Below are 56329 nucleotides of genomic sequence, written 5' to 3' on the forward strand. Positions count from 1 at the left end.
GAGGTGATGAAGCACCGCAAACAGGATTTCCGCACCCTGTGGAGGGCCCGCCGGCGCGAGCTGGACCCGGCTGATCGGGCCGGCCAGTCTGCCGACCTGACCTCCACCATCCTCGAGTGGTACCTCCCGCGGGCGCAGCACCGCCGCGTTGCCGCGGTGCTGTCCTATGGTGCCGAGCCGGACACCGGACCGCTGCTCGAGGCACTGCACGGGGCCGGCGTCGAGGTCCTGGTGCCCATCACGGAGCCCGAGCGGCAGCTGTCCTGGACCGCATGGTATCCCGGGGTGGAGGTGGCCCGCAGCCCGGTCGCGCCGATCGACGAACCGGTGGGCGAACGCCTCGGCGTGGAGACCATGGAGACGGTGGACCTCGTGCTGGTACCGGCTCAGGCGGTGGACACCCGCGGCTTCCGCCTGGGACAGGGCGGCGGCTACTACGACCGCTTCCTGGCCGCCCTGTACCGCCAGCGTTCCGCTTCGAGCACCTCCGGCACGTCCAGCGCTTCCAGCTCGGATGCCACCACCGTGCCCGACGCCGGCCCGGCGCCATCCGCGGTCCCGGTCACGGTGGCCGTGGTGTTCCGGCATGAGCTGATGACGCGGGGCCAGGTACCCTCATCCGAGTTCGACGAACCGGTCGACGGAGCCGTCACCGCCGACGGCTTCACGTGGTTCAGTCAGGTGTAGACTTGGCACTCGAAACGTGAGAGTGCCAAATCGAGAGGACCGTTCGGTGCCCACCTATGCCTACGCCTGCAAGGACTGCGGCCATGAGTTCGACATCGTCCAGTCGTTCACGGACGATTCGCTGACCGCCTGCCCCGAGTGCGAGGGCACCCTGCGGAAGAAGTTCAACTCCGTGGGCGTGGTGTTCAAGGGATCCGGTTTCTACCGCAATGATTCCCGCTCCGAGGGCTCCGGCTCCCAGGCCTCCTCCACGCTGGCTGCCGACAGTTCCTCAGGTGGTTCCTCGGACAGCGCTGCCTCAAGCGGGGCCTCCACCTCCTCTGATTCCGGCTCGTCATCGTCGCCGTCCACGTCAGGCGCTGCCGCGGCCTCCTCGTCCGGGTCCAGCGCGGCATCGTCCGGCTCCTCGGGCAGCTCCACCTCGGGTACCGCTGCCTAGTTCCGCGCTCCTCCACAGCCGACCGCTGACGGCTGTGCCTCCACGGCTGAGGTGATCGCGGTGGCCGGGCCCGTCGCGTCCTGATGGGATCGTGGCATGTCATCACCCACCGCCACGGCCCGGCGCTCCCGGGATTCCTCGCCACCGTCCCGATCCCGGAGACGACCCTCTCCTCGCCGTGAGCTGCGCCGCTACCGCCGCGCCGTGCGCCGACGGATGGCCACTCCCCCACCCCCACACCTCCTGGAGCGCGACGCCGGCCGGTCCCTTCTACCGGCCGACGGATCCACCGACGCCGATGTCGCAGCGGCAACAGCCACCTCGCGGCGGCGCACCCGGCTGAAGCTGGCCCTGGCCTCCATCCCGCTCGTCCTGGCGGTCATCCTGCTCCTGGTCAATGCCTTCGGCGGCCCGGACGGCCCGCGCGATTCAGGCGGTTCGGTCGGGCCGGAATCCCAGCAAGCCGGGGCAGCAACAGCAGCGGCCGGCGACGTCGCCGTGGCAGCGGTCCAGGAAGGTCATCGCCGAGCCCTTCCCGATGGTGGCCACGTTGTATCCGGAGAGACCGCAGGCAGGCCCGAGGTGCCGGCCGGGTATCGGGCCGTCGCCGTGAGGTTCGCGGGCCCCGACGCCGTGGACCTGGTGGCGGCCGGGGACCGCATTGACCTCGTGGGAACGGACGGAAACGTGCTGGAGGCAGACGTCGAGGTGCTGCAGGACCGCTCCTCGGACCTGGCCACGGTGCTGGTCCTGGCCGTGGCTGAGGAACGCGCCGCGGAACTGGCGGCGGCCGCGGTGAATCAGGACCTCACACTCCTGCTGACACCGGAAGCGTAGCCGGCGTCAGTCCCAGTGCGGGGGACGCTGTTCGAGCAGCCAGCGTTCACGTTCGGACAGGTTGCGCTGGTCTGAGGACCGGGCGTCGCGCTGGCCGGAGACCGATGGCATCGAGGGAGCTGACGTCGCCGTGGACTCACTGACCGCCGGTTCGCCAAGGGTCGGCTCGGGCCCGTCGGCGGACGGCGGGCCGGTGCCGGGGGCGTCGGCCCGTCGGGGACGGCGACGGCGAGCAACCGGGCGTTCGGGGTCAGCGGGTGCCATCGTCCTGGTGCTCGTCAGCGGTCGCATCCTGGTGCTCGTCAGCGGTCGCATCCTGGTGCTCGTCAGCGGTCGCGTCCTCACGCTGCTGCTCAGCGGCGGCACCGTCGAAGACCGCACCGTCGAACACCGCGTCGGACGATCCGGCGCCCTCCGGGGACTCCGGTGAACCCACTGAGGACGGTGCCGGCATCGCGGCCTCGGGGAGGGTCAGCGGTTCCACCGGCCCGGGGCCGTCTTCGGCGGAGGGCAGGCCCAGGAAGTCGGCGATGGTCCGGGCGCAGCCGGCCGGGTCGGCGAAGACGTCAATGGTCCACAGGGCGTGGAAGCGCCAGCCGCTGCGCTCGAGCTGCTGCGGCACCTGACGGGACCGCTCGCGCACGGTCATCCGGCGGTACGCCTCGGAACCATCGGAGAACATGGCGACGGGAATCGCCTGTTCCGGGGAGGCCTGGACCTCCCAGGCAGGCAGGCCCAGGGGGTTCCAGACGGCCAGGTCGATGCTGCCGGCGAAGTCCGGCAGCACGGTGGCATGGCGCTGAGCGAGCCGCTCGGACAGGTCCGCCACCAGCGGGTCCCGCGGACGCGGCGAGGTGGTGTGCCCGGTGTCCTTGAGGTAGGCCTCGAGCAGTCCGTAGAAGTCCGCGGCACCGTTGCCCAGCCGCTGCGGATCCAGATCGTCCGGATGCACGCAGGTCAGCACGTGCAGGTGCTGGCGCGCGCGGGTCAGGGCGGTGGCGTAGAGCTCCCGGCCACCGGCCTCGGAGAACGGCCCGAAGTGGTGCACCACGCGTCCGTGCGGGGTCCGGCCATAACCGAGGCTGAAGATGATGTGATCGCGGACCACGCCGTGGGCCCGGGCCATGGGGGCCACCACGAACGGCTCCCGGTCCCGGTTGAAGAAGGCGGCGGCCCACGGATTGTTGGGCAGGTTCAACCGGATCGCCTCGGCCACGCGGCGGGCATGCAGCGGGCTGGCGGTGATGACGGCCAGCGAGGCGCCCGGGCGGTGGCGGATGTGCTCGAACACCAGGTCCATGGTCCGGTTGACCTCGGCCACGGTGGATTCCACGCCCTCGTCGCCAGCACCGGGCATGCCGGTCCCGCCGGGCAGGAATTCCACGCGCACCGGATGGTCCGCGCCGGTCAGCTCGGAGGCCCCGGGCAGCATGTCCAGCGTGGAGTCGTAGAGCTGTTCGCCCAGCAGACGGGTGAGCTTGCGCTCCAGCCCGCGGTGCATGGTGGTCAGCCGGACGCTCGGCAGCACCCTCATCAGAGCGGTGAAGGCCGAGTCCACCTCGCGCGGCAGCAGCACGGAGGCCGTCGGGTCCACGGAGACGTTGAAGGTCTTCGGCGATCCGGAGGTGCCGTCGCCGAAGGCCACCACCTGCTTGCCGCGGCTGATCGCGCCCAGCGCCGTGCTGAGGGCGAGCGATTCAGCGTCCAGCAGCAGGACGGCGTCGAAGCCCATGTCTGCCGGGAACTCGGCCAGGGCCAGCGGGGAGGTGGTCCACGCCGGCACCAGGGACTGGAGCAGTTCCGGCTCGAGGCCGGACAGCGACTCCGGGTCCGGGTTGCCGTCCTTGAGCAGGGAGCGCAGCACGCGGGCCGAGGCCCGGTGCATGCCGGCAGTCCTGGTCCACCGCTGGGCCATCGTCCAGTTCAGACGCTGACTGCCGCCTTCCAGGTGGGCGGTGTCCGCGAGGCGGTACTCCGCCTCGATCTTCCGCAGCGACTCGGCGTCCATCATGGCCAGGTAGTCGTCACCGGAGATCATCGCCTCGAGCGCGGACTGCCACCAGGCCAGCTCGAGTTCGGCCCGCAGCTGGTCCGTCGGGACTTCTCGCTGCTGCAGGTCCGCCATGAGTTCCTGGAGACCCTGTTCCCGCAGCTGGTCGCCGACGAGCGTGCGTTCGGGCAGCGTCTTGAGCGTGTCCTGGTCCGCCACGAGCCGGTCCAGGATCTGGCTGAGCTCGTCCACGGGCAGGTTCTCCAGCCGGCTAGCGTCCCGCCGCGGCTCGGCGAGGACCCGCTGCAAGCGGGCCATCTGACCGGCCACCTCGGCGCCCTTGGCGGAGAGGGCCTCCAGGCCGGCCGGCACCGAGGGATGACGCTTGCTGGTGGCCCAACGGGTCCACTCGGCGCGCTGGTCCTGCACGTCCACGAGGGCCTCGTGCAGATCGGAGACGTGGACGCCCGGGCGGATGTACTCCTTGGCCACGCGGCGGAGCCGGGAGCGGGTCATGGAGGACATCTCGACGCCGTGCTGCTTGCGCCACTGCCCGGAGGCCGTGGCGGAGATCAGGTCCGTGACCGGGCGGTCGAAGATGTCCGGGGTGAACTGGTCCAGGGAACCGCGGACTGCGGAGAGCAGGTGGATCTGGCGGACCCAGTCGGCGAAGGTCCCGCCGGTCGACAGCTGGGCCTGCTCGGTGGCCTGGTCCAGCTGCTCGCGCAGCACGGGCAGAGCGGCGGCCAGGTCCTCGGCCAGCCCGTAGGCGTCCTCGGTCTCCTGCACGTTGCGCAGCCGGGCCCCGTACCAGGGGCTCTCCGTGGAGGAGCGGGAGAAGGCCCCGAGTTCCCCGGCGCGGATGAACGTCGCGGCGGTCTCGTCACGGTTGACGGTGGCATCCAGCACGGAGCGCTTGAGGCGGACGGTGGTGGAGGGGGCCGGATCCATCGCGGTGAGAGAGGCCAGTGACTGCATGGCCTGGAAGGGTGAACAGCCCCAGCGTTCCCGCACATTGTGCAGACTGCGCAGGTGGTCCCGCAACTGGTGGCGGCGCTCCACGAGGGTGGCGTTGAGCCGGTTGGTTCCCGGTTCCTGGGCCCGCTCCACGCGCAGCAGGGCCTGGATGAGCTGACGGCGCATCAACTCGGGGGTGGCCGCAGCCGGGATGTCCAGCGCCAGCGAGTCCAGGTCCACGGATCCCAGACGGCGCCGGAGGTCGTCCAGGGTGGCGGTGCGCTCGGCCACCACGAGCACGCGCTTGCCGTCCCCGGCGAGCTGCGCCACGGCATTGGCCGCGGTCTGCGTCTGACCCGTGCCGGGAGGGGTGACGACCACCAGGTCGTGGCCGGCGGCAATGTGGTCGAGGGCCTGCTGCTGGGACGGGTCCGCATCGAGGATCAGGCTCTCCGCAGACGGGTCCCGCTCGTCGACCGGCGGCAGTCCCGTCTCCGGCAGTTCAGCACGGCGCGGGACCATACCCGAACCGGCGTCATACAGTGCGGAGACCACCGGATGGGTGGAGTCCACCACGTCCACGGAGGCGGTGTCCGCCAGGTCGGCGAAGGTGGACACGAGCAGGCGGTGCTCCACCACCAGCCCCCGGACCTCGCGTCCCTGCGAGCGCAGCAGCTCCATGGCGGGCATGGGCTCGAGCTTGGCGGTGGCGTAGGCGGCGCGCAGGTAGTCGTCCGCGTCCAGCACGATCCCGTGGTGGTCCCGGAAGTAGCGGGCCAGAGCGGGGTTGAGCCGGGCCCGGTCCGAGATCTGCAGCTCATAGTCGTCCTGCTCGCCCCGCAGCGTCAAGCTCAGCCGGGCCAGCATCACGGGTGCGGACATCTGCGTGGAGCGGCCGTCCTCGATGACGCGCCACGTCGCCAGGCCGGTGGCCAGGTACCCGACGTCGACGCCGCGGTCCTCGGCCAGCTCCTGGATCTTGCCGCGCAGCTGACGGGCCGCACCGCGGGCATGCATGAACGCGTCGGCGTCCCGCAGCAGGGTGGACAGGCGCGTGCGGCGCCCGGACATGAACTGGCTCAGCCCGGAGGGGTGGGAGTGCGAGATGTCGATGCTGTTCGCGCCGGACGGGGCGAAGCGCAGCATCGTGTCGTTCTCGGTGCCAGAGCCCAGCGAGGCCAGCCACGCCGGGAAGGTGAGGCGGGAGTCGGACTCGGCGGGGCCGTCGTCGGGCAGGCCCGTGTCCCTGCCCCCGTGGAGGCGAGGCGCCGCGGGGCTCTGCTGGGGGTCCTGCTCAGTCACAGTTGTCCTTCCTGCCGCCGGCCGCTTCCCCGCCCTGCCCACGACGACGGCCGGTGCGGTGGGGCCGCGAGGCACCAATGCTTGTTTCCACGGTACACAGGCGCACCGCGGATTCCCCCGAGGGAAACGGGCCGGTTCCCCGGCGCCCGCCTCCTGACGGGGGGCTTACTCCCACTCGATGGTTCCCGGGGGCTTGCTGGTCACGTCCAGGACCACCCGGTTGATGCCGTCCACCTCGTTGGTGATGCGGTTGGAGATCCGTGAGAGCAGGTCGTACGGCAGCTGAGCCCAGTCAGCGGTCATCGCGTCCTCGGACGTGACCGGCCGCAGCACCACGGGGTGGCCGTAGGTGCGGCCGTCACCCTGGACGCCCACGGAGCGGACATCGGCCAGCAGCACCACGGGGCACTGCCAGATGTGGCGGTCCAGGCCGGCGGCGGTCAGTTCCGCGCGCACGATCGCGTCGGCCTGGCGGAGCAGGTCCAGGCGTTCCCGCGTCACCTCGCCGATGATGCGGATGCCCAGGCCGGGGCCCGGGAAGGGCTGGCGCCAGACGATCTCATCCGGCAGGCCGAGCTCGGAGCCCACGGCGCGGACCTCGTCCTTGAACAGGGCGCGCAGCGGTTCGACGAGCTCGAACTCGATGTCCTCCGGCAACCCGCCCACGTTGTGGTGGCTCTTGATGTTCGCGGTGCCCTCGCCGCCACCGGACTCCACGACGTCCGGGTACAGGGTGCCCTGCACCAGGAACTTCACGTCCTTGGCGTCCGGGTCATGGCGGGACTCGGCGATGATGTCCGCCTGCGCCTTCTCGAAGGTGCGGATGAACTTCTCGCCGATGATCTTGCGCTTGGCCTCCGGGTCCGTCACGCCGGCCAGGGCCTCCAGAAACACGTCCTCGGCGTCCACCATGATCAGCCTGGCACCGCCGGTGGCCGCGCCGAATGCCTTCTCGATCTCCTCGGACTCGTCCTGGCGCATGAGGCCGTGGTTGACGTAGACGCAGGTCAACTGGTCCCCCACGGCCCGCTGGACCAGGGCGGCGGCGACGGCGGAGTCCACGCCGCCGGACAGGCCGCAGATGGCGCGGTGCTCGCCGATCTGCTCGCGGATCAGTTCGACCTGCTCCTCGATCACGGAGGTGGTGGTCCAGGTGTCCTTCAGGCCGGCGCCGTGGTGCAGGAAGTTGCGCAGCACCTCCTGGCCGCGCTCGGAGTGGCCGACCTCCGGGTGCCACTGCACGCCGTAGATCTTCTTCTCCGGGCTCTCGAACGCCGCCACGGGCGCACCCGGGGTGCGGGCGGTGACGGAGAAGCCGGCCGGGGCCTCAGTCACGGAATCGGCATGGCTCATCCACACGACCTGATCCACGTCCTGACCGGCGAAGAGCACCGAGGTGGAGCCGATGGCCTCCAGCCGGGTGGAGCCGTATTCACGGGTGTCGGTCTTGGACACGGTGCCGCCGAGCGCCTGGGCGATCGACTGGAAGCCGTAGCAGAGGCCCAGCACGGGCACCCCGGCGTCGAGGAGCTCCGGGTCGAGCCCGGGCGCGCCCTCGGCGTAGACCGAGGACGGGCCACCGGAGAGGATCAGGGCGGCGGGCTTGCGGGCCAGGATGTCCTCGGCCGAGAGCGTGTGCGGGACGACCTCGGAGTACACGTTGGCCTCGCGCACGCGCCGGGCGATCAGCTGGGCGTACTGGGCGCCGTTGTCCACCACCAGCACGGTCGGGAAGTCGGCGGCGATCTGCGGGTTGTCCGGGGTGTCCGGCCGGTGGTCCGGTGCTGTGGTCTGGTCGTCAGCCTGGGAGGAAGTCACCCGTCAAGGATAGTGCAGGAGCAGGGCACAATGTCCTCGTGGCCCCCGACTCCCCTGCCGATGACATCGCTCTGCTCCCGCACGCCCGAGCAGCCCAGCGCCGGGCCGTCCGCGTGCTGGGTACCGCTCAGGTCTTCTCGGGGTTGGGCAACGGCGCCACGCTGTCCCTGGGCTCGATCCTGGCCGTGGACCTCTCGGGTGCCGAGGCCAACGCCGGCTTCGTCAACACTGCCATGACGCTCGGCTCGGCCGCGGTGTCCATCCCGCTGTCCACCCTGGCGGTGCGACGCGGACGGCGGGTCGCCCTGGGGATCGGCCTGGCCGCAGGGCTGCTGGGTCAGACGCTCATGGTGGCCGCCGTCGTCACCCGGTTCTTCCCCATCCTGCTGCTCGGAGCCTTCCTGGTGGGCTTCGGCGCGGCCGTGAACCTGCAGGCCCGGTTCGCCGTCACGGACCTGTCCGAGCCGCAGCACCGCGGACGGGACCTGTCCGTGGTGGTCTGGGCCGTGACCGTGGGCGCGGTCCTGGGTCCCAACATGGTGGGCCCGGGCGCCGTGGTGTCCGACTGGCTGGGGCTGCCCGTCCACGCCGGTCCCTTCCTGATCTCCGGCGCCGGCATGGCCGTGGGCGCCGCCATCATCCTGGCCGGACTGCGTCCGGATCCCCTCGTGTTGCGCCGGCGGCTGGAGGATGCCGCGCCGGGGACGGACGGCCCGGGCCCGACGCCGGCCGGTCGCCCGGACGGCCCGGTCCCGCTCCGCTCCGGTGCCGGGTGGGCCGCCGGGTGGCGGATCGTCCGGGCCCAGCCCACCGCCCTGGCCGCCGTACTCACGGTGACCGGCGCCCACGCCGTGATGGTCGGCCTGATGTCCATGACACCGCTGCACCTGCAGCACGAGGCGGGGCTCAGCAGCAGCGACCTGGGACAGCATCCGGACACGGTGGTGCTGATCGGCTTCACCCTGTCCCTGCACGTGGCCGGGATGTACGCCCTCTCCCCTGTCATCGGAATGCTCTCGGACCGCTTCGGTCCGGCCCGGGTGGCCGGCGCCGGGATGACGACGCTGGTGGCCGCGGCGGCCTTGACGGGGATCTTCCCCCATCAGCACCTCGCCGTGGTGGCCGGACTCGTCCTGCTCGGCCTGGGCTGGTCGGCCGCCACGGTGGCCGGATCCACGCTGCTCGTGGCTGCCCTGCGCCCAGCCGACCGGGTGCCCGCCCAGGGCTTCTCGGACGCGGTGATGTCCCTGGCCGCGGCGGTCAGTTCACTGGCGGCCGGCCCGATCATGGGCGGTCTCGGCTTCCCGGGGCTCTCGGCCGCACTGGCCGGCGTCGTGGTGCTGTGCGGCATCGGGGTGGCGGCACTGCTCAGGGCCCCAGCAGCAGTGCCACCCCGAGGATGACGGGCAGGGACAGCACCGCGGAGGCGAACACGATGTCCCGCACGAGCAGGTTGGGCAGCTTGAACTGGCTGGAGAACAGGTAGACGTTCTGCGCCGTAGGCAGGGCGGCCATGGCCACCACCCCGAACAGCTCCAGGCCGGTCAGCCCGAAGAGGTAGTGTCACGCCGTCCACGCCACGGCGGGCATCACTAAGAGCTTGACCACGGAGCCCCACACGATGTCCGGGACCTGCGTCCGGTCCCGGAAGGGGCGCTGGGCGGCCAGGGAGAGCCCTAAGACTGTCAGGGAGAACGGAGCGAGCACCAGCAGCTGCGTCACCAGCACGGACACCGCCGGGACGGAGCTGCCCACGGCGTAGAGCGCGATCGGCAGGCCGATGTTGCCGGCGTTGACGTAGGAGGCCGCCATGGCCCCCACGGCGGCCTGGCCCGCCTGCCGCTTGACCACGAGCCAGCTGACGCCCGCATAGACGCCCCGGAGTCCCCGTGGCGAGCTGCTTGGCGACGGGCAGGGCTGATCTTCAGTACCTGCGCAGGGCCTCGGGGTGAGCGGCGATCTCCTGCAGGGTCTCGCGGTGGACCCGCTTCTCCACGATGAAGGACAGGAAGGGCACTACACCGCCGCCGGCGATGGCCAGCAGGCGCATCCCGCTCCAGCGCATCAGTGACCACAGGCGGAATGCCGCGACGAGGTACACCACGTAGAGCCAGCCGTGGGCGATGAGCACGGCGATGGAGAGGTTGAGCCCGCCCGTCACCGAGTCCTCCGGCTGGAGGGACAAGGTGTTTGCGGCACCGTCGGCCAGGGTGCCGCCCGCGTAGAGCTCGGTGCCGTAGCCGTACTTGAAGATCATCTCGAACACGAGCAGCAGCAGCATGATGCCGGTGATCCACGCACAGATCTTGTACATCATCAGGGCCGACTTGATCTGCTGATCCGTCCCGGCGAACCGTCGCGGAGCACTCTTCTCCGGCCGCGGCGGCGGTGCCGGCAGGTCCGCCTCGGTGATGTCCTCGGGGTCGGGCAGGGTGTTCGGGTCGACCGGGGGCTTCTGGTCCGGGGTGGTCACTGGTTCTCCTGCGTTTGCTGGGTTTGCTGGGCTGATATCGGGGCAGTGGAAGCCCCGTAGTACTGTTCGTACTCTTCGATGGCCTTCCGCTTGGTCTCGCGGGCCTCGGTACGGCGGCGCTCAAGTTCTGCGGCCTTCCACTCCTCGGCCCACTGGCGGTCGAGTTCGTCCTCGTCCTGGCTGCGAAGGTAGTCATCCCTCAGGAACCGCCACCAGAGGAAGATCGCGAAGCCGGCGAACACGACCCACTCGATGGCGTAGAAGATGTTCATCCAGTTGTAGGTGGTCTCCTGCGGCTGCGGGCCCACGATCACGGGCTCCAGCTCGCCGCCCTCGGCCTTCGCACCGACTTCCTGACCGCTGGCCGCAGCACCGGGGCCGCCGGTGGCCACCACATCGAAGGCAGCCACATATCCGGCATAGGAGCGCATGTCCCACAGGTTGATCAGTTCGGACGAGGCCAGGTTGGCCAACACCGTGCCGTCCGCGGTGTGCTGGATGCCCTCCGGGCTGGGACCCTCGGCGGGCAGCAGTCGCCCGGTGATGTGCAGGTCTCCCTGCGGCACCGGGTCGGTCTCCGCGGTGGAGTCGGTCCAGCCGCGGACCACGGGCATCACCTCGCCGTTCGGGGCACCGTCCACCTGGAAGGCGCTGACCACCCAGTAACCCTCGGCTCCGTCCTGGCCGCCGTGCAGGCGCGGGTGGATGAACACGTCCGTGTCCTGGACGAAGGAACCGGTCATCGTGACCACCTGGTCCGCCTCGGTGCCGTACATCGGCTTCTCCGGGGCAAAGTGCTCCGTCAGCTCGACGGGGGTCTCGGTCTGGGTCAGCGGCGGCGGGGCGGAGGCGGAGTTGTCCATCTGCCACTTCCCGAGGAGCACGAACACCGCAGAGACCACGAGCGCCAGGACGAGTCCGGCGATCCACTGGGGTTTCAGGGCGGTTTTCAGCACCCCACCAGACTACGCGGTTTCTCTACCGGACGTAGAACTCACAATCTCCGGCAGGCCACCGCGGGCCACATCGCGGACCGAGTCCCGGGCCGCCTCGACCAGCAGGGCATGGGCTTCGGCGTCCGTGCCGGCCCCTAGCGTGGCCCGCTGGGCCAGCGTCCACTGCCGGTAGCGCTCGGCCTCGGCGGAGGCGCGCTCGGCGTCCCAGCCGAGCAGGGGTGCCATCAGGTGGGCGACCGTTCCGGCGGCGGCAGCGCCGGCGTCGTCCGCCTCGAACACCGCGCGGATCCGCCGGGCCAGGACATCCTGGACCGAGCGCGCACCCTCATGTGTGACGGCGTGCACGGCCTCAGCGGCGAGGTGTCCGGGCAACCCGGGCAGCTCCTCGGCCAGCTCCGGGGTGCCCACGGCCAGCCCGATGACCTCCGGAGCGCCGGAACCGTAGCGGTGCAGCAGGGATTCGACCACGGCGGCCGGCAGTCCCGAGTCCACGGCGAGCAGCAGGCGACGGTTCCAGGCCGGGGTCCAGCCCTGGGCACCGAGCAACGGCAGATCGGCGGTGCAGGAGGCGGGCACGCCCTCCCCCGAGCCGGTCACGTCCTGGCCGGTCAGCGGTCCGGTGTCCTGGGCACCGGCTGATCCGATGGCGGCGTCCACGGCGTCAGCGGCCATGGTCCGGTAGGTGGTGAGCTTTCCGCCGGTGACCACGGTCAGCCCTGGCAGCGGGGTCGCCACCACGTGCTCGCGGGAGACCTTGGCCGTGCCCGCGGCAGCAGCGGTGTCTCCCAGAGGCTCGTCCTCACCCGGCGGAGTCACCAGTGGCCGCAACCCGGCGAACACCCCGACCACGTCTGACCGGTCCAGCGGTTCGGAGAGCACCGCATTGGCGCGCTCGAGCACGTAGTCGATGTCCTGGCTCGTGGCGGCGGGTTGATCGACATCTTCGCGCCAGGGCGTGTCAGTGGTGCCGATGATCCAGTGCCGGTCCCAGGGGATGACGAACAGCACCGACTTCTCGGTGCGCAGGATCAGCCCGGAGGTCGACGTGAACCGGTCACGCGGGACCACGAGGTGGATGCCCTTGGCGGCGGTGACCCGCGGCATGCCCTGTACCACCGGTTCTTCACGGCCGTCCGGATGACGGACCGGAATGAACCCGGTCCAAACCCCGGTGGCGTTGATGACGCGGCGAGCATGGACGGAGATCCGTTCGCCGGTCTCCCGGTCCAGAATCTCCGCGCCGACGATGCCGCCGGCCTCAGACCCGAGGTACGCGGTGACCTCGAGGCGGGAGGCGCAGTGGGCCCCGTGGACGGCGGCCGTGCGGACGAGTTCGATCACCAGGCGGGCGTCGTCCACCTGGGCGTCGTAATAGCGGATCGCTCCGATGTACCCCTCGGGCTTCAGCCCCGGCGCCAGGCGGGAGACGGCGGCTCGGCCGAGGTGCTTGTGCACGGGCAGGTGCCCGGTGCGCCCGGCGGCCATGCCGTCATAGAGCGCGACGCCGGCCCCCACGTAGGGCCGTTCCCACGGCTTGGACAGGGGGTACAGGAACGGCACGGGCCGCACCAGGTGCGGCGCGATGTCCTCCACAAGCCGGCCCCGTTCCCGCAGCGCCTCGTGGACGAGCGGGAAGTCCAGCATCTCCAGGTAGCGCAGCCCGCCATGGACGAGCTTGGAGGACCGGGATGAGGTGCCCCAGGCGAAGTCGGTGGCCTCGACCAGTGCGGTGGACAGCCCCCGCGTGGTCGCGTCCAGGGCAGTCCCGGCGCCGACGACTCCCCCGCCGACGACCAGCACATCCAGTGGACGCTCCGGCGTGGTGGCCCGCAGCTTCGTGAGCGTGTCGGCCCGGTGTGCGGGTCCCAGTGCGCCGGTGGTGGTCATCTCGCTCAGGCCGTCTCCGGTTCCGTCAGGTCCCGCTCAACGGTCCCCGGTCGGGGCCACGAGGACCTCGACCTTCTGGAACTCCTTGATGTCCGAGTAGCCCGAGGTGGCCATGGCCCGCTTGAGGGCACCCATCAGGTTGGAGGTGCCGTTGGTGTGGTGGCTGGGGCCCCACAGCACGTCGTTCAGGCTGCCGACGGTGCCGACGTGGGTGCGGTCCCCGCGTGGCATGTCCTCGTGGGCGGCCTCACCGCCCCAGTGCCAGCCCCGGCCCGGGGCCTCCTGGGCGCGGGCCAGCGCGGCGCCGAGCATCACGGCGTCGGCGCCCATGGCCAGGGCCTTGACGATGTCCCCGGAGTTGCCCACGCCGCCGTCGGCGATCACGTGGACGTAGCGTCCGCCGGACTCGTCCATGTAGTCCCGGCGGGCCTCGGCGATGTCCGAGATGGCCGTGGCCATCGGAACCCGGATGCCCAGGGCACGGCGGGTGGTGGAGGACGCCCCGCCGCCGAAGCCGACGAGCACGCCGGCCGCACCGGTGCGCATCAGGTGCAGCGCCGGGGTGTAGCCGGCCGCACCGCCGACGATCACGGGGACGTCCAGCTCGTAGATGAACTTCTTCAGGTCCAACGGCTCGCGGTTCTGGGACACGTGCTCAGCGGACACCGTGGTCCCGCGGATGACGAACATGTCCACGCCGGCGGCCAGCACGGTCTCGTAGTACTCCTGCGTGTGCTGCGGGGTCAGGGACCCGGCCACCACCACGCCGGCCTCACGGATCTGGGCCAGGCGCTCGGTGATCAGTTCGGCCTGGATCGGCTGCGAGTAGATCTCCTGCAGGCGCCGCGTGTTCGCCGGTGAATAGTTGCTGGGCTCGAAGGAGGCGATCTCCTCGAGCACGGAGGACGGATCCTCGTAGCGGGTCCACAGGCCCTCGAGGTTGAGCACGCCCATGCCGCCGAGCTTGCCCAGGGCAATGGCGGTGTCCGGGCTCATGACCGAGTCCATCGGAGCGCCGATCACCGGCATGTCGAACTTGAAGGCATCGATCTGCCAGTTGATGGACACGTCCTCGGGGTCCCGGGTCCGGCGCACGGGCACCACAGCGATGTCATCCAGGGCGTAGGCCCGACGTCCCCGCTTGCCGCGGCCAATCTCGATCTCGTTGCTCACGGTTTCCAGCCTAGTGCAGGTGCCGGACGGGTTAGTCCGCGGAGACAGATCACCGCGTGCGGTAGTTCGGTGCCTCCACCGTCATCATGATGTCGTGCGGGTGCGATTCCTTCAGCCCGGCCGGCGTGATGCGCACGAAGCGGCCGTTCTGCTTGAGGTCTCCGATAGTAGAGGCACCCGTGTAGAACATGGTCTGGCGCAGGCCTCCGACGAGTTGGTGCACCACGGCGGAGAGGGGACCGCGGTACGGCACCTGGCCCTCAATCCCCTCCGGGATCAGCTTGTCCTCGCTCGGCACGTCGGCCTGGAAGTAGCGGTCCTTGGAGAAGGAGCGCTGGCCGTTGCGGGTCTGCATGGCGCCCAGAGAACCCATGCCGCGGTAGGCCTTGAACTGCTTGCCGTTGTAGAACACCAGGTCGCCCGGGGATTCGGCGGTGCCGGCCAGCAGGGAGCCGAGCATCACGGAGTCGGCTCCGGCGACCAGCGCCTTGCCGATGTCACCGGAATGCTGCAGGCCGCCGTCGGCGATCAAGGGGACGCCGGCGGGGATGGTGGCCTTGGCCGCCTCGTAGATGGCGGTGATCTGCGGGACCCCGACGCCGGCCACCACGCGGGTGGTGCAGATCGAGCCCGGGCCCACGCCCACCTTGACGGCGTCCGCGCCGGCGTCGACGATCGCCTTGGCGCCGGCGTAGGTGGCGGCCTGGCCGCCGATGACGTCCACGTGCGCGGACGCCGGATCCTTCTTCAGGCGGGCAATCATGTCCAGCACGCCTTGGGTGTGGCCGTTGGCGGTGTCCACCACGAGCACGTCCGCGCCGGACTCCACGAGCGCCATGGCCCGCTCGTAGCCGTCGCCGAAGAAGCCGACGGCGCCGCCGACGCGCAGCCGCCCTTCCTCGTCCTTGGTGGCGTCCGGGTACTGCTCGGCCTTGTCGAAGTCCTTGACGGTGATCAGGCCCTGGAGCTTGTTGTTGCCGTCCACCAGGGGCAGCTTCTCGATCCGGTGCTCGGAGAGCAGGCGGACGGTGTCCTCACGGGAGATCCCGACGCGTGCGGTGATGAGCGGCATCTTCGTCATGGCGGAGGCCACGGTACGGTGCCCGAATTCGGCGTCCGGGATGAAGCGGATGTCCCGGTTGGTGATGATGCCCAGCAGCGTGTTGTCCGCGTCCACCACGGGCAGGCCGGAGACACGGTAGCGGGCACAGAGGTCGTCCAGCTCGGCCAGGGTGGCTTCCGGCCCCACGGTGAGGGGGTCGGAGATCATGCCGGACTCGGAGCGCTTGACGCGGTCCACGTGGGCGGCTTGGTCCTCGATGGACAGGTTGCGGTGGATGATGCCCATCCCGCCCTGCCGGGCCAGGGAGATGGCCAGAGGCGCCTCCGTAACGGTGTCCATGGCAGCTGAGACGATGGGGGTCGTCAGGGTGATGCGCTTGGTCAGGCGGGTGGAGGTGTCCGCCTCGGCCGGAATGACGTCGGTCATGTTCGGGAGCAGGAGGACGTCGTCATAGGTCAGGCCGACGAATCCGAAGGGATCGGCGGCGGTGGCCACCGGGTCTACCGAGGGACCGGGAATCTGTGCACTCACGGGCGAGGGGCCTTTCAGTCAGCGGGGTTGCGACCAGTCTAGGCCTGCCACGGGCAGAGGGGTCGCTGGGAGTAGTGGCGGTGAAACACCGTCCGGGGCCCGGTCTATTCCTCGCGTGGCGTAGGCCACGCCCTCCCCCCCTGCACTTTGGGGTCAGTCAGGACTTTGGGGCCAGTCAGGCCAGGGCCGGCGGGAGGCCTTCGCTCTTCGGAGTCCAGTAGTCAGCCTCGGCCCAGACGATATAGCGGTCGGTGATGCCGAAGATGGGATCGCATGTGGTCAGCGTGAGGTAGCGGCCCTGGGTGGCGCCCTCGAACGGCGGGATGGGATCCAGCACCTCGGACTGGTGTGGCTTGACGATGTCCTTGGCCACCACCTTGTAGACGAGCCAGTGGTCCGCGGATTCGACCACGATCTCGTGGCCCTGCTCCAGGTGGTGGACCTCACGCAGGGGCTTGCCGTGGGTGGTCCGGTGCCCGGCCAGTCCGGCGTTGCCCATGGCGCCGATCGACTGGGTGGCGTCATAGTGGCCTACCTGGCCGGAGTCCAGCACGTCCGCGCCGTCTCCGGAGCCGATCGGGACCTCGAAGTCCTCACCCCAGCTGGGGACGTGCAGCATGCCCTGGATGCCCTCGCCCTCGACCACCGGGAAGCCGTCCCGGTGCTCCGTGCCGATCCCGTCATCCACCGGGGCTTGCTCGGAGCGCCACTGCGTGGCGACCTCGTTCCGGTCGGACTCGGCGATCAGGTCCGTGATGAACAACTCGTAGACGCCGTACAGGCCCACCAGGATGCCGATGGTGATGAACAGCTTGCCCAGCACGGAGAGCACCCCGCGCCGCGGCTTCTGCCGCCGAGAGGCCCGGCCCGAGGGCGGCCGGTCAAGGGTGCTGGTCATGCCTCGAGGGTACCCTTGCCGTGTCCACTCACGTACGTCGAATGAGACGGTGATGAGTTGACTCCATCCGCACTAGCTCGACACCTGTCACCGTCGTCACAGGCACGTCACATGAAGACACGTACCTCCACAGACGTGGTATAGGAGGTCTACGCTGGGCCGGTGAGTACTCCAGCAACCTCCAGCGCAACCCAACCCGTCAAGCCGTCGCCCACCCGGCGCCTGCCCGGCTGGATGACCAACTTCGGCGTGCAGATCCTCGCCGCCCTGGTCCTCGGTCTGGTCCTGGGCCTCACGGCCCGTTCCACCGGGCACACGGCGGACAGCCCGAACGGCCTCGGCACCACCCTGGAGGTGCTCGGCTCCAGCTACATCTCCCTGCTGCGCGCCGCCGTCGTACCGCTGGTGTTCTTCGCCGTGGTCGCCTCGATCGCCAATCTGGCCAAGGTGACCAACGCTGCCCGGCTGGCCGCCAAGACACTGCTCTGGTTCGCCATCACCTCGCTGATCGCCGTGGTCATCGGCATCATCCTCGGCGCGGTCATGCAGCCGGGCGTCGGCACCGGGCAGTCCGCGCCGCCGGAGTACGAGGGCAAGACCGGCAGTTGGTGGGCCTTCCTGCAAGGGCTGATCCCGTCCAACTTCCTGGGACTCTCCGCCAGCACCACCGCCGGCGAGGACGGCTCGATGTCCACCTCCGTCAGCTTCAACGTGCTGCAGGTGCTGGTCATCTCGATCGCCGTGGGCGTGGCCGCCCTCAAGCTCGGCGAGAAGGCCAAGCCGTTCCTGGACTTCTCGGCCTCGATGCTGGAGGTCATCCAGAAGGTGCTGTGGTGGATCATCCGCATCGCCCCGATCGGCACCGTCGGCCTGATCGGCAATGCCGTGGCCTCCTACGGCTGGGACACCATGGGCACACTGGCCAAGTTCGTGGCCGCCATCTACGTGGGCCTGGCAATCGTGCTGCTCGTGGTCTATCCGCTGCTCGCCAAGTTCCACGGCCTGTCCATCCGCCAGTACTTCACGGGCATGTGGCCGGCTTTCCAGATGGGCTTCGTCTCCCGGTCCTCCATCGGCACCCTGCCGGTGACCCAGCGCGTGGCCGAGCGGAACTTCGGTGTCCCCCGCGGCTACGCCTCCTTCGCCGTCCCCCTCGGCGCCACCACCAAGATGGACGGCTGTGCCGCGATCTACCCGGCCATCGCCGCGATGTTCGTGGCCCAGTTCTTCGGCATCAATCTGGCCTGGAGCGACTACCTGCTGATCATCCTGGTCTCCGTCCTGGGCTCCGCGGCCACCGCGGGCACCACCGGCGGCGTTGTGATGCTCACGCTCACCCTCTCCACGCTGGGACTGCCGCTGGCCGGCGTCGGGCTCCTGCTCGCCGTGGACCCGATCGTGGACATGGGCCGCACCGGCGTCAACGTGGTGGGCCAGGCGCTGGTTCCCGCACTGGTGTCCAAGCAGGAGGGCATCCTGGATGAGGACAAGTACAACGCGTCCCGCACCGGCGGCAACCTGCTCGCCGATGATGAGGCTCCGCTTGAGACCAATGACGACGGCGGCGCCGGCACCGGTGCGGAACGCGAGAGCGAGTCGTCCCGCGCCTGAGCGTGCCCCGAAGTCGCTATCGGCCAGACGTCTGCGGCCGTTAGTGTGGATCCCATGAGTCCGCAGAGAACCACGTCTGACCAGAGCTGATGCCGTCCCACAGTCCCCGGGGCGGCGGTTCACTCCGACGGGCCATCGCCCGATGGCAGACGTGGTGGGTCCGGCTCTTCATCGTGATGGTGCTGGTGATGTCCGTGGCGCCGGTCCCCCGCCTGTGGGCCGTGGTGTGCATGCTGGTTCCCCTGGTGCTGTTCTGCGTGCGCCCACCGGCGCAACGAGGGGATCCCGTCGACATGCATGTGCCAGTGCGCGGCCGGTGGATCGCCTGCAACAGTCCCGGATCACGGGTCCCCAGCCACGGGGTACGCGCCCACGGCCAGATGTACGCCGTGGACCTCCTCCTGGACGCCGCGGACGAGGCCACAGACGACTCCACGGACACAGCCCCCTCCCCGGGTTGGTCCCTCCGTGGGCGCGAACCCGAGGGCTACCCGAGCTACGGGGCGCCGGTCTTCGCCATGGCCTCCGGGACAGTGGTCCACGTGACTGATCACCTGCGGGACCATCGGGCCCGCGATTCATGGCCCACCCTGATCTGGATGATGATTCTCGAGGGATTCCTCCGCGTCCTCGGTGGAGCTCGGAGCATCCTGGGCAATCGGGTGATCGTCCGGCACGACAACGGCACCTATGCGGCGTACGCGCATCTGCGGCACGGTTCGGCCGCTGTCCGCCCGGGCGGCCGTGTGGACGCCGGCCAACTGCTCGGACAGGTCGGCAACACCGGGAACACCTCCGAGCCGCACCTCCACGTCCAGCTCATGGACCGGTCCCGCCCGGAGAGCGCCGCAGGCATTCCGATGCACTGGTCGGGAGTGGAGATCGACGACCAGCGGCTCAGTCATCGCTGGGCCACCGGATACGCGAAGCCCAGCGCAGTGCCGGACTTCCCTGCCAATGGTCAGATCTTCGAGGCCACGGCCCCGCAGGAGCACCACGTGCGCTGACAACACAGAGGGGCCCCGGCATGCATCGCGCATGCCGGGGCCCCTCTGTGTTGGACCTCAGGTGGGACTCGAGGTTACTTCTCGTCCTCGTCATCCACCTTGTCCGCCACCAGGGTCTCGGTGGTCAGCACCAGCGCGGCGATGGACGCGGCGTTGAGCAGGGCGGAGCGGGTGACCTTGACCGGGTCGATGACACCGGCGGCCAGCAGGTCGCCGTACTCGCCGGTCTTGGCGTTGAAGCCGAAGTTCGGCTCCAGGTCCGCGACGCGCGAGGTGACGACGTAGCCGTCCTCGCCGGCGTTCTGGGCGATCCAGCGCAGCGGCTCGACCAGGGCCTTGCGGACGATGCCGACACCGGAGACGGCGTCGCCGGACAGGGCCTTGATGGCCTCGTCCTCGTCCAGGGCGGTCAGGGCGTTGATCAGCGCGGTACCGCCGCCGGCCACGATGCCCTCTTCGAGAGCCGCACGCGTGGAGGACACGGCGTCCTCGATGCGGTGCTTGGCTTCCTTCAGCTCGACCTCGGTGGCGGCGCCGACCTTGATGACGCCCACACCGCCGGCCAGCTTGGCCAGGCGCTCCTGCAGCTTCTCGCGGTCCCAGTCCGAATCGGTGTTCTCGATCTCGGAGCGGATCTGCGAGACGCGGCCGGCCACCTCATCGGCGGAGCCTGCGCCCTCGACGATGGTGGTGTTGTCCTTGGTGACGGTCACGCGACGGGCGGAGCCGAGCACCTCGAGGCCGACCTGGTCCAGCTTCATGCCGAGGTCCGGGGAGACGACCTGCGCACCGGTGAGGGTGGCGATGTCCTGCATCATGGCCTTGCGGCGGTCACCGAAGCCCGGGGCCTTGACGGCCACGACGTTCAGGGTGCCGCGGATCTTGTTGACCACCAGCGTGGACAGGGCCTCGCCCTCGACGTCCTCGGCGATGATGAACAGCGGCTTGTTGGCCTGGAGGACCTTCTCCAGCAGCGGCAGGAACTCCTGCACGTTGGAGATCTTGCCGGAGTTCAGCAGGATGTAGGGGTTCTCCAGGACGGCTTCCTGACGCTCGGCGTCGGTCACCATGTACGGGGACAGGTAGCCCTTGTCGAACTGCATGCCCTCGGTGATGACCAGCTCGGTGGAGGTGGTCGAGGACTCCTCGATGGTGATGACGCCGTCCGTGCCGACGGTGTCGAACGCGCGGGCCAGCAGCTCGCCGATCTCGTCCGACTGGGCGGAGATGGCGGCCACGGCGGCGACCTGGTTGCCGGAGACATCCACGGCGTTGGCGGCCAGGCGGGCGTCGATGGCCTGCACGGCGGTCTCGATGCCGCGCTTGATCTCGTTCGGGGCGGCACCGGCGGCCACCTGGCGCATGCCCTCGTTCACGAGGGCCTGGGCCAGCACGGTGGCGGTGGTGGTGCCGTCGCCGGCTACGTCGTTGGTCTTGGTGGCCACTTCCTTGGCCAGCTGGGCGCCCATGTTCTCGTACGGGTCGTCCAGCTCGATGTCACGGGCAATCGTCACGCCATCGTTGGTGATGGTCGGGGCGCCCCAGGACTTGTCCAGGACCACGTTGCGACCCTTGGGGCCGAGGGTGACCTTGACGGTGTCGGCCAACTTGTCGATGCCGGCCTGCAGTGCGCGGCGGGCCTCATCGTTGAAGGCAAGCTGCTTCGCCATGAACGAAGCTCCTTTCGTAAAGGAAATCTGCGAATTCCAATGAAAACTGCGGGGAAAAGCTCAAGGTGCGCGGCCGGCGTCGTGCGCTGGTTCAACGAGAACCACCACGAACGACGGCGGCGCGGGACGCCCGCAGGCCCGGCCGGCTCAGGTGCCTGGCCGGGCCTGGGCGCGTCCGCCGGACGCTCGGGTCCGGCGCAGAGTCACTTGGTGACGATGGCCAGCACGTCGCGGGCGGAGAGCACGAGGTACTCTTCGCCGCCGACCTTGACCTCGGTGCCGCCGTACTTGGAGTACAGGACCACGTCGCCCTCGGCCACGTCGACCGGGATGCGGTTGCCCTTGTCATCGATGCGGCCGGCGCCGACGGCCACGACCTGGCCCTCCTGCGGCTTCTCCTTGGCGGTGTCCGGGATCACCAGGCCGGAAGCGGTGGTCTGCTCGGCTTCCAACGGACGGACAACAATACGATCCTCAAGGGGCTTGATAGAGACAGACACGTCTGTACTCTCCTTCTTTTGGGTGGGCCACCCGAGCGTGCGGGCAGCCAGCGTCTATGGATGGTGTTGTGCGCCGGAGGCTGGCCAACCGTCGTCGCGGGTGCCGGATGGCAGGTCCTTCAGGCTTAGCACCCGGTGCCCCGGAGTGCCAGAAATGACTCTAGGCCGGGTTTAGCACTCGGTCAAGGTGAGTGCCAGAGGGTGACGTTCAAAGCTCAGGCGCTCCGGCGGGCCCGGAAGATCCCGACGGCGGCCACGCACAGTCCCGCGAAGGCCGCACCGAGCGCGATCAGCGGCCCGGTCAGGGGAACCCAGACGACATCCCTGCGGATGGAGTCTGCCGCCTCGGAGTCGGAGAGCATGTCCCCGCCGCCGAGGGTGAAGGTCCCGGCCACGAACACCTGGGCGATCACCGTGATGATGAGCAGGAGTGCCGCCACCACCCCGACGCCCATCGAGACGTAGAGCAGGCCCTTGCACCAGAGCGGGGCGGAGGCGGCCTGCTGGGAAGCACGCGAGGTGCGGCCGACATCCCGCCGAGGGGCACCCGAGGTGAGGGGCGAAGCGTCCGCGGCGCCGGCGTCGAAGTCGGTGCCGGGATCAGGCTGGTCGTCCTCGAATCGGCCGAAGAAGTCAAAGCCGGTCTCGCCGTCCCCGCCCCGGTCCGGATCCAGGTGGCCCCGATGGCGCGTGGATGCGGGCAACGGCGAGCGCGGAGCGGGACGGTCAGGCATGGTTCCAGCCTACCGGTGTGCCCACTGCTGCGTAGGGACATGTGGACCGCCGGCCGGGGCACTGGGAGGCTCTGGCCGGCGGGGCACTGGGAGGCTCTGGCCGGCGGGGTCCCGGGGTGGGCGCAGAGGCGCTGGTGGGATCGCGGAGCAGGGCCTGCCGGTACCGTGGATCCGTGGCTTCCTCCTCGCATGACTCTCACTCCACCCACTCCGCTCCGGGCGGTCCGGCTCGCGCCTCCGCAACGGACTCCACGCAGGACGACACGGTGCTGATGCCCGTGCTGACCCCAGAGGGATGGTCGTTGCTGAACTCGCTGGACGGGTACCGGGAGTCAGAGGCCCTGGCACTGTCGACTCGCCTGCGGGGCGAGGGGCATGCACCGGAGCTGGTGGCGGCCGTGCTGACCCAGCTGAAGTTCCGCTCGAAGGCCGCGGCCAAGTTCGGGCCGTTCGCCGGGCACATGGTCTTCACGCGGGCCGGTCTGGAGCAGGCCACGCGGATGAGCGTGGCCGCCTTGCATGCCGGTCGTTTCGCTGCCGCCGGAGTGGGGTCTGTGGCCGACCTGGGCTGTGGGATCGGCGCCGATGCCATGGCCCTGGCCGCACTCGACCTGGAGGTCACCGCTGTGGAGCGGGACGAGACCGTGGCCGCCGCCGCGACCATCAACCTCATGCCGTTCCCGAATGCGTCCGTGGTCTGCGCCGACGCCGAGGAGTGGCTGGCGGCGCTGGACGGAGCCAGTGGGGACGGTGCGGCCGCCACTAGCGCACGGCCCGGGGGGTTCTGGCTCGACCCGGCCCGGCGCGTGGTGTCCTCGTCCGGCTCCTCCCGGGTCTTCGACCCCGAGGCTTTCTCCCCTCCCCTGTCCTTCGTGGAACGGCTGGCCGATACCGGTGCGCCCGTGGGCGTGAAGCTCGGGCCGGCCTTGCCGCACGACTCCGTGCCGGCGGATTGCGAGGCACAGTGGGTGTCCGTGGACGGGTCCCTGACCGAGGCCGTGCTGTGGTTCAACGCGCTGGCCCGCCCGGGGGTCCGCCGGTCGGCGTTGGTCTTGGGTGGCGGCTCTGTGGCGACCGGCGGTGATCGCGCGTCGGGAGCGGGGGGCGCGGGGCCGGCGTCGAGCGCTGAGGGTGTGCCGGCCGCGGGGGGCGCGGGGCCGGCGTCGAGCGCTGAGGGTGGCAGGTCTCCGGCTGAACTGTCCTCCGCCGCAGACTTCGGCGACTCCCCCGCAGTGCCCGTGGCCGGGCTCGAGGGACTGACGGACTACCTCTACGAGCCCGATCCGGCTGTGATCCGCGCCGGACTCGTCGCGGACCTGATCGACCGGGAGTTCACCGCCGTGGGCGGGCGGTTGCTGGACGAGCACATCGCGTACTTCTGCGCGGATGATGCCGTGGACACTCCCTTCGCGACGGGTTACCGGGTCCTGGAGGTCATGCCGTACAAGGTCAAGGGCCTGCGGCGCTGGGTCAAGGAGACCGGCGTGACGCGGCTGGACATCAAGAAGCGCGGCGTGGATGTCACGCCCGAGGAGCTTCGCCGCCTGCTCATGTCCGGCCAGGGCAAAGGGAGCAAGGGCGGTAAGGGCGCTGGCCAGGGCAAGGGCGGCAAGGGCGCTGGCCGCCACGCGACCCTGGTGCTGACGCGCATCGGCGAGGAGCGGGTGGCCGTCGAGGTCGAACCCCTGCCCCGTTGAACCCCACCATTGATCCCCTCCCCACCGCTGCCCCAACCGTTGCCCCCAACCGTTGAGTCTGGAGGGATTCACCGAAATCGCGCCCTGGAGGTGATTCCCTCCAGACTCAAGCGGACGATCACAGGCCGTCAGGCCGGGCCACCGCCCCCGCGGACCGAATCTCAGACGATGCCGAGCGCCTGACGGACCTCGCCGAGGAAGGCCTGCCACTGGTGGGACTCCAGGTCACGGCTGGTCAGCCTCAGCACGACCCACCCATCCTGATGCATGGTCCGGTCCCTTCCGATGTCCCGGTGCCATTGGTCCTTGTCGGCGCGGTGGTGGTCGCCCTCGTACTGGATACAGACCTTGAGATCCATCCAGGCCAGGTCCGGCTGGATCGTCTTCCCCGTGGACATTCGCAGGACGGGGTTGATGGCCGGTTCCGGCAGGCCCGCCTCCAGCAGCCGCATCCTGACGAGGCTCTCCGGCCGTGAATCATGATGGGCGCGCAGGAGCTCTACGGCCTCACGGCACCGCACGATCCCCTTGACCTTGGGCCGGACCGCGATGGTCGCCTTGATTTCCTCCACGCTGCTCAGCGGATGAAGACCGGGCTCCCGTTGACCGGCGGGGCCGTTGCTCCGCTGCAACAGGCTGTCCCCGGCTGCCACAAGATCCTCGAATGACATCCTGGTGCCGGCAAGGTCGATCCACGTCCACGCCGGCGAGGTCACCCGCACCCCCACACGTTCGAGGATCTTCGCATGGGGTGGAAGCTGGTGGCCTTTGATCCCCTGACGCCAGGGCGGCCCGCCGTCCGTACGCCGCTTCGACAGATGGACCGGCGAGAATCCCGTGTTGCTCCAGGGCATCCACATCCCCCAGAGTGCGGCCGCCGTCTCGTGGGAGAACACCCCCTCAGGGTGGATGCCCTGGAGCAGTTTCAGGTAATGCGGCGAATCGGCCGGAGAGCCGGCGTGGCGCCAGATCGACTGGCTGACGGAGAGAACCCCAGGAGTGTGGAGGGCACGCCAGGGTAGAGACTGATCCTGGAGGATCCGGGACGAGAAATACGGTCCGGTCAACGCCGCGTGGAGCGGGTTCTGTGGTTCGGGCATGCCCCAAGGGTCGAACAGACCGCGGTGCTCAGGCCGCTATCCCACCGCCGTATGTGGACAGAACCGTCCGATCAGGGACCTGTGGAGTGATCCGGCGACACCGAGCCCGCCGCCACCCCGCGTTGAGTCTGGAGGGATTCACGGAAAACGGCCACATTCCGGTGAATCCCTCCAGACTCAACATCAGAGGGAGGTCAGTAGTAGACGGCCAGGCGGCTCTCGGGCCCCTCGATCACGCGAACCGGCGTGGAGAACACCCGCGTCAGCACCTCGTCAGTGATGATCTCTGAGGGCGTGCCGAACTCGGTGACCTTGCCGTCGTTCATGGCGAGGATCCAGTCGGCATAACGGGAGGCGAAGTTGATGTCATGCAGCACGATCACCACGGTGCGCCCGAGCTCGTCAGCAGCACGGCGCAGCTGCTTCATCATCTGGACGGAGTGCTGCATGTCCAGGTTGTTCAGCGGCTCGTCCAGCAGCACGTAGTCGGTGTTCTGCGCCAGGACCATGGCCACGTAGGCGCGTTGGCGCTGGCCGCCGGAGAGCTGGTCCAGGTAGCGGTTCTCCAGCTTGTCCAGGCTGAGGAAGTCGATGGCCTCGGAGATGTACTTCTCGTCCTCCGCCGTCAGCCGGCCCTTGGAATAGGGGAACCGCCCGAAGCCCACCAGCTGCCGCACGGTCAGCCGGGTCACGAAGTGGTTCTCCTGGCGCAGGATGGACAGGATCTTGGCCACTGCCTTGGACGGGGCGTTGACGATGTCCTGCCCCGCCACCTGGATCTGCCCGGCGTCCACCTTGAGCAGCCGCCCGATCATGGTGAGGATGGTGGACTTGCCGGCACCGTTGGGCCCTACGAGGGCGGTGATCCCGCCCCGGGGCAGTTCCACGCTGACGGGCCCGATCTGGGTCTCGTCGCCGTAGCTCTTCTGAACGCCGTCGAGTGTGATCACAGTCGGCCCTTTCGCATGATGACAATGAGGAACACGAGGCCGCCGACCAGCTCGATGATGATGGTCACGGCACCTTCCGCGTAGAAGATGTTCCGGAGGACGAAGTAGGCCACGGACAGGATCGTGTAGCCGATCAGCACGGCCACGGGCAGGATGAGCCGGTGGTCGTAGGTGTCCGTGAACTGGTAGGCCAGCGTCGCCACGAGGAAGCCGAGGAACGTCATCGGGCCCACGAGGGAGGTGGTCATGGCCATGAGGATGGCCACCAGGGTCAGCACGATCATGGTCTCGCGCTTGTGATTCAGCCCCAGGTTGTTGGTGGCGTCCTGCCCCAGGGACATCACGTTCAGCCGCCGCGCCCGGATGAACAGCACGGACGCGCACACCACCACGATCGGGATGGCGTACGGCAGGTACTCGGTCTGAGCGTTGGAGATGTTGCCGAACAGCCGGGCGGTCAGCACGTCGAACTCATTGGGGTCCAGCACGCGCTGCATGAACGTGGACAGCGCGCCCAGCCCACCGCCGAGCACCACGCCCACCAGCAGCATGATGTGCATGTTGCCGAAGCGCCCGGACAGCAGCCACGAGTACAGCAGCACGGCGAAGACCACCATGAGACCGGCCTGCAGGAAGAACTGCGGCAGCCCGACCACCATGGTCACACCGGCCACGCCGAAGAAGAACACGGCAGCGGTCTGCACCAGCGTGTACAGGGACTCGAAACCCATGATCGAGGGGGTGATGATGCGGTTGTTCGTCGCGGTCTGGAAGCTCACCGTCGCCACGGCCTGGCACACCGCGACCACCAGCATCACCACGATCGACTCCACGCGCATGTTCGCGATGATCCAGAATCCCTCGGATCCGGGCGGCATGGGGTTGTCCCAGGCGAGGTTTCCGTAGGTCGCCAGCGCCGCGAGCACCAGCAGCCCGCCCACCAGCCACAGGTAGCGACGGCGGTGCTTGGGCTCCCCGAACGGCCCGGACTGGCGCCGGGGCCGGCTTCGCTGCGCCGAACCCTGGAGCACGACGCCGGCCGGCGCCTCGGCCGGCGCGGGACCCTGCGCTTCGGCCGGGTCAGTCACCGAACCGGTGGCCGGTGCGGTCAGGACCCGACCGTCGGAGAAGGTGTTCTCAGACATGCTTGCGCCTCCTGACGAGCAGACCGATGAAGACGACGGCGCCCACCACCCCGAGGATCAGGGAGACGGGGACCTCGAAGGGCATGATGACCACACGGCCGATGATGTCGCACACCATGACCACCCAGATGCCCACGAGGCAGACCCAGGGCAGGTTGGTACGCAGGTTGTCCCCGCGGAACATGGAGACCACGTTGGGCACGATCAGCCCGAGGAAGGGCAGGGCACCGATCACCACGGTGACCACGCCGGTGACGATCGCGATCATGGAGACGCCGGTCAGCAGCACCATGTTGTAGTTCAGGCCGACGTTGGTGGCGATGTCCTTGCCGAGGCCGGCCACGGTGAACCGGTCGGCCAGCAGGAAGATGAGGATGCCGACGGCCAGCACGATGAAGAGCAGCTCATACCGGCCGCGCACCACCCCGGTGAAGGAGCCGGCGAACCAGATGCCCAGCTGCTGGAGCATGTCCGTCTGCAGGGCGAGGTAGGTGGAGACGGCCCCGACCACGGCGCCGAGCATGATGCCGATGATGGGCACGATCAGCGAGGACTTCAGCGTCACCCGCTGCAGGAAGAGGAAGAAGACCATGGTGCCGACGAAGGCGAAGAGAATCGAGCCGAGCATGCGGTCGAAGATCGTGGCACTGGGAACCACCAGCATGGTCACGAGCAACCCCAGGCCGGCCCACTCGGTGGTGCCCGTGGTGGTCGGCTCCACGAAGCGGTTCTGGGTCATCAGCTGCATGACGAGCCCGGACATGGCCATGGCCGCGCCGGCGAGCACCAGGGCGATGGTCCGTGGGACGCGGGTGATGAAGAACATCTCCCAGCCGCCCTCGGCGGTGGCGATGTCGTAGACGCCCACGAACAGCGAGGCCACGATCAGGCCCAGGGTCAGGACCACCCCGATGAGCAGCGGGCCCGCGGTGCGCCACGGACGCCGACCGACTCCGCCAGCCTCCGGATACCGGCCGGTTCCGCCAGCCTCCGGGGGCAGTCCGTCAGGACCCCCCGGGTGGACGGTCTGGTAGTCGGCTCCCAGCGGGGCCGTCTGGGCCTCCGGGTTCCGGTGTTCGTATGGTGCTGTCACTGGTGTCCCTATTGGGGTCAGCCGGAGGTGGCGTTCCCTCGTCCTGCCGCGGCGGTCGGATGACCCCGCGGCATTTCACGGCTCAGCCCGGATGCGTCGGGCGGGCGGTTGAGCCCGCCTGTCACATCCGGGCCGAATGGTGTTGATCCCCATGCTGACGTGGCCGCTTCCGTGCCACGCCCGGAAGGATCAGGCGCCGAAGGCCTCGGCGAGCTCGGTGAGGAAGGTGGTGTAGTTCTGGATGTCCTCGTGCACGTAGAAGTCCTCCGGCAGGTAGACGATGTTGCCTTCCTGGACGGCGGTGACGTTCTGCAGTGCCTCGGAGCCCTCGATCAGCTCGGCGGCCGGCTGGTAGCCCTCTTCCTCGGAGGAGGAGGTGGCGGCGTCGCGGTCCATGACCAGGAGCCAGTCCGGGTTGGCCTCGGCGATGGCCTCCACGGAGATGTCATCACCCTGGTGGTTCGTGGAGCCCTCGCGCTCCAGCGCCGGGGTCAGTCCGAGCATGTCGAACACCGGGCCGATGGCGCGGCCGGTGGACGGGGCAGCGTAGGAGAGGTCGCCGCCGGTGGCGATGAGCCCGACGACGGTCTGCTCGGCATCGTAGGCGCCCTTGGCCTCTTCGATGGCCGCGTCGAAGTCGGCGACCAGGGCCTCGGCCTCGGCCTGCTTGGCGAAAATGTCACCCAGCAGGGTGGTCTGGCGGCGCAGCTCGCTCTCCAGCGGCTCACCCTCCACCACGTTGGTGTCGAGGAAGGCGGCGTCACCGATTAGCGGCTTGATCTTGTCGGTCTGACCGGAGAAGCGCTGGCCGTTCAGGACCAGGTCCGGCTCGGCCTCGACGAAGCCCTCCATGTTGGGCTCGCGGTGACTGCCCAGATCGATGATCGAGTCGTCGGACGGGTAGTCCACGGTGCCCTCGTTCATCAGGCCCAGCGGGGCGGCGGACAGTTCCACGCCCCAGTCCTCGAGGGTGCGGAAGATGCGGTTGTCCGTGGCGATGATCGAATCGGCGGACTCGATGGTGACCTGGTTGCCGGCCATGTCCTCGATCTCCAGCGGGAAGGACTGTGCTTCAGCGCTGGCGCCGGCCGAGCTCGAGGCGCTCGATGAGGCGGAGGCCGAGCTGTCAGTGGTCTCGGCTTCAGAGCCGCCACCGCAGGCGGTCAGGGCGAGTGCGGCAGTGGTCACCAGGGCGGCCAGGCCGAGGCGTCGATTCGTGATCTGCATGCGAGTGGTACTCCTTGGGACGTGCAATGCTGCGAGCGGAGGCGTGGCGGGGACGTCCTCGTCTCCGGCCTCCTGCATTTGGTAAGCCTAACCTTAGGTGATTAGGTCACGCACTTCGTCGCTTATTGCGGCTACATGTCGGGATGTGATGCAGATCTCACTCAGCACCCGGTCCCGGCGGGCCAGTCCCCCACCTCGACGGGCAACCCCCCGGGTGCCTCGGCCTTGCCGGTCAGGACGGCCACCAAGGCTTCGAAAGCGCCGGGAGTGCGGCCGTACAGCGCGACCTTCGCGCCGCCGTCGGGCACCGAGGACCGCGGCAGGCCGAACGGCGCGTCCAGGGCGACCACCACGTCACCCTGCCCGGCCCCGCGAGCGCTGCCGACGAGGGCCACCACGGGGCCGGCGCCCACCGTGAGGCCGGCGGCCTCAGCGGCCTCGGCCAGCCGGGCACGGTCGATCTCGTTGCCGCCTGTGATCTGCAGGGAGTCCTCCACCAGCGGCGCACCGCAGACGCCGTCCACCACGGTGATGGCCGCCGCGGACAGCTCCCGGGAGACCTGCTCCGGCTCGGCCCCTGTCCCGTTCCCTGTCCCGTTCTCTGTCCCGTTCTCCGTCCCATTCGTGTTCCCGACGCCGGCCCGCTCCTTCTCCTCGTCCGTCGCCTCCGCGAGTTCCTGGGCCAGGTGATCCCGCCACATCAGCATGGTCACCACCCGCTCGGCGGCCTCGTCCAAACGCTCGGCCGGGACCTCGCCGGCCTCCACCGCCTCGACCAAGGCGTCCCGGGCCCCCGGCAGATCAGAGGGCATCAACAGCAGATCGGCGCCGGCCTCCAGCGCCCGGACCGGGGCCTCGTTCGCGCCGTAGCGCTCCACGAGGGCGCCCATGTTCAGGGCGTCCGTCACCACGACGCCGTCATACGGCTCGGCATCCGACCGCGTGCCGGCCACCGCACCATCCGCAGCGTCCTCCGCCGCGTCATCCGCCGCGCCGCCCGAGGCACCATCCGCCGCAGAATCAGGTGCCGCGAGTCCGCGCAGGGCCTCATAGGCGGGCGCGGACACCGAGGACGGAACGTCCGGCTCCAGCTCGGGAACGATGACGTGCCCCATCATCACCATCGGGGTGTACTGGTCACCGCCCAGCAACTCTCGGAACGGCAACCAGTCACGGGCCTCCAGGTCCGCCACGGAGGCGTCCTGCACGGGGGCGGTCACGTGGGAGTCGTCCGTGACGGACCCGTGGCCCGGGAAGTGCTTCGGCGCGGGCAGCACCCCGGCGTGCAGCAACCCGGCGGTGGCCGCGGTGCCGAGGACGGACACGGTCTCCGGGTCGGAGGAGAACGACCGGGCCCCGATGGCCGGATCGCCCGCGCCGATCGTCACGTCCACGCTCGGCGCGAAGTCCAGGGTGAAACCGAGCTCCGCGAGCTGGGCTCCCATCAAAGCGTGGCCGTTGGTGGCGAGGTGGGCGGCCGTGTCCACGTTCTGCCCTGCGGCCGCGGCGCCGTAGCTCATCGGCGTCGGCCACTCCACCAACGGCTCCTTGACCCGGGCCACGAGTCCGCCCTCCTGGTCCACGCTGATGATCCCGGCCCAGTCCCGTCCGGCTGAAAGAGCCTCCTGGGTCTCGGCCAGTCGCGTCTGCAGGGCCTCCACATCATGGGTGCCGTCCGCGGCCACCGGGACGGCGTCTCCCATGACGATGATCCCGCCCAGGTTCAACTCCTCGATCGAGGCCGGGTCGGTCCCGGCCGCCCCGAGCTGTCCGACCAGGACCTGCCCGGCCTTCTCGGCGGTGTCCATTCCGGCGACGGCGTCTGCCGCGTTCTCCTCCAGGTCCGCCGAGGGGCCGTCCAGCGCCAGCTCCAGGGCGCTCGGTTCCGGTTCACTCGCTCCCCCGGTGCCCCCGGTGCCGTCCGTCCCGGAGCCGGGGGCCGGCGTCGTGCCCTCTCCGTTGCCGTCCGGCCCGGTGGGTGTGGTGCAGGAGGTGAGCGCCAGGGCGGCGGCCAGGACAGCGGTCAGGACAGCCGTGGGGGCAACAGCGGACGGGCGCGGGCGGGATGAGGTCTTCACCTGACCATCGTAGGGATCCCCGCCTGGCCCTCCACCCACCCCTCCACCCACCCCTCCCCCATCCCTCCCCCATCCCTTGCGCGTCCCACTGGCCGTGAGAACCCGGTCTGAAGTTCTAGGATGAGCCCATGAACCTTCCCTTCGCACGGTCCGAACAGTCCACCCTGGGCCTCGAATGGGAGCTGGCGCTGGTGGACGCCACGGATGCCACGCTGAAGCCGGTCGCGGACCAGGTGTTGGCCGGAGTCGCGGACCAGGCGGAGCTGCGCCTCGGGCAGGAGCATCCGCACGTCAAGCCGGAGCTGCTGCTGAACACGGTGGAGCTCGTGACGGACGTGTGCCACTCGGTGTCCGAGGGGATCGGCCAGCTGCGGGAGTCCGCGCGGGCCGTGCAGGCTGTCACGGACCCGATGGGCGTGGAGCTGTATTGCCAGGGCTCCCACCCGTTCGCGGAGCCGACCCTGGAGCAGGTCACCCCGGCGGACCGCTACGGCAAGATGATCGACCGGACGCAGTGGTGGGGCCGCCAGATGCTGATCTACGGGGTGCACGTGCACGTGGGGCTGGACGACGTGCGCAAGGCCATGCCGGTGGTGGACGGGCTGGTCAACTACGTGCCACATTTCCTGGCGCTGTCCGCCTCCAGCCCCTTCTGGGCGGGCGTGGACACCGGCTACCAGTCCCAGCGGACCCTGATGTTCCAGCAGCTGCCGACCGCCGGGCTGCCCTTCCAGTTCCGTGAGTGGTCCGGCTTCGAGCAGTGCGTGGCGGACCTGACCAAGACCGGCGTGATCGACGACGTCACCGAGTGCCGCTGGGATGTGCGCGCTGTGCCGCGGTTGGGCACCGTGGAGATGCGCGTGTGTGACGGCGTGGCCACCCTCGAGGAGCTCGCCGCCATCGCCGCCCTGACCCAGTGCCTGGTGCAGGACTTCTCCGACACCCTGGAGGCCGGTGGCACCATCCCGACCATGCCGCCGTGGCACGTGCAGGAGAACAAGTGGAGGGCCGCCCGCTACGGCCAGGACGCCATCATCATCCTGGACGCGGCCGGCGAGGAGACCCTGGTGTCCGAGCACCTGCGGGGCGAGCTCGCGCGACTGGCTCCGGTGGCCGAGCGCCTCGGCTGCTCGGCCGAGCTGGCCGGAGTGGAGGACCTCCTCGCCGGCGGCGGTGCCGCGGCGCACCAGCGGCGGGTGGCCGCGGCGGTGCAGGCGGAGGGTACCGCCGATGGTGCCGCGGGAGCGCCGGGTGCCGGGCCGGCGTCGGGCACGGGCCTGGTGCGCGACGCCGACGCTCCCCTGCGCGCGGTCGTTGCCGATGCGGTGGCCCGGACGCGGGTGTCGATCGGGGGTTAGCGGCGTCAGCGGCGCGCGGGGGCCGTGAAGGGTGCCAGCCGCTCCAATAACGTGATCAGCAGACCCGAGGTCTGTGCCGGGACCAGCTTCACCAGGTCGCCAGGGTGGTCAGGGTAGTCGGGCTGTCGGAGACGGCCGCGGGATCCGCCGTCGGGATCGCCATCAGAGCCGCCATCGCCAGCACCATGCGACCGCGTCAGAACGTGGTTTCCCCAGCGCGCGGCGTTGAGGCCCATGAGGACCTCGCCCCCGGCCGTGGACTCGGTAAGGTCAGCGCCGCCACTCTCCAGTGTCCACAGCAACCAGGGCGCGCTCCAGAGATCCTGCCAGCGCGGATCAGCGGCCAGCTCCGCCGGGAGCGGCAGGTCCGGGTCCAGGGTCCGCCGGAGCAGCAACTCCCGGGACACCGTGTCCACGCCGAGACGGCGGGAGTCCGACGGTCCGAGCGCCGCGGCGCGGATCACCAGCTCGGCGGAGCGTTCGGCGGGATACAACCCGAGCAGCACCTCGTCCGGCTCGCCCGGCACGGGCAGGGCGTGAGCCACGGCGGCCACCAGCCCACGGCTCCGGTGCAGCTCCAGCGCCCGATGGCGGCCATGGCGGCTGTGAATGGTCAGCGTGGACACCTGCTCGGCCTCCTGAAGGACCGCGGCGGCGACGGCGGCGCGGTCCGTCAGCCTGCGGGTGGCGGCACTGGCCAGGCCTGCCTCCACCACGGGCCGTGCTCGATCGTCCAGGAGTTGGCCCCACGGTTCTCCGGGTGGGTGCTGCGACAGGAAGGCCAGCGCGTCCGGGGCCAGATCGAGCATGGAGGCCCCGGCCCAGGCCCCGGCGGTGCTGAACCGCTGCCGCGAACCGGGACGGCCGGCGTCGTGCGCGGATTCGTCCGCCGCCCCGGCGGAGCTTTCGTCCGCCGCCACGCGTCCCACGCGGACCACGGACTGCGGCGAGGGATGCCCCTCGGCCAGGGCGGAGGCCCACTCGCCCGGAATGGCCCCGGCCATCGAGTCGAACATCATCTCCAGCAGGGCCAGGTCAGCCACGGCGCAGACAGCGGTGGCGTCCAGGTCCGGGGCATCACGCAGGGGGTCGAACCCCTCCGGCTGCCCCGCGTTGGCGGACCACAGCAGCCAGCGGGTCTCCACGGTGGGCCGGCCCGCCAGGGAGGGCACCAGACGCAGGAACCTCAGGCCGAACCAGTCGCCACCGGACCAGCGGTCCATGCCCACGGGCACACCGCGGGCCGGATCCGGTCCTCCGCGAGAACCGAACCGGGGCGATTCCGGGGCGGAATCGGTGCGCGGATCGTGCACCGCGGACCCCTCGGGGAGGTCGGCGTTGGTGTTCCAGCGCCGGACGGTGAACACCGGGGTGGTCCGGTCCGGTCCCGGCAACGGCATCATCAGCGCGTCGGCACCGGGCAGGAACGCCGGAGACCAGCCGGTGGGAACGGGCAGGGAGGGGGTCAGCGCGGACGCGGCGGTGCTCACCTCAATCCACCTCGAACTCGCCGGTGGCCGGGTTGTACCGGTCCTGCATCTCGTCCAGGTCCCAGGACTCGTCTCCGGCCTCGTTCACGATGAACTCCGTAAGCCCCGTGGCCACATAGGTCACCGCGATGCCCAGCACGGTGCCCCCGGGGCCCAGCACCGCGGTCAGCACGGCAGACCCGGCGCCCGTGGCGATCTGCACCCCGTCCACGATCATGGACTCCGTGGCGTACTTCTGCACGATGTCCCGGTACTCGGACTCGGAGAGCAGCGGGGCGGCGGTGGAGAGGGTCCGCCCATAGCGGTTGACGTTCACGCCGGTGCCGATCAGTTGCACGATCGCCGTGGCCCAGCCGCCGATCACGCCCTTGCCCAGCGTGGAGTCGGTGAGCTTGCCGAGCGAGTTCAGGCCGAACCTGGAGGCCATCTCCGCCACGGTCTGGGTGGTCTCGCCGTCGAAGGACAGGTCGACCTGCCGCCACTCCGTGTTCTCGTTCATGACCGCCAGGATGGCCGCATTGAGGTTCGGGTCCATGGGCGAACCGGTGCGGACCAGCTCACCGTTGGGACCGTAGGACCAGCGCACGCCGTTGGCGTCCACATAGTCGAAGGGAAGGTCGTCGTACTGGGCGAAGACCCCTTTGGCGATCGCCAGCAATTCCTCGTCGGAGAGGTCGGCGTCTCCGAAGATGTGGCTGGCCTCCAGCGCCTCGGCCAGCTCCTCCGGCGTCTCATACTGGGTCAGGGACTCCGGGCGGTGGGAGAAGTTCATCTCCCCCAGCGCGTCCATGTCGATGCCGTCGATCGTGCTCGCCAGATCACGCCGGGCCGCATTGAGGTGGTCGATGACCCAGACGGGGCCATTGGCCTCCCTTCCGTCCCGTTCGCCGCGCATCTCGTTGAACTTCTCCGCATAGCTCATGCCGTACTCAGCCATGAACTCGTCCTCGTCCATGCGCGAGTGGTCGGCCTCGACCGTGCGGTACGTCTCCATCCAGCCCTCGGCCCAGGAGTCGTAGTCCACCTTCATGTCGTCAAAGTCCTGCACGGAGGCCTTGTACACCTGCACCGCGCCGGAGAACACTGCTCCGGCATTCTTGATGGCCTGCAGCTTCTCGGCCACGGGAGTCATGGCCGCGAAGACCGCGTCCTGGTCAGCGCCACCGTAGACCTCCCGGAAATCGTTCCACTTGGTGACGGCCTGCATCAGGTGGGTGAAGGTCTCGTGGCAGTTCTCTGCCAGGTTGTCCGCGGCGCTGACCGCCATGGAGACGTTGCCGGTATCGATGGCCCAGGAACACACGCCGTCCCAGTACCGAGAGGTGTGGTTCTCCTGGGAGACGTCAGTGATCCATTCCACGTCATCGAACTTGGTCATGGCTCAGCCCTGGCTTCCGTAGGCGGCTTCGTAGGGATTGGAGATGTACTGCTGACCCCCGAGCGGGTCGTTCGGGTCCGGGTAGCTCGGCATCGGCGAGGGCTCCGGACTCGAGCCGCCCGACTGGTCCGGGGAGTCCGAGGGCGACGGGATGTCGCTGGTAGAGGTTCCGTCCCCGGAACGGTACTCCGGGAAGTCAGACGTGGCACCCGAGGCCTCGTAGGCCATGGCGGCATCCCCGGAGACGTAGTAGTTGACCGCTTCCTCCATGGCGTTGATGCAGTTGTTCAATTCCCTGAACAACCGCTCGTACGTGGGCTCGAGCTTGTCCTCCACGAAGGCGTAGTACGCCTGGTCCACCTTCTCGGCGTCGGACTTGGTGTTGGAGCTCTCCTGTGCGGCGTACGTGTGGCGGTCGACCATCATCAGGTCGTCATCGACCCACTGGAAGTCGTTGCCGGCGTCCACGATCTCCCGCAGCTCAGAGATGACACGCTGGCATCCGTGCACGTCGATCCAGTATTCGGTCACGGTCGTCTCCCTCGAGGCCAAGGGCCCTGCCGGCCCGCTCCGAGCAGACTATCGGTCTGATCCGGGCCTTGCGATGGGGACAACTCCCCATCCCTGGTCCATCACGGCACCAGTTGACGTCGGGAAACGCCGAAGAAATCGACAGTCACCGGTGCCGTGATCGGACTGGTCAGGCTGGAAGCGAGATGCTCTCCACCGGCTGGCCGGGATCCGCGGCGAAGTCCAGGCCGGACGGTGCCACGCCGTCCGCCACGAGCTGCGCGCCCAGGGCCGCGACCATGGCCCCGTTGTCCGTGCACAGTCTCACGGGCGGAACCGTCAGCCCGATCCCGGCGGCTTCGCACCGCTCTGCCAGCAGCGAGCGCAACCGGGAGTTGGCAGCCACGCCCCCGCCGAGCAGCAGGTGGGTGATGCCGTGCTCCGTGCAGGCGCGGACCGCCTTGGAGGTGATCACGTCCGCGACCGCCTCCTGGAAGGACGCGGCGATGTCCGCCGTCGGAATCTGGTCCTCCGGAATCCCGGCCGCCTCGAACTGCTCGACGCACCGGGCCACCGCGGTCTTCAATCCGGAGAAGGACCAGTTGTGGCGGTGCTGGCCGGGTTCCCCCGACGTGCCGACGAACTTCGGCGCGCTCAGCCCGCGCGGGAAGCGGAAGGCCTTCGGATCGCCCTGCTGGGCCAGCCGGTCGATCACGGGCCCGCCCGGGTAGCCAGCGCCCAGGAGCCGGGCGACCTTGTCATAGGCCTCGCCCGCGGCGTCGTCGATGGTGGAGCCGAGCAGCGTGACGTCCGTGGTGAGGCGGTTGACCTGCAGGATCTCCGTGTGCCCGCCGGAGACCAGCAGGGCACCGAGGCTCTCAGGCAGCGGCGCCGAGGGGCGGTCCGCGGACTCCTCGCCGCCCAGGTTCCCTTCCCCGAGCACGACGGCGGCCGGTCCGGTTCCGCTCTTGGCCACCCCGTCCAGCATGCCGACTCCGACATGGGCCACCAGGTGGTTGAGCCCGAAGAGCGGCTTGTCCGCGGCGAGCGCGAGGGCCTTCGCCCCGGCCACCCCGACCATGAGGGCACCGGCGAGACCGGGGCCGGAGGTCACGGCGATGGCATCGATCTCCTCCAGCGTGACGCCGGCGGTGTCCAGGGCCTGCTGCAGCGTGGGGATGTACTCCTCGAGGTGGGCCCGGGCCGCGATCTCGGGGATGACGCCACCGAAGCGGACGTGCTCCTCCATGGAGGAGGCCACCGCGTTGGCCAGCAACTCGGTCCCGCGCACGATGCCGAATCCGGTCTCATCACAGGAGGTCTCGATGCCCAGGACGAGAGGCGCGGAGCGGGTCATCGACGTTGACGGTTCAGCGACGGCGGCAGCAGTAGGCATGCCCGCCATTCTAAGACCGGGCCCGAAGCTCCGCCGGAACCATCGTCCGGCAGGATCACGGCCGCAATTAATGTAGCGACTCGCCGAAGAACCCTGACAGTTATTGCTCTCGTGATCGTTCTGTGGCGGGGCCGTTGACGGGGATGCGGACGGTGAAGGTGGAGCCCACGTCCTTTTCCGAGGACACGAGGAGCTCCCCGCCGTGGGCCCGCACGAAGCCCTGGGTGATGGCCAACCCCAAGCCGGTGCCAGGGATGGCCGCCTTGCGCACGTGCTCCGTCCGGTAGAAGTTCGTGAACAACTTCTCCCGTTCCGCCTCTGTCATCCCGAAACCGGTGTCCCGGACCGCAAGCTCGGCCCATTGCCTGGCACCGTCCACGCCGCCCACCTGGCGGAGAGCGACGGTGACGGAGCCGCCGTCGGGCGTGTACTTGATGGCATTGGACAGCAGGTTGTCCACCACCTGACCCATCTTGACCGGATCCGCCTGGGCATCCAGCCGCTCCGGGAGGTCCGCTTCAAGGGTCAGCCCGGCTTTCGCGGCCTGGACTGCCACGGACTCCACGCTGGTCTGCACCAACAGTGCCAGGTTGACCTGCTGCACCGTGACCTTGGAACTGTTCGCGGCGGAGTCCAGCAGGCTGGTCACGAGGCCCAGCAACCGCTCCGCGTTGCGCTGGGAGGTGGTCAGGAACTTCCGGACCACCGGGTCCAGGTCCTCCTCCAGCGCCACGTCCAGGTAGCCGATGATCGACGTCAGCGGCGTCCGGAACTCATGGGAGACCTCGGCCACAAACCGTTCCCGCGTCTGGATGGCGTCCATCAGATCCGTAACGTTCTGGAAGACCACCACGGTGCCGTCGAAGCGGTCCTCCTCGTCATACATGGCGGAGGCCGAGACGGAGAGGTGCTGCTGGGCGCCATCCGTGCCGATCGCGATGATGCGGCCACGGAATTCCTTGCCCTGCAGGGCTTGGGTGACGGGCCGCTCGTCCGGAGGGATGGGCGTGACACCGTCCGCCTCGAAGAGCAGCAACTCGTGCTCGGCGCCGTCGTCCCGGCCAGGCGGCAGGCCGATGAAGTGGGTGCGCCGCTGGGCTTGGTTCATCAGGACGTCATGGCCGTCTCCGTCCACCACGAGGATCCCGACGTCCGAGGTCTCCACCACGGCCTGCAGCAACCGGTTCTGGGTGGCGGCCCCGTCCAGGGCCGATCGCAACTCCAACCGCTGCTTGTCCATGCTGCGGGTCAGAATGCTGGCCGCCACCCCGAGCGCCAGCATGAGGAACGGCACCATGACCGGCCGGGTCAGACTCGATTCCATGAGGGCATCCGAGAACGGAGTCGTTGCGGACACATACGGCCACCAGTTGACGGCGGCGGTTCCGAGAAAGCCGAGGCTCAGAGCAAGTATGGGATAGAGACCTGACCACGCCAGCCAGAAGACGGGGAACGCTGTCAGAAGCACCATGCCGTCAAGCACGGAGCGCGCGGCAGTCCAGAGCGGAGCGATCGCGACGAAATCGAGCAGCGGGATGATCCAGTAGAACACGGCAGGCAGCCGGTGCCACGGAATGGTCCCCGCCAACAACGTCAGGAACATGATGCCGCCGAAGCCGATGGCCAGGAAGGTGGATTCCATGGCCACGCCGGGATCGATCGCCAAGACCGCGATGACCACGAGAACGGTGGAGATCGTCAGCGGCAATTGCGATAACAGGACGCGGCGCCTCAGCGAGAACTCGCCGAAGTGGCGGCGGCCCTCGGCCACCTCGGCCGAGGGCAGCGTCGTCGGGGTAGCGAGTGACACGGCAGGACTCCGTTCGTTGCGAGGCATGAAGCGCCTCTATGTACACGATATCCTTGGACCAAACAACGCTTTGGGGGGTGTTTCGCATGGATGATCGTCGTGTCGCCGTCGTCGTCGAGGATGACGATGACATCCGGGGGCTCATGGTGGCCCTCCTGGGCCAGTCGGGTTTCGAGGTGCATGAGGCCTCCAACGGGACCGACGGCGTGCGTGCCGTACGAGACTACGATCCCATCCTCGTGACCGTGGACCTGGGCCTGCCGGACTTCGACGGCTACGAGGTCACCCGTCAAGTGCGCCAGTTCACCGACGCCTACGTGGTGATGCTGACCGCCCGTGGCGAGGAGATCGACACCCTCCTGGGCCTGGATGCCGGTGCCGACGATTACCTCACCAAGCCGTTCCGCCCCCGCGTGCTGCGCGCCCGGATCGAGGCCATGCTGCGCCGCCCACGCGGAGGCAGCACCGCGGCTCCGGCCGTCCCGGCGCCGCCCACGAATGCGCCCGTCCGGGAGAACTCCGGCGGCGCGGTGCCGACCGCCTCCAACGAGAAACCAGTCCAGATCGATCGGCACCTGTCCCTGGACGGCCTGGAGCTGTACCCGACCGTGCACCAGGTGGTGGCCGAGGGCCGCGAGGTCCCCGTGACCCCCACGGAGTTCCTGTTGTTGGAAACGCTGATGCTCAGCGGCCGCGTGGTGAGGTCGAAGGCGGAGCTGTCCCGCGTCATCCGCGGGGATGCACCAGACAACGGAACCTTCGTCTCTCTGGCGGACGAGCGCACCGTGGAGGTACATCTCGGGAACCTGCGGCGCAAGCTGAAGGACGATCCGAAGACGCCGCGATGGGTGCAGACCGTGCGTGGAGTGGGCTACCGCATGGCGAGCAGCCCACAGGATGTCAGATAGCTCCCGCAACCTGCTGTACGAACAGCTGCAGCTGCCGGGCAGTCTCGGCGGCCAGACGGCGTAGCGTTTCCATGATCTCGGCCAGTCGTTCCCTAGCGGGCCAGTGGACGGGAGCCGGCGGACGCTGGGCGAAGTCCTCCTGGAGGCGGGCCGCCAACGTGGACAGGGCCTGGGCGCCTGCCATGGCCGAAGAGGTCTTCAGGCTGAGGACGGCGTCCATCCAGTCCCCGTGGTCCTGGGCTGAGAGGGCGCGCTGGAGGCGATCGACGCGCTGGTCCAGCATGGCCTCATAGCGGCGGATGAACCCGCACAGCATGTCTGTATCGCCTAGTTGTTCCCCCAACCGGCCCAGCGCATCAGTATCAAGTACTGGTGCAATGGTCATGGACTCATGATGCTCCCCCTTGCGCAGGACCACGCCGGGCTTTTCCCAAAGCTTTGCTCAAGACCCACGCCGGTCCCACTTCCCAAAGGAACCCTCAAGGTCGGCGCGGCGAATCTACGGGAAACCTTGTGGGGATCCGTCGTCAACCCGCAGGCCGGGCTTGAGGGCCGTGGCCTGAAATAGATCTCAGCAGGAAGCCGGGAGCGGCATCGACATCCCCGTCGACAAGTCTCCGAGAGCTCCTGCACCGTCTCAGTATCGACGCCGGCGCTGGCATCCCCGCCAGCCCCGGCCAAGATCGTTCTCAACAAGGGGTATTGACATGAAGAAGATGACCAAGGGTGCCATCGTGACCGGCTTAGGCGTGGCCCTCCTCCTCGGCGGCGGCGGCACCCTCGCCGTATGGAACGTCGAGCAGACCGCCAATGCCGGGACTATGGCCGCCGGCAGCATGGAACTGACCTCGAGCACGGGCGTCTGGACCTCCAACCTCTCCAACAACCCGATCCCGGACATCACCGAGTACCGCATCGTCCCGGGCGAGGAACTCACCTACACGCAGCAACTTGAGGTCGGGCTGGAGGGTGACCAACTGGAGGCCACCCTGTCCGTCGACACCTCCGGAGTCACCAATGGCTTCTCCAACAACCTGACCCTGGAGGACTTCATGGTGACGAAGGCCGGGGCCGCCGACGCTGCCATCACGGCCTACAACGGCTCGGCCGATGTGGAGAAGGGCACGTACACCGCCTCCGCCACCCTGGCCTTCAACGCCGACCACCAGGAGGACATGAACCAGGAGCTGGACCTCACCCAGGTCACCTATGTCCTGGATCAGAAGGCTCCGACGCCCGCCAACTGATCCCGTCCTTACCGTCCCGACCCCACGCAGCGGGTGACCATCCCCGGTCCACCCGTGGCCCGCCACCGCCGCCCTTCGTCCCCTGAGGAGATGACATGCGCATCAAGACCATGATGCGGACCGCTGGAGTCATCTCTCTGGCGGTGGTGGCGGGCCTGCTGGGGGTCGGGGGCACCTGGGCGCTCTGGAACGTGGCGGTACCGGCGGAGATGGGCACCGTCCAGGCCGCCGATTTCCGGGTCGAACTCAACGGCTCACCCATGACAGTCAACGGCATGGCCGCCACTGTGGCGTTGGAGAAACCGGGGACCGCCCTGACGCCGAAGACACCTGTGTACTCCATCATCACGGTCAAGAACGCCGCCAATGCCGGCGGCCGGTTCTCCATCCGTGCCACCATGGGCACACCGACCGCCCAGAGTTCTGATCCCATCTTGGCAGCGAATCTCAAGGGCCATGTCCTCACGGCCCAGATGCCTGGATCCACCACGTGCGCCGATGCCACCTACACGGCACAACCCGCCACCGCCACGATCGCCAAAGGCGCCACCGCCCGGTATTGCGTCAAGATGAGCCTGCCCGCAGACACCCCCGCCATGTTGACCCCGTCCACCGCCACCGTGACCATCCCGGTGACCGCCACCCAGATCCAGTAAGGAGCAGGACATGAGCACACCTCGCGATCAGCACCACTTCCGCGCTCCGATCTGGCTGCAGAGGATCGGCCAAGCAATCTCCTTCCTCATTCTGTGTGTTTCGGCGTTGGCGGCGGTGGTCCTGATCATCGTCCCGCTCGTCACCGGTTCCCAGACCTACTCCGTGCTGACCAGCTCGATGGCACCGAGCTACCCGCCGGGAACCTTCCTGGTGGTCAAGCCGACCGATTTTGATGCCCTGCATGGTGGCGATGTCATCACCTACCAGATGGAGTCCGGCCGTCCGGAGGTCATCACCCACCGCATCACTTCGCTGACCGCCAGCCAAGACGGTGAACGCATGCTCATCACCCAAGGGGACAACAACGACGTCGCCGATCCTGACCCCGTCATGGAGATCCAAGTCCGCGGCAAGCTGGTCTACGCAGTGCCCTACGTGGGTTTCCTGGCCAACGCACTCGGCCAGACCGACCGCAGCGGCATCATCACCATCTTGGCCGTCGCCCTGATCACCTATGGCCTGTATTCCATGGTCCGCGGCATCGCGAAAGAGCGGAGCGAGAAACGAGTCCAGGATATCGTCCCCACCGCATCAGACACTTTCCCCGCTGATACCGCCCGGGAGCAAGCATGGCCACGCCACTGACTCGCACTGTCTCCCGCCGCACCTGGCGCGCATCCGTCGCCGTCTTCCTCGTCGTGTTTCTTGGCGGGCTGGGCGTCTCCGGGGCTAGCGCCCTGTGGTCACAGCAGGCCTCCGCGAAGACCACCGTGGCTACCGGAACCTGGGTGAAGGAGGGCTGGTCCATGCCACTCAACGTGGATGCTCATCTTCAGGACTTCGACACCCTCCTAGTAGTGGCGGAATACGACTTCCGGTTCACCTGGAATCCGCGCCAGGCCGAGTACGCGCAGTTGCCACTTCGCTACGAGATTGCACTGACTCCGGTGCGCAATGGTCGTGTGATGACGAACGTGCCCTCATCTGTCAACGGTGATCAGCGCGACATCTCCGTGACGGTCCTCCGGCAAGGATTGAAGGCGGAGTTCAAGCTGACCATCACCCCGGTTCTCGATGGCGTCCGCGGCACGCCGACGACGAAGACGCTCGAGGTCCTCCCCTTCGGTGACTACCGGTTCTCCAGCTAACCCGGTGGTGCTCACGTCTCGGGGCACCCTGCCGGCATGGCGGCCACGTCAAGCAGGCAGACAGGCCCCACTGAGCCTCGCCCCAAGTGCAGCCGGACACCGGCATCGCCCGCGGCGTCCAGCACTCCTAGTCGCAGTGCAGACACGTCGTACTGTCCCTCGGGCAGGTCGGCCCATTCCGGTGGCCCGTCCGTGGACCCGGTGAAGGGCCGGTTCTGGTTGTTGACCGTCAGGGAGATGAGGCCGTCGACGTAGAGCCCGGTGTAGACGCCAGAGACAGCCGTGACGATGGGCTGGGCCAGATCCGTGACGGTGGAACCGAGGATACCCAGCGGTCCAAGGACGTCATCCACCACCGTCCCCACCAGAAGTCCCAGGCCGTTGGTGAGGCTGCCGACCAGGCCGTTGAGAAGGCCGATGAGGAGATCTTCCAGTACGCCCAGGTCTACTCCGAGCAGTCGAAGATCCACCTGTGCACTCACGTCCCCTTGCAGCAGGTCCCCCAGTGAACCGTCGACCTCGGCGGTGATCGTGGCGATTTTCACCGGGAGGATCAACAAAACGGCGCTGAGGTTCACAGCGACGTCGACGTGGACGTTCACGGCATCCACGGCACCGGTCAGCAGGGACTGGACGTCGCCCAACCAGTCGTCCAAGGCCTGTCCCAGGGCAACGGTGAGCGCATTGACCACGGCAGGATCACCGAGCAGGTCTGTGTTCGGCGGCAGTCCGTTCAGTCCGTTCGAGTACAGGTCTGGATATGCCGCGGCCAACAGCGCAGCCGTGTCCACGGAGACGGTGCCGGCTGTGGGCGCGATGGTCAGGATTCCTGCGTCGTCGCCGAAGTCCTCTGTCAGGAAGGTACGGACGCTGCTCAGGTCAATGTTCGCCGTGATACTCGCGTCCACATCGCCGAGACGGAGCGCGCCCAGCAAGGGGCCCAAGAGGTCGGAGACACCGCCAACCAGGGAATCCACCACTCCCTGGTTCCCGGAGAGACCGTTGACGGTCTCTTCCACGTTGACCAGCACGCCCTCAACGCCCTGCACGAGACTCCCCACGGCCGGGGACTCCACGGAGGTCTGCAGTGAGCTGATGAGGTACTCACGGCTGACGGCTTGATCCAGCTCCGCGGCCTGGGCGGCCAGCGGACTGGCGCCGAGAGCCCCGGACAGGGCTGCCTCGCAACCGTCCAGAGTGGCCCGGCCGGCCAGTGCCCCGGCCTCTAGACTCACATCGGCCACGTTGTCACCCACCAGCGAGGCCACATCGTGGTCAAGGGAAGCCAACAACTCGGACAGTTCGAGCGTGGCCAACTGTGGCTCGCCGGCACCCGGCTCCAGAGCAATGACCCCTTCGTCATTGACCAGACCTGCGGCACCGGTGGATTCACCAGTGGATTGCGCCTGACCGTACTGGCCGATCACGCCGGTTTCAGTGTCCAAGGGCAGCTGGATGAATCCCAGGCCCACGCTGAGGAACTCAAGGGCCGTCACACCGAGTGGGGCGAAGTACGCATCAAAGGAATCGGTAGGCGCCCCCTGTTCCGTCCAAGAACGATCACCGTCCTGATAGACCTCGGCATCCTGCACCTCGGCCGCACTGTCCAGATCGACCCCCAGTGCGGAACCGCTGATCATGGTTCCCGCACCGCGAGCTGCGAACTGCCCCTGTGGATCGGTGCAGTCAAGCACGCCCAACCGACCATGGGCGACCTCGCGGTCATTCCAGGAGGCCAGCGTCGGGACGATCCCTCCCGTGACGGAAGAGGCAGCCATCACCATGGCCAAGAGTCCGGCCAGGAGTCCCACCATCCACCAGCGACGCCGGCTCATGCCCGGCCCCCGCTCCGGCGGCGGGCCCCCGCCGCCAGCGCCACTCCCACCAGGACCAGCCCCGCGGCGACGGCCAGGAACAGTAACCCGACGGTACCGGTCCTCAGCATCGGCGTCTGGGCTCCTGGAATCCCGTCAGCGCCGGAATCCGCGTCGGGATCAGTACCGGGGGCCGGCTCAGGATCCGTGTCAGGGCCGGCGTCAGGGCCGGCGGACGCGCCCGAGGCATACAGGCCCACGCCCACGTCCCCGGTGCGGCCCTGCAGGCTGTCGTCCCAGGACGCCTCGGCCGGCAGCCCCATCGTCACCATGACGTACCGCGGGCTGTCGGCTTCCAGGTCCGCCAGGGTCCATGTGCCCGACGCCGCGCCGGGATCGCCGGCATCCGTGCCGCTTTCCTGCGCGCCGCCGTCGGGCCCCTGGCCTACCGGATCACCGACGTCAGCCAACCGCGTGGTCTCCACCAGACGGGTCTCCTCCCCCGGGCATGTTGCCTCCGGCTTGGTGGTGGCAAAAGGCTCCGTGCAGGACCGGACCGAGATGCGGATCCCGTCAGTGTGGTCCACCAGATCACCACTGCCCATCAACCGCAGGCTCAGATTGCCGGCGGGCTCACCCTCCAGTCGCGTCTCGATGGTCCAGGTCACCCGGTCTCCCGGGGTCAGCCCGGTGAAGTATGCCGGATACGGATCCGCCCGCAACACCAGGTAGCCGTCCTGCCCGGTCTCCGGGACATCCTCCAGCGCTCCGCTGGCCGGCGGCAGGCCGCCAGCCGTGATGGCCAGTATCACGACGCCGGCGCCCATCCCAAGCGCGGCAAGGCACCGCCGCGCCCGGCGGGGCCTGCGGTCACTCATCGGCATGGACGCTCCTTGAGGCGATGGGTCAGGCGATGGGTTAGACGGTCGGTTCGGACAGTGCTTCGGTGGATCCGGACGGTGAGTCGGCGGCGTCATCATCGGGGTCGGGCCAGAACACGGAGAAGACCAAAGCAGCGACGACGGCGGTGAGGCCCATGATCACCCACGGCGAGCGCAGGTCCTCCAGCACGGCCCCCACGTGTGGGGCGCCCACGACCATCCGATGGGCGGCGTCCACCACGTAGGGGAACTGGTCCGGCACCGGGTTGTCATCGCCCTGGAGGGTCAAGGACCTGACCCCGTCGCCGGCTCCCGGAGGTCCCTGCTCGATCCGGGTGATCCGGTGGGTGACGGGGAGCGTGGCGTCGTCCCGCTGCAGGGTCACCACGTCGCCGATCTCCAGCTCAGTGGCGGCCACGGGCACGCTGATGGCAGCGGATCCCGTGGGCAGCTCCGGTGACATCGACCCGGTCATGAAGACCACGATCCGCGCCCCGGTCAGGAAGCTGACCACGTACCATGCGACCACCAGCAGGCCGGCCAATCCCAGCACCACCAGCCCGGTGCTGGTCAGCCCCCGTCGCATCCGCCACCCTGCGGAGGGCGTCTTCACGGTGCTCCGGTTCAGGGAGTCGCGGGCTCGGCAGGTTCGACGGCCTCGGCGGCCTCAGCATCCACCGACGTGGCGATGAACTGCCAGGCCGGAGCGGCAGTCTGACCCTGAAGGCCGTCCACGCCCGGGGCGCCTGCCGGCAGGGTGACCTCGAAGCAGTAGTACTGGATGTTGGCTTCGTTGGCCTCCAGCTCCTGCTCGGCCGGGGCCACGGCGGTATCGAAGCCGGTACCGGCCGGGATCACTTCGGTCCCGAAGGCATCCCACGTGGCCGCCGTGCAGGCGGTCGGGGTCTCGGTGGCCTTGACGGAGTAGGTCAGTGCCCCCCAGAGTCCGGCACTCGTGGCCAGGTCGGCTGCTTCGACCGGCTGCTGCAGTTCGAGGGAACCCGCGATGGAGCCCTCTCCGGTCTTCAATGCCACCGGTGCGTACACGCTGTCGCCCGGGGTCAGGTTCAGGGCGCCCGGGGTGAACACCACCTCGCCACCGGGATTCGCCTCCTGGTCGTCCCACGTGGAGGCCGCTGTCGGCGGGGCCGCATCTCGGTTCTGCTGCACGTTGAAGGTGGATGTCCCCAACCCCGGTCCGCCGTCACCATTGCCGGCGAAGATCCATTCGGAGTCGTTCCAGGCGGCCAGGGTGGCCAGTCCACCGACCCCCACCACAGCGGCTACCGCTCCCACGGCCCAGACTTTTTGCGTTTTCTTCTGCATGATTTCCCCTCATCATCCATTGGTTCGGAACGGCCGGCGCGAGCGCTACTCACGGTCCACTTCAACCATGGTCGAAAGCGAGGAAATTCTCTAGTCGAATTTTGACAGTGACAGTCTCCATTCATATCCAGTTGACACCCATTGGTTCGGGCTATCCCACCACATGCCGGCGCATGATCAGCGCGTCCACCCGGCCCGTGCCCTGCTGGGCATCTCCCGGGTAGTAACCCGCCCGCGTGTGAATGTGCTCGAAGCCGTGGCGCGCGTACAGCTGCTGGGCCCGCGGGTTGTCCGCGCGCACTTCGAGCAGCAGGTCGGTCGCCCGGCGGCGCCTGGCCTCGGCCACCATCCACAGCAACATGGCCGTACCCAGTCCGCGGCCCTCGGCCTCGGGAGCAACGGCAATGGTCTGCACATCAGCCAGCGGCGGGACGCACATCAACCCGCAATACCCGAGCACGACGCCGGCGGCCTCCCCCGCGGTTGTGTTGCTGTCCGCTTCGGTTCCGGCCTCCATCCGGGCGACAGTATCCGTCGCGGTTTCCGGTCCGGCACCCGGGCCGACGACGACGCGGTAGGCGCGCGTGCCGCCGTCGGACTCCGGGCCAGCCTGAGCGAGCTCCTGCTCGAAGAAGGACAGCGGCCAGGCGTCGAACGGGAACAGCCGCTGCTCCAGTGCGTGCACGGTGGGCAGGTCGGCCCAGTCCAAGGACCGCATCGAATATCCGGCGGGCAGCACGGGGTCAGCGGCGGTCGAGGCACTGGCGTCGAAGTCGTCCACGGGACCGGTAGGAGGAGGCATGCGGGCCATTCTACGAATCAGGCACTTCGAGAGGCCCGCCGCACTCTCTGCTGACCTTGATCCGGCGCTAGGGTGACGGGGTGAACAGCAACGGGGCACGATCAACATGACAGCCGTAGACGCCACCCGCGGGGGGAAGCGTACGCACGGCCTGGTTGATCGCCTGCTCGAGGTGACCCGCCGGCCGGCCTTCTTCTCCGCCATCACCCAGACCCTCAAGTGCGTGATCGCCGCCACCGCGGCCTGGTGGTTCTCCATCACCATTCTGGAGACCAAGATGCCGTTCCTCGCGCCCTGGACGGCCCTGCTGACGGTCCACGCCACGGTGTACCGGTCACTGTCCCACGGGGTGCAGACGTCCATCGCCTCTGCCCTCGGCGTCGGGCTGTCCTTCGTCATCGGCAACCTCCTCGGCGTCAACGTCTGGACCTATGCGCTGGCTCTGCTGGTGGGGATGGTGGCAGCCCGCATCCACTGGATCCGCGACGAGGGAGTCGCCATCGCCACCACCGCGATCTTCCTCCTCAGCAGTGGCTTCGAGGATCAGGAACCCCTCTTGCTGGACCGCATGATCGAGGTCGGCGTGGGCGTTGCCGTGGGCATCACCGTCAACCTCCTGATCATCCCGCCACTGCGGGACCGGCAGGCGGCGCGCTACGTCGATTCCATCAACCGGCGCATGGGCAGCGTCCTGGAGGAGATGGCGGACGAGTTCTCTCAGTCCTGGGACACGGATCGGGCCGAGGCCTGGATGTCGCAGACGGAGTCCATGGAAGAGGACACCCGGACCGCCTGGGAGTTTGTGCGCTTCGCCCGCGAGAGCCGGCGCGCCAATCCTCGGATGTATCTCCGCCGCCACGGCGTCCGGCTCCGCACGCCGCTGACCGGCAACGGGAAGGACGACGATTACGTCGAGATCCTCTCCCGCGTGGACGAGGGCGTCTCCCACCTCCGGCACCTGGCGCGGACCCTGCATGAGGCCACCTACGCAGAGGGTGCGTGGGACGACCGCTTCCGCGATCAGTGGTCAGCCCTCCTGCGGGACTGCGGACGCTCGATTGCCGATCCTGACGCCGCGGTGGAACCGGTCAACGACCGGCTGACGAACCTCTCGGAATCGATGTCGCAGGACCACGACCTCCCGCGGTCGGCCTGGCCGGTCTACGGTTCACTGATCACCAGCCTGAGGCACCTCGCCGTCATCGTCGATGACGTGGCCTCAACCCGGGATGCCCGGGAAGGCAGTTCGTGATTGGTCGATCTCGGGTGAGGTGGAACCCCAGTTCGAACGACTCCCGGCCCCCCTCGACGGAACCGCCGGCGGACACGGCTCCTTCACCCGTCCCCCCGGACACGTGGCGACGTGCCATGGCCGAGGCCCCGGAGGCGGCATGGCAGCGAGATACCTCCGTGCTGGTGATCGCCGCCCATCCCGACGACGAGGCCATCGGTGCCGGACGCCTCCTGGCCGACCATGTGGGTCCGGTGCGATGTGTCACTCTCACGGCCGGAGAACGCTGTCACGGGGACCACGCCGATCTCGATGACGTGGCCCGAAAACGGCTGCGGGAATGGGCCGAGGCCCTGAGTGTCCTGGGCGTGACCCGCGTGGAAACCCGGCGCTGGCCCGACGGCGACTTGGCGGGTCATGAGGGCGAGGCCACCGAGGTGGTGGCAGCGCTCGCGGCCGAGGCCGACGTCGTTCTCGCCCCGTGGCGGCACGATCCGCACCCGGACCACGAGGCGGCCGGACGCGTCGGTGCCGCGGCAGCGCAGACGGCGGGAGTGCCGCTCTGGGGTTACCTCGTCTGGACCCCGTACTGGTTCCCTGCGGCAGAGATCACCCGCCGTGGTGCGACGCTGCGGGTATACCCGACATCGGAGCGGGCCGGTCGGCTCCGCACCGAGGCCATCGCCCGCCACCGTTCCCAGATCGAGCCCCAGCACCCGGCCGTCCGGCCCGTGGTGCCGCCCGAGCTGGTCGACCGCCATGAATGCCAGATGCTCGTGCAGGAGCCTGATGAACAGAACGCCTGATTTCGACGCGCTTTACCGTTCCGATCCGGACCCCTTCTCGGTCGGTTCCAACTGGTACGAACGGCGCAAGATCGCGGTGGTCCTGGCGTCCCTGGCACGGCACGAGTATGCCCTAGCGTGGGATGCCGCGGCCGGCACCGGCCACCTTGCCCTGGAGCTATCGGCCCGTTGTCACCGTGTCGTGGCCACGGACGCGTCCGCGGTGGCCGTCGCGGCCCTGAGCGATCAGGCGACGGAAGTCTGCTCAGAAGAGGCGGCCGACGATTTCCCGTTCAGCCCGGAGATGCCGGGGACCGGGCGGCTCACCGTCCGGCAGTCGGCGCTGCCCACCCTGCCGGCAGAGGCTCGAGCGGCGGATCTAGTGATCGTCTCCGAAGTCCTCTATTACCTGCCCGGTCCAGCACGCGCCGCCACGGTACAGATGCTCTTCGGCCTTGATGCCGAGATCGTCACTGTGCATTGGCGCCATCATCCCGAGGACGCCTACCTGTCGGGTGAGGACTGCACGCGGGAAGTGGACGTGGCCCTGACTGCTGCGGGGTTCTTCCGTGCGGTGCTGCACGAAGACCGGGACTTCGTCCTCAGCACGCACCTGCCCGCCTCTACGCCACCAAGGGAGTTGCCATGATGCCGTCCCTCGGCCTGAAGGCTCCTGCGCCGTTCGACCTACCGGCGGGACTGCGCGAGACCACGCCGACATGCCAGCGCGCCGCGATTCACCACGTGGCCGGCCAAGCCGAGTGGGCCGCTCTCGACTGGCCCGGCCTGGTGGAGGCGCTAATGGCCTTGGGCCGAACGGACATCCCCCTGGCCCGCCTCACAGAGGGGCATGTGGATGCCCTGCGGGTCATGGCCGAAGCCGGCGCCACTCCAGACCCAGACGCGCTCTACGGCGTCTGGGCGTCCCGCTCGGGCGGCACCGGCCTGTCCGGCAAGCCGGTCCGCGGAGGGTGGCACCTGACGGGACGGCTGCTCTTCGCCTCGGGGGCCGGCGTGCTGGACCGCGCCCTGGTGACCGTCTGGCCGGAGGAAGACTGTCATCTGCTGCTGGACGTTGCCGTCTCAGGCTGGTCCTTCGACACCAGTGCTTGGCGCACCCGCGCCATGGAGCACTCCCGCAGCCATCGGATCGAGTTGGACGCAGTGGTCTCGGCTCGGCAGATCGGGGCGAACAACTTCTATCTGACGCGGTCGTCCTTCTTCCCCGGTGGTGTCGGTGTAGCCGCTGTCTGGACCGGTGGGGCGGCACGCGTGCTCGATCTGCTCGCCCAGAGCACGGAGGTGCCGGCTGCCGTCTCTGACCCGAGACGAGTGCGGCTGGGCCGGGCCCGCACCGATCTGGCCTCGGCGGTGGCCTTGGTCCGCCAGACCGCGGCAGCCCTGCGCGCATCGCACGTCGGCGGCGCACCTGGCTCGGCAGGGGAAGGGCAGGCGGCGGAACACCAGGAGCCACTCCGCACTCTCGCGACACTGTGCCGGGCTGGCGTCGGCGCCGCGGTTCGCCGCATTTTGGACGACGTCCGCGCCCTGGCAGGCCCCGCTGGCCTGGCTTTCGATGAGGATCTGAACCGGGCCGTGGACGACGTGGCACTCTACGTCGCCCAGCAGAGCCAAGACGGCGACGCCGTGTACGTGGGAGGGTCTGCATGACCGAACCTGCAGCGGCAAAGCCGGCGTTGACCGGCTGGCCGGTGGAGGCCATACCCTCGGCGCTGCACCCACCGGTGGACATCATCGTCGCCATTCCGGCCCACGACGAGGAACTCCTGTTACCCGGCTGCCTCGACCACGTGGCTGCCGCCGTCACATGGGCCCGTGCCATCGGCGCGGTAGACCGGGCCGTCGTCGCCGTGGCCGCCCATCGTTGTGCTGATCGCACCGCACAGGTGGCACGGGCGCGACTGACCGACGCTGAGCCGGACGTGGAATGGATCGTCGTCGAAGACTGGGCCTCCGCCACGGTCGCCGAGGTCCGCCGGACTGCCGTTGATGCGGCTGTGCCGCTCTTGGGCCAGTCCAGCAGCGCATGGCTGTTCAACACGGACGCCGACTCGCTGGTTCCCGCCGACTGGGTCTCCTCCAGCCTGGCTGTGGCCACCGCGAACGGGGCAGACGCCGTCGCTGGCCTCGTCGACCTTCTGGACTGGAACGCCCCGGCGGCGGCCCGGCACGCGTATGAGTTGCTGGTGACGCGCGGCATCCACAGCGCCGGCCATGACCACGCCTATGGGGCCAACCTCGTGATCCGTCTCGACGCCTACCAGACCGTCGGCGGGTTCACCCCGCGGAGCCACGGAGAGGACCATGATCTCGTCCGGCGGCTCGGGGCGGCACGCTTTCGGGTGGCCACGCCGGTGTTTCCCCGGGTCAGCACGTCTGGCCGGGAGGATCCACGTTGTGCCGATGGCCTGGGCTCCCTCTTGCGCCGATTGGCCGAGTCCTCAGACGCGGGATAGCCGCCCGGCACCCAGACGTTGCGAGAACGCTCGATGTCGAGACACGCCGATCACGTCGACGCCAATCGTGTTCGTATCATCTCGGGTGCGCGACGGGCGAGTCTGGTGCCTTGCCCATCGGCCCTGCGTGCCGTAGGAATCGTCCATGGGAACCCGCATGTTCGTGGCCGTCTACCCACCCGAGGACGTTCGCGAGGAGTTGGCCGAGTTTGTCTCCGTCCGCCCGGGCCTCGCCTGGACCGGCCCGGAACAGATGCATCTGACGCTCGCATTCTTCGGCTCCGTCCCGGACCGTTCCCTCGAGCCGCTCGAGGAGAACCTGGAGAGCGCCGTAGTGAGCGTTGAGTCCTTCCCCTGCGGTCTGCACGGGGCCGGGGCGTTCCCCCATCCGGACAGCGCCGCGGTGTTGTGGCTGGGCGTCGAGGATGGCGCCGAGGACCTGACCCGGCTGGCACGGAAGGCGCGCGGAGCGGGCAACCGGGCCGGCGTCGTGCCCGATGGCAAGGCCTTCCATCCGCACCTGACCCTGGCGCGCCCGGGCCGCACGAATGCCACGCGGTGGATCCGCGTGCTGGAGACGTTCAGCTCGCGGATCTGGACGGTGGATGAGGTGCATCTCGTCGAGTCGACGCTGCAAGGACATGGTCACCGGCCGCGGCATCGGACCGTGAAGACGGTACCTTTGGCCCCCTGACGGGAGGCGCGAGCGTCGGTAGCGTGGAAAGTGCCACGCCGTGCGCGGTCGGCGTCTCTCTCGGTCTTCCGGCGGCCACGGCACGAGGAGAGGAAACATCATGACCGCGCATTTTTCCCCGAGGAACACCCCACTCCGCACTGCGACGGCCCTGCTGGGCTTGGGCGGAATCCTCGTCCTGGGTGCCTGCGCACCCGAGAGTGCATCCGAGACGACACCGGAGGGCGGTGCCTCCGCCCCCGACGGCGGCGTCCAGTCCCTGAGCCCCGGCGCCACCGAGGGCGCGGAGACCACGGACACGATGGCCTCCGACGCCACGAACACGGCGGATTCGGACGCGGCGGGTTCAGGCACAGGAGAATCCGGTGCAACCGCTGACTACACCGCGAGCATGCAGGACATCGAGAGTGAGGTCGGCACCGCACAGATCCGGGAGATGGACGGGGCGATGGAGTTCACCGTGGAGGTCTCCGGCATGGAGCCCGGCTTCTACGGCCTGCACGTTCACGAGATCGGCGAATGCAATCCTGACAGTGCCGCGCCGGATGACCCCTCCGAACTGGGGGCCTTCCTCTCGGCCGGCAGCCACATCGGTGCCGACGAGTCCGACCACCCTGACCACGCTGGAGATCTGCCTCCCATCCTGGTGCAGGAGTCTGGGGAGGGCCACCTGACCTTCCAGACTGACCGGCTCACCGCCGAGCACCTGCAGGATGAGGACGGTGCCGCGATGATGCTGCACTCCGATCCGGACAACTTCGCCAACATCCCCGAGCGCTATGCCCCCGACGGCCCGGACGAGGACACCACCGGGACCGGCGACGCGGGCTTCCGCTGGGCCTGCGGCGTGGTCGAGACAGCCGGCTGAGGGTCCCCCCGAGTTACGAGCACGCCCGACGTCGAGAATCGCCGATTCAGACGACGGTGACCGTGCTCGTAACTCGTGTCTGGCGGTGGATGGCCCGGCGTAGGCGTTCCAGGAATTGCCTTGCCCCGTCGCTGCGATAGATGTCATCAGCAGCTTTGACCGATTCCCAGCCATGGTCGGTGAAATCGCTGTCTCGCTTGATGTCGCTGTTCAATTGCGTGGCCTCGCCGTGACCTCGTCCGTCGTACTGGATCGCGATCCGCCACTGGGGATAGTGCAGATCCGGCCGTCTCTTCAGGGTCGGCGAAAGCCAGACCTCCTGGTTCACCACGGGTTCGGGCAGTCCGGCATCAACGATGATCAGCCGAAGCAGGGTCTCGGCAGGCGAGTCCACGCCTTCACGGATCAGTTCCCTTGCTTGGCGGGCGGCGTTGATGCCCTTGGTGCGACGATGGCGCCCCAGCACAGCATCCACCTCGGCCAAGGTGCACAGCGGGTTCTCCCCCACGACCCCGTCCGGCCGGGCGGGACCTTTGCTTCTCTGCAGCAGCGCATCTCCGGCGGCGACCAGCCACACTGGATCTTTGATCTGCGTGGAGAGGTCTAACCAGGTCCGTTCCGGTGTTGTCAGCCGCAGTCCGTCAAGCTCCACCACGTCCTCGTCGTCCAACCCGGCCTTATGCCCCTGGATTCCAGGTCGACGCCTGGCCCCGGATTCCCCTTTGCGCCCCGTGACGTGAATCGGCCAATCCTCCTCCAGATGGTGCGGCAACCACAGGCCCCACAGTCGCGCAGCTGTCGAGTGGCTCAGATAGTGCTCCCCGGGCAATGACGACACCGCTTCGACTACTTCCCGCCACGGAAGGTCTCCGAGGTCCCAGAGCCTGATACCCGGCGTGGGCACCGTCAACCACCGGTGCCGCAGCTGGTACTCGGTCATCCCAGATGCACGAGCTTCCTCAGCGGTGAACACCGTCTTGGCCACGGCGCCTCGAGCCGGGTCATGCCGGGCTGCACCCTCCCCGAACGCGGTCGAGTTGGCATTGTTTCTCCAGTCCATGGACACCAGCGTTGGGCATCCTGCCCGCTCCTGCAGAAGTTATCCACAGGCCGAGTGACGAGCCGAGTCACAAGCACGCCTGACGTTGAGAATTGCCGATGAACCCTTCGTCGATCGTGCTCATAACCCAAGGGGGCAGTGGGCATCGGGGCCATTGCCCGCAGGGGTCAGAGCAAGGAGATGACCTCGTCCAGCATCTGCTCCGTCAAGCGTCCGGTGAAGGTGTTCTGTTGGGAGACGTGGTAGCAGCCGACCACACGTACCTCCCGTGGACGGCCGGCGCCCAGGCCGTCGCTGACGCCGTTCCCCGATACCGTGAACACCGTCTGCGCCGCGTGGCCGAACTTCGCCCGGGGCCGCGGCACACTCCAGCCCACGCGCAGCGCTGCGGCGTGCAGCGACTGCCAGCCGATCCCGCCCAGCACCAGGATCGACTCGACCGAGTCCGCGAGCTGCAGTTCACGGTCCAGCCAGGGACCGCAGGCGGCTCGCTCGTCCGGCGTCGGCTTGTTGTCCGGCGGGGCGCAGTGCACCGGGGCCACCATGCGGACGCCGCTCAGCCGCTGCCCGTCCCCGGCGGACACCGACGTCGGCCTCGCGGCATAGCCGGCCCGGTACAGGGCGGCGTGGATCCAGTCCCCCGAGCGGTCGCCGGTGAACATCCGT

The 56329-nt window shown here is 68.9% G+C and carries 53 protein-coding genes (2 of these 53 cut by a window edge); 20 read left to right on the forward strand and 33 right to left on the reverse strand.

Annotated features, from left to right (window positions below; genetic code table 11):
* The 3 genes from IEX49_RS08630 to IEX49_RS08640 all read left to right on the forward strand — a co-directional run.
* Positions 1–687, forward strand: the 3' portion of a protein-coding gene (locus IEX49_RS08630; protein WP_188805748.1) for a 5-formyltetrahydrofolate cyclo-ligase. It extends 108 nt beyond the left edge of the window; 687 of the gene's 795 nt are visible here — the last part of the coding sequence; its start codon lies beyond the left edge, outside the window; it ends in the stop codon at positions 685–687.
* 46 nt (positions 688–733) lie between these two features.
* The gene (locus IEX49_RS08635; RefSeq protein ID WP_188805749.1) at positions 734–1126 is read left to right on the forward strand and encodes an FmdB family zinc ribbon protein; all 393 of its coding nucleotides are present in this window, start codon (positions 734–736) and stop codon (positions 1124–1126) included.
* A gap of 96 nt (positions 1127–1222) precedes the next feature.
* Complete coding sequence (locus tag IEX49_RS08640) at positions 1223–1963, forward strand: hypothetical protein (RefSeq protein WP_188805750.1); 741 nt, start codon at positions 1223–1225, stop codon at positions 1961–1963.
* A gap of 6 nt (positions 1964–1969) precedes the next feature.
* Here the strand turns inward: IEX49_RS08640 and IEX49_RS08645 are convergent, their stop codons facing one another.
* The 3 genes from IEX49_RS08645 to guaA all read right to left on the reverse strand — a co-directional run bounded on the left by IEX49_RS08645 (position 1970) and on the right by guaA (position 7958).
* Positions 1970–2227: a hypothetical protein gene (locus IEX49_RS08645; RefSeq protein ID WP_188805751.1), complete on the reverse strand. Its 258-nt coding sequence runs from the start codon at positions 2225–2227 to the stop codon at positions 1970–1972.
* Positions 2214–6212: a DUF4011 domain-containing protein gene (locus IEX49_RS08650; RefSeq protein ID WP_188805752.1), complete on the reverse strand. Its 3999-nt coding sequence runs from the start codon at positions 6210–6212 to the stop codon at positions 2214–2216. Before IEX49_RS08650 ends, IEX49_RS08645 begins: the two co-directional genes overlap by 14 nt.
* 165 nt (positions 6213–6377) lie before the next feature.
* Complete coding sequence (guaA, locus tag IEX49_RS08655) at positions 6378–7958, reverse strand: glutamine-hydrolyzing GMP synthase (RefSeq protein ID WP_188805860.1); 1581 nt, start codon at positions 7956–7958, stop codon at positions 6378–6380.
* A 110-nt stretch (positions 7959–8068) separates the two neighbouring features.
* Between guaA and IEX49_RS08660 the strand changes: the two genes are divergently transcribed.
* Positions 8069–9433, forward strand: a complete 1365-nt coding sequence (locus tag IEX49_RS08660; RefSeq protein WP_229672445.1) for an MFS transporter — start codon at positions 8069–8071, stop codon at positions 9431–9433.
* Here the strand turns inward: IEX49_RS08660 and IEX49_RS08665 are convergent.
* The 8 genes from IEX49_RS08665 to IEX49_RS08700 all read right to left on the reverse strand — a co-directional run bounded on the left by IEX49_RS08665 (position 9399) and on the right by IEX49_RS08700 (position 17011).
* A complete protein-coding gene (locus tag IEX49_RS08665; RefSeq protein WP_188805753.1) occupies positions 9399–9545 on the reverse strand; it encodes a hypothetical protein in 147 nt (48 codons plus the stop codon). The genes IEX49_RS08660 and IEX49_RS08665 overlap by 35 nt on opposite strands.
* A gap of 48 nt (positions 9546–9593) precedes the next feature.
* Complete coding sequence (locus IEX49_RS08670) at positions 9594–9881, reverse strand: AEC family transporter (protein ID WP_188805754.1); 288 nt, start codon at positions 9879–9881, stop codon at positions 9594–9596.
* Between the two features lie 73 nt (positions 9882–9954).
* Positions 9955–10503: a DUF3817 domain-containing protein gene (locus IEX49_RS08675; protein ID WP_188805755.1), complete on the reverse strand. Its 549-nt coding sequence runs from the start codon at positions 10501–10503 to the stop codon at positions 9955–9957.
* The gene (locus IEX49_RS08680; protein WP_188805756.1) at positions 10500–11459 is read right to left on the reverse strand and encodes an SURF1 family protein; all 960 of its coding nucleotides are present in this window, start codon (positions 11457–11459) and stop codon (positions 10500–10502) included. Before IEX49_RS08680 ends, IEX49_RS08675 begins: the two co-directional genes overlap by 4 nt.
* A 9-nt stretch (positions 11460–11468) precedes the next feature.
* Positions 11469–13346: a glycerol-3-phosphate dehydrogenase/oxidase gene (locus tag IEX49_RS08685; RefSeq protein ID WP_188805757.1), complete on the reverse strand. Its 1878-nt coding sequence runs from the start codon at positions 13344–13346 to the stop codon at positions 11469–11471.
* 36 nt (positions 13347–13382) lie between these two features.
* A complete protein-coding gene (locus IEX49_RS08690; RefSeq protein ID WP_188805758.1) occupies positions 13383–14519 on the reverse strand; it encodes a GuaB3 family IMP dehydrogenase-related protein in 1137 nt (378 codons plus the stop codon).
* A gap of 49 nt (positions 14520–14568) precedes the next feature.
* On the reverse strand, positions 14569–16113 hold the full coding sequence (gene guaB / locus IEX49_RS08695) for an IMP dehydrogenase (RefSeq protein ID WP_188805759.1): 1545 nt from the start codon (positions 16111–16113) through the stop codon (positions 14569–14571).
* A gap of 175 nt (positions 16114–16288) precedes the next feature.
* A complete protein-coding gene (locus tag IEX49_RS08700; RefSeq protein ID WP_188805760.1) occupies positions 16289–17011 on the reverse strand; it encodes a class E sortase in 723 nt (240 codons plus the stop codon).
* Positions 17012–17245: 234 nt separating this feature from the next.
* Here IEX49_RS08700 and IEX49_RS08705 point away from each other — a divergent pair, with 234 nt between their 5' ends.
* A complete protein-coding gene (locus IEX49_RS08705; protein WP_188805862.1) occupies positions 17246–18622 on the forward strand; it encodes a dicarboxylate/amino acid:cation symporter in 1377 nt (458 codons plus the stop codon).
* Positions 18623–18711: 89 nt separating this feature from the next.
* On the forward strand, positions 18712–19629 hold the full coding sequence (locus IEX49_RS08710; protein ID WP_188805761.1) for a M23 family metallopeptidase: 918 nt from the start codon (positions 18712–18714) through the stop codon (positions 19627–19629).
* A 74-nt stretch (positions 19630–19703) separates the two neighbouring features.
* Here IEX49_RS08710 and groL read toward each other — a convergent pair whose 3' ends face one another.
* The 3 genes from groL to IEX49_RS08725 all read right to left on the reverse strand — a co-directional run bounded on the left by groL (position 19704) and on the right by IEX49_RS08725 (position 22533).
* Complete coding sequence (gene groL, locus IEX49_RS08715; RefSeq protein ID WP_188805762.1) at positions 19704–21299, reverse strand: chaperonin GroEL; 1596 nt, start codon at positions 21297–21299, stop codon at positions 19704–19706.
* A 203-nt stretch (positions 21300–21502) separates the two neighbouring features.
* Positions 21503–21799, reverse strand: coding sequence for a co-chaperone GroES (groES, locus tag IEX49_RS08720; protein ID WP_115931766.1), 297 nt, complete (start codon positions 21797–21799; stop codon positions 21503–21505).
* Positions 21800–22014: 215 nt separating this feature from the next.
* Complete coding sequence (locus IEX49_RS08725; RefSeq protein ID WP_188805763.1) at positions 22015–22533, reverse strand: hypothetical protein; 519 nt, start codon at positions 22531–22533, stop codon at positions 22015–22017.
* A gap of 272 nt (positions 22534–22805) precedes the next feature.
* Between IEX49_RS08725 and IEX49_RS08730 the strand changes: the two genes are divergently transcribed.
* Entirely contained in the window at positions 22806–24230 is a 1425-nt protein-coding gene (locus IEX49_RS08730; RefSeq protein WP_188805863.1) for a THUMP-like domain-containing protein, read from the forward strand.
* Between the two features lie 161 nt (positions 24231–24391).
* Here IEX49_RS08730 and IEX49_RS08735 read toward each other — a convergent pair whose 3' ends face one another.
* The 6 genes from IEX49_RS08735 to IEX49_RS08760 form a co-directional block, all read right to left on the reverse strand.
* Entirely contained in the window at positions 24392–25330 is a 939-nt protein-coding gene (locus IEX49_RS08735) for a hypothetical protein (RefSeq protein WP_188805764.1), read from the reverse strand.
* A gap of 194 nt (positions 25331–25524) precedes the next feature.
* Complete coding sequence (locus tag IEX49_RS08740) at positions 25525–26280, reverse strand: iron ABC transporter ATP-binding protein (RefSeq protein WP_188805765.1); 756 nt, start codon at positions 26278–26280, stop codon at positions 25525–25527.
* Complete coding sequence (locus IEX49_RS08745; protein ID WP_188805766.1) at positions 26277–27425, reverse strand: iron chelate uptake ABC transporter family permease subunit; 1149 nt, start codon at positions 27423–27425, stop codon at positions 26277–26279. The genes IEX49_RS08740 and IEX49_RS08745 overlap by 4 nt, the downstream gene beginning before the upstream one ends.
* Positions 27418–28344: an ABC transporter permease gene (locus IEX49_RS08750; RefSeq protein WP_229672476.1), complete on the reverse strand. Its 927-nt coding sequence runs from the start codon at positions 28342–28344 to the stop codon at positions 27418–27420. Before IEX49_RS08750 ends, IEX49_RS08745 begins: the two co-directional genes overlap by 8 nt.
* A 363-nt stretch (positions 28345–28707) precedes the next feature.
* Complete coding sequence (locus tag IEX49_RS08755) at positions 28708–29745, reverse strand: siderophore ABC transporter substrate-binding protein (protein ID WP_188805768.1); 1038 nt, start codon at positions 29743–29745, stop codon at positions 28708–28710.
* Positions 29746–29906: 161 nt separating this feature from the next.
* Entirely contained in the window at positions 29907–31823 is a 1917-nt protein-coding gene (locus IEX49_RS08760; RefSeq protein ID WP_229672447.1) for a glycoside hydrolase family 3 N-terminal domain-containing protein, read from the reverse strand.
* A 128-nt stretch (positions 31824–31951) separates the two neighbouring features.
* On the opposite strand from IEX49_RS08760, the gene IEX49_RS08765 reads away from it, so the two are divergent.
* Positions 31952–33181 carry a glutamate--cysteine ligase gene (locus IEX49_RS08765; protein ID WP_188805769.1) on the forward strand — a complete coding sequence of 410 codons (1230 nt, stop codon included), beginning with the start codon at positions 31952–31954 and terminating at the stop codon, positions 33179–33181.
* Between the two features lie 5 nt (positions 33182–33186).
* Here the strand turns inward: IEX49_RS08765 and IEX49_RS08770 are convergent, their stop codons facing one another.
* The 5 genes from IEX49_RS08770 to IEX49_RS08790 all read right to left on the reverse strand — a co-directional run bounded on the left by IEX49_RS08770 (position 33187) and on the right by IEX49_RS08790 (position 39765).
* Positions 33187–34671 carry a hypothetical protein gene (locus tag IEX49_RS08770; protein WP_188805770.1) on the reverse strand — a complete coding sequence of 495 codons (1485 nt, stop codon included), beginning with the start codon at positions 34669–34671 and terminating at the stop codon, positions 33187–33189.
* 1 nt (position 34672) lies between these two features.
* A complete protein-coding gene (locus tag IEX49_RS08775; RefSeq protein ID WP_188805771.1) occupies positions 34673–36049 on the reverse strand; it encodes a hypothetical protein in 1377 nt (458 codons plus the stop codon).
* Positions 36050–36052: 3 nt separating this feature from the next.
* Positions 36053–36580 carry a DUF6507 family protein gene (locus IEX49_RS08780; RefSeq protein ID WP_188805772.1) on the reverse strand — a complete coding sequence of 176 codons (528 nt, stop codon included), beginning with the start codon at positions 36578–36580 and terminating at the stop codon, positions 36053–36055.
* A 169-nt stretch (positions 36581–36749) separates the two neighbouring features.
* Complete coding sequence (gene tsaD, locus IEX49_RS08785) at positions 36750–37955, reverse strand: tRNA (adenosine(37)-N6)-threonylcarbamoyltransferase complex transferase subunit TsaD (RefSeq protein ID WP_373286702.1); 1206 nt, start codon at positions 37953–37955, stop codon at positions 36750–36752.
* Positions 37956–38055: 100 nt separating this feature from the next.
* Complete coding sequence (locus tag IEX49_RS08790; protein ID WP_188805773.1) at positions 38056–39765, reverse strand: sensor histidine kinase; 1710 nt, start codon at positions 39763–39765, stop codon at positions 38056–38058.
* 86 nt (positions 39766–39851) lie between these two features.
* Between IEX49_RS08790 and IEX49_RS08795 the strand changes: the two genes are divergently transcribed.
* Positions 39852–40673: a response regulator transcription factor gene (locus tag IEX49_RS08795; protein WP_188805774.1), complete on the forward strand. Its 822-nt coding sequence runs from the start codon at positions 39852–39854 to the stop codon at positions 40671–40673.
* Here the strand turns inward: IEX49_RS08795 and IEX49_RS08800 are convergent.
* Positions 40666–41058 (reverse strand): Hpt domain-containing protein, encoded by a 393-nt coding sequence (locus IEX49_RS08800; RefSeq protein WP_188805775.1) that lies wholly within the window; start codon positions 41056–41058, stop codon positions 40666–40668. The genes IEX49_RS08795 and IEX49_RS08800 overlap by 8 nt on opposite strands.
* A 322-nt stretch (positions 41059–41380) precedes the next feature.
* Between IEX49_RS08800 and IEX49_RS08805 the strand changes: the two genes are divergently transcribed.
* The 4 genes from IEX49_RS08805 to IEX49_RS08820 all read left to right on the forward strand — a co-directional run bounded on the left by IEX49_RS08805 (position 41381) and on the right by IEX49_RS08820 (position 43725).
* The gene (locus IEX49_RS08805; RefSeq protein WP_188805776.1) at positions 41381–41920 is read left to right on the forward strand and encodes an alternate-type signal peptide domain-containing protein; all 540 of its coding nucleotides are present in this window, start codon (positions 41381–41383) and stop codon (positions 41918–41920) included.
* Positions 41921–42015: 95 nt separating this feature from the next.
* Entirely contained in the window at positions 42016–42576 is a 561-nt protein-coding gene (locus IEX49_RS08810) for a hypothetical protein (RefSeq protein ID WP_188805777.1), read from the forward strand.
* 10 nt (positions 42577–42586) lie between these two features.
* Positions 42587–43222 (forward strand): signal peptidase I, encoded by a 636-nt coding sequence (locus IEX49_RS08815; protein ID WP_188805778.1) that lies wholly within the window; start codon positions 42587–42589, stop codon positions 43220–43222.
* Positions 43207–43725 (forward strand): hypothetical protein, encoded by a 519-nt coding sequence (locus IEX49_RS08820; RefSeq protein WP_188805779.1) that lies wholly within the window; start codon positions 43207–43209, stop codon positions 43723–43725. The genes IEX49_RS08815 and IEX49_RS08820 overlap by 16 nt, the downstream gene beginning before the upstream one ends.
* Positions 43726–43736: 11 nt before the next feature.
* Here IEX49_RS08820 and IEX49_RS08825 read toward each other — a convergent pair whose 3' ends face one another.
* The 5 genes from IEX49_RS08825 to IEX49_RS08845 all read right to left on the reverse strand — a co-directional run bounded on the left by IEX49_RS08825 (position 43737) and on the right by IEX49_RS08845 (position 48464).
* The gene (locus IEX49_RS08825; protein ID WP_188805780.1) at positions 43737–45560 is read right to left on the reverse strand and encodes a choice-of-anchor G family protein; all 1824 of its coding nucleotides are present in this window, start codon (positions 45558–45560) and stop codon (positions 43737–43739) included.
* On the reverse strand, positions 45557–46417 hold the full coding sequence (locus IEX49_RS08830; RefSeq protein WP_188805781.1) for a hypothetical protein: 861 nt from the start codon (positions 46415–46417) through the stop codon (positions 45557–45559). Before IEX49_RS08830 ends, IEX49_RS08825 begins: the two co-directional genes overlap by 4 nt.
* A 40-nt stretch (positions 46418–46457) precedes the next feature.
* Positions 46458–47033, reverse strand: coding sequence for a signal peptidase I (locus IEX49_RS08835; protein ID WP_188805782.1), 576 nt, complete (start codon positions 47031–47033; stop codon positions 46458–46460).
* An 11-nt stretch (positions 47034–47044) separates the two neighbouring features.
* Positions 47045–47746, reverse strand: coding sequence for a SipW-dependent-type signal peptide-containing protein (locus IEX49_RS08840; protein ID WP_229672450.1), 702 nt, complete (start codon positions 47744–47746; stop codon positions 47045–47047).
* A gap of 151 nt (positions 47747–47897) precedes the next feature.
* The gene (locus IEX49_RS08845) at positions 47898–48464 is read right to left on the reverse strand and encodes a GNAT family N-acetyltransferase (protein ID WP_229672478.1); all 567 of its coding nucleotides are present in this window, start codon (positions 48462–48464) and stop codon (positions 47898–47900) included.
* 190 nt (positions 48465–48654) lie between these two features.
* Here IEX49_RS08845 and IEX49_RS08850 point away from each other — a divergent pair, with 190 nt between their 5' ends.
* The 7 genes from IEX49_RS08850 (at position 48655) to IEX49_RS08880 (ending at position 54603) form a co-directional block, all read left to right on the forward strand.
* Entirely contained in the window at positions 48655–49800 is a 1146-nt protein-coding gene (locus IEX49_RS08850) for an FUSC family protein (protein WP_188805784.1), read from the forward strand.
* 116 nt (positions 49801–49916) lie between these two features.
* Positions 49917–50585, forward strand: coding sequence for a PIG-L deacetylase family protein (locus IEX49_RS08855; RefSeq protein WP_188805785.1), 669 nt, complete (start codon positions 49917–49919; stop codon positions 50583–50585).
* Positions 50569–51213 (forward strand): methyltransferase domain-containing protein, encoded by a 645-nt coding sequence (locus IEX49_RS08860; RefSeq protein WP_229672452.1) that lies wholly within the window; start codon positions 50569–50571, stop codon positions 51211–51213. Before IEX49_RS08855 ends, IEX49_RS08860 begins: the two co-directional genes overlap by 17 nt.
* Complete coding sequence (locus IEX49_RS08865) at positions 51210–52235, forward strand: acyl-CoA dehydrogenase family protein (protein WP_188805787.1); 1026 nt, start codon at positions 51210–51212, stop codon at positions 52233–52235. Before IEX49_RS08860 ends, IEX49_RS08865 begins: the two co-directional genes overlap by 4 nt.
* Positions 52232–53041, forward strand: coding sequence for a glycosyltransferase family 2 protein (locus tag IEX49_RS08870; RefSeq protein WP_188805788.1), 810 nt, complete (start codon positions 52232–52234; stop codon positions 53039–53041). The genes IEX49_RS08865 and IEX49_RS08870 overlap by 4 nt, the downstream gene beginning before the upstream one ends.
* Before the next feature lie 145 nt (positions 53042–53186).
* Complete coding sequence (thpR, locus tag IEX49_RS08875; protein WP_188805789.1) at positions 53187–53735, forward strand: RNA 2',3'-cyclic phosphodiesterase; 549 nt, start codon at positions 53187–53189, stop codon at positions 53733–53735.
* 100 nt (positions 53736–53835) lie between these two features.
* Positions 53836–54603: a superoxide dismutase family protein gene (locus tag IEX49_RS08880; RefSeq protein ID WP_188805790.1), complete on the forward strand. Its 768-nt coding sequence runs from the start codon at positions 53836–53838 to the stop codon at positions 54601–54603.
* Between the two features lie 46 nt (positions 54604–54649).
* Here IEX49_RS08880 and IEX49_RS08885 read toward each other — a convergent pair whose 3' ends face one another.
* On the reverse strand, positions 54650–55669 hold the full coding sequence (locus IEX49_RS08885; protein ID WP_188805791.1) for a hypothetical protein: 1020 nt from the start codon (positions 55667–55669) through the stop codon (positions 54650–54652).
* 161 nt (positions 55670–55830) lie between these two features.
* On the reverse strand, positions 55831–56329 hold the 3' portion of the coding sequence (locus IEX49_RS08890; RefSeq protein ID WP_308421927.1) for a uracil-DNA glycosylase. It continues 332 nt past the right edge of the window; 499 of the gene's 831 nt are visible here — the last part of the coding sequence; its start codon lies off the right edge, out of view; its stop codon occupies positions 55831–55833.

Origin of the sequence: Citricoccus zhacaiensis, assembly GCF_014645315.1 — a bacterium.
Taxonomy (GTDB): Bacteria; Actinomycetota; Actinomycetes; order Actinomycetales; family Micrococcaceae; genus Citricoccus; species Citricoccus zhacaiensis.

What these genes read in the sequence shown, in the direction of transcription:
- IEX49_RS08640 (WP_188805750.1), top strand. Translation starts at nt 1,223, where the DNA reads ATGTCATCACCCACCGCCACGGCCCGGCGCTCCCGGGATTCCTCGCCA.
- IEX49_RS08645 (WP_188805751.1), bottom strand. Translation starts at nt 2,227, where the DNA reads ATGGCACCCGCTGACCCCGAACGCCCGGTTGCTCGCCGTCGCCGTCCC.
- IEX49_RS08665 (WP_188805753.1), bottom strand. Translation starts at nt 9,545, where the DNA reads ATGGCCGCCCTGCCTACGGCGCAGAACGTCTACCTGTTCTCCAGCCAG.
- IEX49_RS08685 (WP_188805757.1), bottom strand. Translation starts at nt 13,346, where the DNA reads ATGACCACCACCGGCGCACTGGGACCCGCACACCGGGCCGACACGCTC.
- IEX49_RS08700 (WP_188805760.1), bottom strand. Translation starts at nt 17,011, where the DNA reads ATGACCAGCACCCTTGACCGGCCGCCCTCGGGCCGGGCCTCTCGGCGG.
- IEX49_RS08705 (WP_188805862.1), top strand. Translation starts at nt 17,246, where the DNA reads ATGACCAACTTCGGCGTGCAGATCCTCGCCGCCCTGGTCCTCGGTCTG.
- IEX49_RS08710 (WP_188805761.1), top strand. Translation starts at nt 18,712, where the DNA reads ATGCCGTCCCACAGTCCCCGGGGCGGCGGTTCACTCCGACGGGCCATC.
- groL (WP_188805762.1), bottom strand. Translation starts at nt 21,299, where the DNA reads ATGGCGAAGCAGCTTGCCTTCAACGATGAGGCCCGCCGCGCACTGCAG.
- IEX49_RS08725 (WP_188805763.1), bottom strand. Translation starts at nt 22,533, where the DNA reads ATGCCTGACCGTCCCGCTCCGCGCTCGCCGTTGCCCGCATCCACGCGC.
- IEX49_RS08730 (WP_188805863.1), top strand. Translation starts at nt 22,806, where the DNA reads ATGCCCGTGCTGACCCCAGAGGGATGGTCGTTGCTGAACTCGCTGGAC.
- IEX49_RS08735 (WP_188805764.1), bottom strand. Translation starts at nt 25,330, where the DNA reads ATGCCCGAACCACAGAACCCGCTCCACGCGGCGTTGACCGGACCGTAT.
- IEX49_RS08745 (WP_188805766.1), bottom strand. Translation starts at nt 27,425, where the DNA reads ATGTCTGAGAACACCTTCTCCGACGGTCGGGTCCTGACCGCACCGGCC.
- IEX49_RS08755 (WP_188805768.1), bottom strand. Translation starts at nt 29,745, where the DNA reads ATGCAGATCACGAATCGACGCCTCGGCCTGGCCGCCCTGGTGACCACT.
- IEX49_RS08765 (WP_188805769.1), top strand. Translation starts at nt 31,952, where the DNA reads ATGAACCTTCCCTTCGCACGGTCCGAACAGTCCACCCTGGGCCTCGAA.
- IEX49_RS08775 (WP_188805771.1), bottom strand. Translation starts at nt 36,049, where the DNA reads ATGACCAAGTTCGATGACGTGGAATGGATCACTGACGTCTCCCAGGAG.
- tsaD (WP_373286702.1), bottom strand. Translation starts at nt 37,955, where the DNA reads ATGCCTACTGCTGCCGCCGTCGCTGAACCGTCAACGTCGATGACCCGC.
- IEX49_RS08795 (WP_188805774.1), top strand. Translation starts at nt 39,852, where the DNA reads ATGGATGATCGTCGTGTCGCCGTCGTCGTCGAGGATGACGATGACATC.
- IEX49_RS08800 (WP_188805775.1), bottom strand. Translation starts at nt 41,058, where the DNA reads ATGACCATTGCACCAGTACTTGATACTGATGCGCTGGGCCGGTTGGGG.
- IEX49_RS08805 (WP_188805776.1), top strand. Translation starts at nt 41,381, where the DNA reads ATGAAGAAGATGACCAAGGGTGCCATCGTGACCGGCTTAGGCGTGGCC.
- IEX49_RS08810 (WP_188805777.1), top strand. Translation starts at nt 42,016, where the DNA reads ATGCGCATCAAGACCATGATGCGGACCGCTGGAGTCATCTCTCTGGCG.
- IEX49_RS08815 (WP_188805778.1), top strand. Translation starts at nt 42,587, where the DNA reads ATGAGCACACCTCGCGATCAGCACCACTTCCGCGCTCCGATCTGGCTG.
- IEX49_RS08820 (WP_188805779.1), top strand. Translation starts at nt 43,207, where the DNA reads ATGGCCACGCCACTGACTCGCACTGTCTCCCGCCGCACCTGGCGCGCA.
- IEX49_RS08825 (WP_188805780.1), bottom strand. Translation starts at nt 45,560, where the DNA reads ATGAGCCGGCGTCGCTGGTGGATGGTGGGACTCCTGGCCGGACTCTTG.
- IEX49_RS08830 (WP_188805781.1), bottom strand. Translation starts at nt 46,417, where the DNA reads ATGAGTGACCGCAGGCCCCGCCGGGCGCGGCGGTGCCTTGCCGCGCTT.
- IEX49_RS08840 (WP_229672450.1), bottom strand. Translation starts at nt 47,746, where the DNA reads ATGCAGAAGAAAACGCAAAAAGTCTGGGCCGTGGGAGCGGTAGCCGCT.
- IEX49_RS08845 (WP_229672478.1), bottom strand. Translation starts at nt 48,464, where the DNA reads ATGCGGTCCTTGGACTGGGCCGACCTGCCCACCGTGCACGCACTGGAG.
- IEX49_RS08850 (WP_188805784.1), top strand. Translation starts at nt 48,655, where the DNA reads ATGACAGCCGTAGACGCCACCCGCGGGGGGAAGCGTACGCACGGCCTG.
- IEX49_RS08855 (WP_188805785.1), top strand. Translation starts at nt 49,917, where the DNA reads ATGGCCGAGGCCCCGGAGGCGGCATGGCAGCGAGATACCTCCGTGCTG.
- IEX49_RS08860 (WP_229672452.1), top strand. Translation starts at nt 50,569, where the DNA reads ATGAACAGAACGCCTGATTTCGACGCGCTTTACCGTTCCGATCCGGAC.
- IEX49_RS08865 (WP_188805787.1), top strand. Translation starts at nt 51,210, where the DNA reads ATGATGCCGTCCCTCGGCCTGAAGGCTCCTGCGCCGTTCGACCTACCG.
- IEX49_RS08870 (WP_188805788.1), top strand. Translation starts at nt 52,232, where the DNA reads ATGACCGAACCTGCAGCGGCAAAGCCGGCGTTGACCGGCTGGCCGGTG.
- thpR (WP_188805789.1), top strand. Translation starts at nt 53,187, where the DNA reads ATGGGAACCCGCATGTTCGTGGCCGTCTACCCACCCGAGGACGTTCGC.
- IEX49_RS08880 (WP_188805790.1), top strand. Translation starts at nt 53,836, where the DNA reads ATGACCGCGCATTTTTCCCCGAGGAACACCCCACTCCGCACTGCGACG.